General features: G+C 72.1%; 47 protein-coding genes and 1 tRNA gene (1 of these 48 running past the window's edge). 32 read left to right on the forward strand and 16 right to left on the reverse strand.

Going from position 1 to position 49088, the window contains the following annotated elements:
• From murA to LQ222_RS12225, 10 genes are all read left to right on the forward strand, one after another.
• Nucleotides 1-1044 carry the 3' portion of a UDP-N-acetylglucosamine 1-carboxyvinyltransferase gene (gene murA / locus LQ222_RS12180; RefSeq protein WP_230166700.1) on the forward strand. Its footprint begins 216 nt before the window's first position, so 1044 of the gene's 1260 nt are visible here — the last part of the coding sequence; the start codon falls outside the window, past its left edge; the stop codon is at nt 1042-1044.
• Between the two features lie 50 nt (nt 1045-1094).
• Nucleotides 1095-1802: an ATP phosphoribosyltransferase gene (gene hisG, locus LQ222_RS12185; RefSeq protein WP_230166701.1), complete on the forward strand. Its 708-nt coding sequence runs from the start codon at nt 1095-1097 to the stop codon at nt 1800-1802.
• Nucleotides 1803-1818: 16 nt separating this feature from the next.
• The gene (gene hisD / locus LQ222_RS12190) at nt 1819-3111 is read left to right on the forward strand and encodes a histidinol dehydrogenase (protein ID WP_230166702.1); all 1293 of its coding nucleotides are present in this window, start codon (nt 1819-1821) and stop codon (nt 3109-3111) included.
• A 140-nt stretch (nt 3112-3251) separates the two neighbouring features.
• Entirely contained in the window at nt 3252-3470 is a 219-nt protein-coding gene (infA, locus tag LQ222_RS12195; protein ID WP_230166704.1) for a translation initiation factor IF-1, read from the forward strand.
• A 37-nt stretch (nt 3471-3507) separates the two neighbouring features.
• A complete protein-coding gene (locus LQ222_RS12200; RefSeq protein WP_230166705.1) occupies nt 3508-4095 on the forward strand; it encodes a Maf family nucleotide pyrophosphatase in 588 nt (195 codons plus the stop codon).
• A complete protein-coding gene (locus LQ222_RS12205; RefSeq protein ID WP_230166707.1) occupies nt 4080-5297 on the forward strand; it encodes a ribonuclease E/G in 1218 nt (405 codons plus the stop codon). The genes LQ222_RS12200 and LQ222_RS12205 overlap by 16 nt, the downstream gene beginning before the upstream one ends.
• Nucleotides 5290-5457 carry a DNA gyrase inhibitor YacG gene (locus LQ222_RS12210; RefSeq protein ID WP_230166709.1) on the forward strand — a complete coding sequence of 56 codons (168 nt, stop codon included), beginning with the start codon at nt 5290-5292 and terminating at the stop codon, nt 5455-5457. The genes LQ222_RS12205 and LQ222_RS12210 overlap by 8 nt, the downstream gene beginning before the upstream one ends.
• A gap of 69 nt (nt 5458-5526) precedes the next feature.
• Nucleotides 5527-5602, forward strand: a tRNA-Phe gene (locus tag LQ222_RS12215).
• Nucleotides 5603-6006: 404 nt separating this feature from the next.
• Nucleotides 6007-6669 carry a 4Fe-4S dicluster domain-containing protein gene (locus LQ222_RS12220; RefSeq protein WP_374202162.1) on the forward strand — a complete coding sequence of 221 codons (663 nt, stop codon included), beginning with the start codon at nt 6007-6009 and terminating at the stop codon, nt 6667-6669.
• Entirely contained in the window at nt 6662-9256 is a 2595-nt protein-coding gene (locus tag LQ222_RS12225; protein ID WP_230166713.1) for a molybdopterin-dependent oxidoreductase, read from the forward strand. The genes LQ222_RS12220 and LQ222_RS12225 overlap by 8 nt, the downstream gene beginning before the upstream one ends.
• Before the next feature lie 66 nt (nt 9257-9322).
• On the opposite strand, the gene LQ222_RS12230 is transcribed toward LQ222_RS12225, so the two are convergent.
• Nucleotides 9323-10357 carry a radical SAM protein gene (locus tag LQ222_RS12230; RefSeq protein ID WP_230166714.1) on the reverse strand — a complete coding sequence of 345 codons (1035 nt, stop codon included), beginning with the start codon at nt 10355-10357 and terminating at the stop codon, nt 9323-9325.
• Between the two features lie 31 nt (nt 10358-10388).
• Between LQ222_RS12230 and LQ222_RS12235 the strand changes: the two genes are divergently transcribed.
• From LQ222_RS12235 to LQ222_RS12265, 7 genes are read left to right on the forward strand one after another with little or no spacing between them, the layout of a single operon-like run.
• Entirely contained in the window at nt 10389-11231 is an 843-nt protein-coding gene (locus LQ222_RS12235; RefSeq protein WP_230166715.1) for a class I SAM-dependent methyltransferase, read from the forward strand.
• 49 nt (nt 11232-11280) lie between these two features.
• Complete coding sequence (locus LQ222_RS12240) at nt 11281-12150, forward strand: putative selenate ABC transporter substrate-binding protein (RefSeq protein ID WP_230166716.1); 870 nt, start codon at nt 11281-11283, stop codon at nt 12148-12150.
• Nucleotides 12151-12152: 2 nt separating this feature from the next.
• Nucleotides 12153-12812 carry an ATP-binding cassette domain-containing protein gene (locus tag LQ222_RS12245; RefSeq protein ID WP_230166717.1) on the forward strand — a complete coding sequence of 220 codons (660 nt, stop codon included), beginning with the start codon at nt 12153-12155 and terminating at the stop codon, nt 12810-12812.
• Nucleotides 12805-14352, forward strand: coding sequence for an ABC transporter permease (locus tag LQ222_RS12250; protein WP_230166718.1), 1548 nt, complete (start codon nt 12805-12807; stop codon nt 14350-14352). Before LQ222_RS12245 ends, LQ222_RS12250 begins: the two co-directional genes overlap by 8 nt.
• The gene (gene selD, locus LQ222_RS12255; RefSeq protein WP_230166719.1) at nt 14343-16649 is read left to right on the forward strand and encodes a selenide, water dikinase SelD; all 2307 of its coding nucleotides are present in this window, start codon (nt 14343-14345) and stop codon (nt 16647-16649) included. Before LQ222_RS12250 ends, selD begins: the two co-directional genes overlap by 10 nt.
• Nucleotides 16646-17452 carry a nucleoside phosphorylase gene (locus LQ222_RS12260; RefSeq protein WP_230166720.1) on the forward strand — a complete coding sequence of 269 codons (807 nt, stop codon included), beginning with the start codon at nt 16646-16648 and terminating at the stop codon, nt 17450-17452. The genes selD and LQ222_RS12260 overlap by 4 nt, the downstream gene beginning before the upstream one ends.
• 37 nt (nt 17453-17489) lie before the next feature.
• Nucleotides 17490-18134, forward strand: coding sequence for a hypothetical protein (locus tag LQ222_RS12265; RefSeq protein WP_230166721.1), 645 nt, complete (start codon nt 17490-17492; stop codon nt 18132-18134).
• 2 nt (nt 18135-18136) lie between these two features.
• On the opposite strand, the gene LQ222_RS12270 is transcribed toward LQ222_RS12265, so the two are convergent.
• From LQ222_RS12270 to LQ222_RS12285, 4 genes are read right to left on the reverse strand one after another with little or no spacing between them, the layout of a single operon-like run.
• Complete coding sequence (locus LQ222_RS12270; protein WP_230166724.1) at nt 18137-18847, reverse strand: glycosyltransferase family 2 protein; 711 nt, start codon at nt 18845-18847, stop codon at nt 18137-18139.
• Complete coding sequence (locus tag LQ222_RS12275) at nt 18835-19902, reverse strand: radical SAM protein (protein ID WP_230166727.1); 1068 nt, start codon at nt 19900-19902, stop codon at nt 18835-18837. Before LQ222_RS12275 ends, LQ222_RS12270 begins: the two co-directional genes overlap by 13 nt.
• On the reverse strand, nt 19899-21215 hold the full coding sequence (locus tag LQ222_RS12280) for a glycosyltransferase 87 family protein (protein WP_230166730.1): 1317 nt from the start codon (nt 21213-21215) through the stop codon (nt 19899-19901). The genes LQ222_RS12275 and LQ222_RS12280 overlap by 4 nt, the downstream gene beginning before the upstream one ends.
• Entirely contained in the window at nt 21212-21934 is a 723-nt protein-coding gene (locus LQ222_RS12285; RefSeq protein WP_230166733.1) for a TIGR04282 family arsenosugar biosynthesis glycosyltransferase, read from the reverse strand. The genes LQ222_RS12280 and LQ222_RS12285 overlap by 4 nt, the downstream gene beginning before the upstream one ends.
• Nucleotides 21935-22069: 135 nt before the next feature.
• Here LQ222_RS12285 and LQ222_RS12290 point away from each other — a divergent pair, with 135 nt between their 5' ends.
• From LQ222_RS12290 to LQ222_RS12325, 8 genes are all read left to right on the forward strand, one after another.
• Entirely contained in the window at nt 22070-22735 is a 666-nt protein-coding gene (locus tag LQ222_RS12290) for a histidine phosphatase family protein (RefSeq protein WP_230166736.1), read from the forward strand.
• Nucleotides 22736-22838: 103 nt separating this feature from the next.
• Nucleotides 22839-23753, forward strand: a complete 915-nt coding sequence (locus LQ222_RS12295; RefSeq protein ID WP_230166737.1) for an ABC transporter permease subunit — start codon at nt 22839-22841, stop codon at nt 23751-23753.
• A complete protein-coding gene (livM, locus tag LQ222_RS12300) occupies nt 23750-25072 on the forward strand; it encodes a high-affinity branched-chain amino acid ABC transporter permease LivM (protein WP_230166738.1) in 1323 nt (440 codons plus the stop codon). The genes LQ222_RS12295 and livM overlap by 4 nt, the downstream gene beginning before the upstream one ends.
• Nucleotides 25073-25075: 3 nt before the next feature.
• A complete protein-coding gene (locus LQ222_RS12305; RefSeq protein ID WP_230166739.1) occupies nt 25076-25873 on the forward strand; it encodes an ABC transporter ATP-binding protein in 798 nt (265 codons plus the stop codon).
• Nucleotides 25867-26574: an ABC transporter ATP-binding protein gene (locus LQ222_RS12310; protein WP_230166740.1), complete on the forward strand. Its 708-nt coding sequence runs from the start codon at nt 25867-25869 to the stop codon at nt 26572-26574. Before LQ222_RS12305 ends, LQ222_RS12310 begins: the two co-directional genes overlap by 7 nt.
• 88 nt (nt 26575-26662) lie before the next feature.
• A complete protein-coding gene (locus LQ222_RS12315; RefSeq protein ID WP_230166741.1) occupies nt 26663-28309 on the forward strand; it encodes an NAD(P)/FAD-dependent oxidoreductase in 1647 nt (548 codons plus the stop codon).
• Nucleotides 28306-29481, forward strand: a complete 1176-nt coding sequence (locus LQ222_RS12320; protein ID WP_230166742.1) for an NAD(P)/FAD-dependent oxidoreductase — start codon at nt 28306-28308, stop codon at nt 29479-29481. The genes LQ222_RS12315 and LQ222_RS12320 overlap by 4 nt, the downstream gene beginning before the upstream one ends.
• Before the next feature lie 141 nt (nt 29482-29622).
• Nucleotides 29623-30018: a hypothetical protein gene (locus LQ222_RS12325; protein WP_230166743.1), complete on the forward strand. Its 396-nt coding sequence runs from the start codon at nt 29623-29625 to the stop codon at nt 30016-30018.
• Nucleotides 30019-30111: 93 nt separating this feature from the next.
• Here LQ222_RS12325 and LQ222_RS12330 read toward each other — a convergent pair whose 3' ends face one another.
• On the reverse strand, nt 30112-33210 hold the full coding sequence (locus LQ222_RS12330) for a caspase family protein (protein ID WP_230166744.1): 3099 nt from the start codon (nt 33208-33210) through the stop codon (nt 30112-30114).
• A gap of 14 nt (nt 33211-33224) precedes the next feature.
• Nucleotides 33225-34238 carry an SH3 domain-containing protein gene (locus LQ222_RS12335; RefSeq protein ID WP_230166745.1) on the reverse strand — a complete coding sequence of 338 codons (1014 nt, stop codon included), beginning with the start codon at nt 34236-34238 and terminating at the stop codon, nt 33225-33227.
• A gap of 195 nt (nt 34239-34433) precedes the next feature.
• Between LQ222_RS12335 and LQ222_RS12340 the strand changes: the two genes are divergently transcribed.
• Together LQ222_RS12340 and LQ222_RS12345 are read left to right on the forward strand one after the other, a co-directional pair.
• Nucleotides 34434-35555, forward strand: a complete 1122-nt coding sequence (locus LQ222_RS12340) for a branched-chain amino acid ABC transporter substrate-binding protein (protein ID WP_230166746.1) — start codon at nt 34434-34436, stop codon at nt 35553-35555.
• A 525-nt stretch (nt 35556-36080) separates the two neighbouring features.
• Nucleotides 36081-37724 (forward strand): sulfatase-like hydrolase/transferase, encoded by a 1644-nt coding sequence (locus tag LQ222_RS12345; RefSeq protein ID WP_230166747.1) that lies wholly within the window; start codon nt 36081-36083, stop codon nt 37722-37724.
• Between the two features lie 33 nt (nt 37725-37757).
• On the opposite strand, the gene LQ222_RS12350 is transcribed toward LQ222_RS12345, so the two are convergent.
• From LQ222_RS12350 to LQ222_RS12370, 5 genes are all read right to left on the reverse strand, one after another.
• Nucleotides 37758-37928, reverse strand: coding sequence for a hypothetical protein (locus LQ222_RS12350; RefSeq protein ID WP_230166748.1), 171 nt, complete (start codon nt 37926-37928; stop codon nt 37758-37760).
• A gap of 270 nt (nt 37929-38198) precedes the next feature.
• Nucleotides 38199-38693 (reverse strand): flavin reductase, encoded by a 495-nt coding sequence (locus LQ222_RS12355; RefSeq protein ID WP_230166749.1) that lies wholly within the window; start codon nt 38691-38693, stop codon nt 38199-38201.
• A 64-nt stretch (nt 38694-38757) separates the two neighbouring features.
• Nucleotides 38758-39420: a DUF3047 domain-containing protein gene (locus LQ222_RS12360; RefSeq protein ID WP_230166750.1), complete on the reverse strand. Its 663-nt coding sequence runs from the start codon at nt 39418-39420 to the stop codon at nt 38758-38760.
• Between the two features lie 110 nt (nt 39421-39530).
• Nucleotides 39531-39977, reverse strand: a complete 447-nt coding sequence (locus LQ222_RS12365) for a hypothetical protein (protein ID WP_230166752.1) — start codon at nt 39975-39977, stop codon at nt 39531-39533.
• A gap of 207 nt (nt 39978-40184) precedes the next feature.
• On the reverse strand, nt 40185-40760 hold the full coding sequence (locus LQ222_RS12370; RefSeq protein ID WP_230166754.1) for a GNAT family N-acetyltransferase: 576 nt from the start codon (nt 40758-40760) through the stop codon (nt 40185-40187).
• 361 nt (nt 40761-41121) lie between these two features.
• Here LQ222_RS12370 and LQ222_RS12375 point away from each other — a divergent pair, with 361 nt between their 5' ends.
• The 5 genes from LQ222_RS12375 (at nt 41122) to LQ222_RS12395 (ending at nt 44983) form a co-directional block, all read left to right on the forward strand.
• Nucleotides 41122-41952 carry a CoA transferase subunit A gene (locus tag LQ222_RS12375; protein WP_230166755.1) on the forward strand — a complete coding sequence of 277 codons (831 nt, stop codon included), beginning with the start codon at nt 41122-41124 and terminating at the stop codon, nt 41950-41952.
• Nucleotides 41949-42713, forward strand: coding sequence for a CoA-transferase (locus LQ222_RS12380; RefSeq protein ID WP_230166757.1), 765 nt, complete (start codon nt 41949-41951; stop codon nt 42711-42713). The genes LQ222_RS12375 and LQ222_RS12380 overlap by 4 nt, the downstream gene beginning before the upstream one ends.
• Nucleotides 42710-43093: a hypothetical protein gene (locus LQ222_RS12385; RefSeq protein ID WP_230166758.1), complete on the forward strand. Its 384-nt coding sequence runs from the start codon at nt 42710-42712 to the stop codon at nt 43091-43093. Before LQ222_RS12380 ends, LQ222_RS12385 begins: the two co-directional genes overlap by 4 nt.
• Nucleotides 43094-43226: 133 nt before the next feature.
• Nucleotides 43227-44459, forward strand: a complete 1233-nt coding sequence (locus tag LQ222_RS12390) for a CaiB/BaiF CoA-transferase family protein (RefSeq protein WP_230166759.1) — start codon at nt 43227-43229, stop codon at nt 44457-44459.
• Nucleotides 44456-44983: a hypothetical protein gene (locus tag LQ222_RS12395; RefSeq protein WP_230166762.1), complete on the forward strand. Its 528-nt coding sequence runs from the start codon at nt 44456-44458 to the stop codon at nt 44981-44983. The genes LQ222_RS12390 and LQ222_RS12395 overlap by 4 nt, the downstream gene beginning before the upstream one ends.
• A gap of 23 nt (nt 44984-45006) precedes the next feature.
• On the opposite strand, the gene LQ222_RS12400 is transcribed toward LQ222_RS12395, so the two are convergent.
• The 4 genes from LQ222_RS12400 to pssA all read right to left on the reverse strand — a co-directional run bounded on the left by LQ222_RS12400 (nt 45007) and on the right by pssA (nt 49048).
• Complete coding sequence (locus LQ222_RS12400; protein ID WP_230166763.1) at nt 45007-46017, reverse strand: catalase family peroxidase; 1011 nt, start codon at nt 46015-46017, stop codon at nt 45007-45009.
• Nucleotides 46018-46117: 100 nt separating this feature from the next.
• The gene (locus LQ222_RS12405; RefSeq protein ID WP_230166764.1) at nt 46118-46555 is read right to left on the reverse strand and encodes a hypothetical protein; all 438 of its coding nucleotides are present in this window, start codon (nt 46553-46555) and stop codon (nt 46118-46120) included.
• Nucleotides 46552-48192, reverse strand: a complete 1641-nt coding sequence (locus LQ222_RS12410; protein ID WP_230166765.1) for a CHASE3 domain-containing protein — start codon at nt 48190-48192, stop codon at nt 46552-46554. Before LQ222_RS12410 ends, LQ222_RS12405 begins: the two co-directional genes overlap by 4 nt.
• Entirely contained in the window at nt 48176-49048 is an 873-nt protein-coding gene (pssA, locus tag LQ222_RS12415; protein ID WP_230166767.1) for a CDP-diacylglycerol--serine O-phosphatidyltransferase, read from the reverse strand. The genes LQ222_RS12410 and pssA overlap by 17 nt, the downstream gene beginning before the upstream one ends.
• Nucleotides 49049-49088 lie beyond the last annotated feature (40 nt).

The raw sequence follows: 49088 nt of genomic DNA on the forward strand, positions 1-49088 counted from the left end.
ATCACGCTGTCGGGTGGCGCGACCAACCTCGAAGCCCCCTACGACCTGGTGCGCAAGATGCGCGCCTCGGTGCTGGTGCTGGGGCCGCTGGTGGCGCGCTTCGGCCAGGCGCGGGTCTCGCTGCCCGGCGGCTGCGCCATCGGCACGCGGCCGGTCGATTTGCACCTCAAGGCGCTCGAGCAGATGGGCGCGACCATCGACATCACCGCCGGCTACATCGAGGCGAAGGCGCCGGGTGGCCTCAAGGCCGCGCGCATCATCTTCCCGCAAGTCTCGGTGGGTGCGACCGAGAACATCCTGATGGCCGCGACGCTGGCGCAGGGCACCACCGAGATCGTCAACGCCGCGCGCGAGCCCGAGATCAGCGACCTCTGCGCCTGCCTGATGCGCATGGGCGCGCGGATCGAGGGCCTGGGCACCGACCGCCTGCTGGTGGAAGGCGTCCCCGCGCTCGGTTCGGCCGTCCACCCCATAATCCCCGACCGCATCGAGGCCGGCACCTTCGCCTGCGCGGCCGCCATCACCGGCGGCCAGGTGCTGCTGGGCGGCGCGCGGCTCGAACACCTGGGCGCCGTGGTCCGCACCCTGCGCGATGCGGGGGTCGATGTGGCGGAGGTCGATGGCGGGCTGAAGGTCTCGCGCCTGAACGGTCTGCGCGGCACCGACGTGGTGACCGAGCCCTTCCCCGGCTTCGCCACCGACATGCAGGCGCAGTTCATGGCGCTGATGTGCGTGGCCGAGGGTGCCGCCATGATCACCGAGACGATCTTCGAGAACCGCTTCATGCACGTGCCCGAACTGGCGCGCATGGGCGCGCGCATCAATTTCCACGGAGCCTCGGCCATCGTCCGCGGCGTGCCCAGGCTGGCCGGCGCGCCGGTCATGGCGACCGACCTGCGCGCCTCCGTGTCTCTCGTGCTGGCGGGGCTGGCGGCGCAGGGCGAGACCATCGTCAACCGCGTCTATCACCTCGACCGCGGCTACGAGCATGTCGAGGCGAAGCTGGCGGCCGTCGGCGCCGACATCGAACGGTTGCCGGGCTGAAACCGAATCGCGATGACGAATTTCCGACGCAATCGGTGATAGACTCCCGCATGGACCACCCGATTCCGACCCCGCTCTCCCCGACCACGCCCGAGGATGCCGGCCCCATCGTGCTGGCCCTGCCGAAGGGGCGCATCCTGGACGAGCTCGGCCCGGTTCTCGCCCGCGCCGGCATCGTCCCCGCCGCCGACTACGCGAACGAGAGCAGCCGCCGCCTGCGCTTTCCCACCGACGACCCGGCGCTCGATGTCATCCGCGTGCGGTCCTTCGATGTCGCAACCTTCGTCGCACACGGCGCGGCGCAGATCGGCGTCTGCGGCGCCGACGTGCTGATGGAATTCGACTACCCCGAGATCTACGCGCCGCTCGACCTCGGGATCGGGCGCTGCCGTGTCTCGGTGGCCGAGCCCGTGGCCGCGCAGCCGGACGACCCCTCGCGCTGGTCGCGCGTCACCGTCGCCACCAAATACCCCAACATCGCCCAGCGCCACTTCGCGGCGCGCGGCGTGCAGGCGGAGATCGTGCACCTGAACGGCGCGATGGAGCTCGCGCCCTCGATGGGCCTCGCGCGCCTGATCGTGGACCTGGTGCAGACCGGATCGACGCTGAAGGCCAATGGCCTGCGCGAAGGCGAGGTGATCGCCCATGTCACCTCCCGCCTGGTGGTGAACCGCACCGCGCTCAAGACCAGGCCGGAGGCGGTCGGCGCGTGGATCGCGCGGTTCCGTGCGGCGCTGGCGGAAAGGGATGCGCGATGACGGGACGGCGCCACGCATGAAGCAGCTCGACACGCGCACCGCGGGCTTCGAGGCCGACTTCGCCGCCCTGCTCGACGAGGCGCGCGAGACCACCGCCAAGGTCGATGGCGTGGTCTGGGGCATCATCGGCGAGGTCCGCGCGCTGGGCGACCAGGCGCTGCTCGACAATACCGCCCACTATGACGGCTGGACGCCCGCCGATGCCGCCGCGCTGCGCGTCACCGCCGCCGAGATCGACGCGGCCGATGCCTCGATCGACACCGAGCGGCGCGCCGCGCTGAACCTCGCCGCCGAGCGCATCGAGGCGTTTCACCGCGCCCAGATGCCGCAGGACATCCGGATGACGGACGCGGCCGGGCTGACGCTCGGCATGCGCTGGGGCGCGCTCGACGCGGTCGGCATCTACGTGCCGGGCGGCAAGGCGGCCTACCCGTCCTCGGTGCTGATGAACGCGATCCCGGCGCGCGTCGCCGGCGTCGCGCGGATCGCGATGTGCGTGCCCACCCCCGGCGGCGCGCTGAACCCCCTGGTGCTGGCCGCCGCCAAGCGCGCCGGCGTCGACGAGATCTTCCGCGTCGGCGGCGCCCAGGCGATCGCCGCCATGGCCTGGGGCACGGAATCCATCGCCCCGGTCGATCGCATCGTCGGCCCCGGCAATGCCTATGTCGCCGAGGCCAAGCGCCAGGTCTTCGGCCGCGTCGGCATCGATTCCATTGCCGGCCCGTCCGAGGTGGTGGTGATCGCCGATGCCGCCTGCGACCCGCGCCATGTCGCGGTCGACCTGCTGGCCCAGGCCGAGCACGACGAGAGCGCGCAATCCATCCTGATCACACCCGACGCCGCGCTGGCCGAGGCTGTCGCCGCCGCGGTGCTGGCCGAGCTGCGCCACCTGCCGCGCGCCACCATCGCCGGCGAATCGTGGAACCGCCACGGCGCCATCATCCTGGTGCGGGACCTGGCGGAAGCGGCCGCGCTGACCAACCGGCTGGCGCCGGAGCACCTGCAACTCATGGTCGATGAACCGCATGCGCTGCTCGCGCAGGTGCGACATGCCGGCGCGGTGTTCCTCGGCCGCTTCTGCCCCGAGGCGGTGGGCGACTACGTCGCCGGGCCGAACCATGTCCTGCCCACCGGGCGCACGGCGCGCTTCGCCTCGGGCCTGTCGGTGTTCGACTTCCTCAAGCGCACCACCTGGGTCGCGGCGGACGAGGCGGCACTGGCGGCGGTGGGCCCGGCGGCTGTGGCGCTCGCGGAGGCCGAGGGCCTGACCGCCCACGCGCGCAGCGTGGCCTTGCGCCTGGGCGGCTGATCCAGCTTCCGCGCGGCACGCGGCGCCGCGCCGCGCTTGACCCGGCGCGGCTGCGGGACCATCTTCCGGCCGATTTCCGGCGGCGCGTCCTCGCGCTGCGTCACCCCCTGCGCGTTGCGCGCCCCAAAACACGAGGCCAGATGTCGAAGGAAGACATGATCGAGTTCAGCGGCCAGGTCGTTGAACTTCTCCCCAACGCCATGTTCCGCGTGAAGCTGGACAACGAGCACCTCGTGCTCGCGCATACCAGCGGCAAGATGCGCAAGAACCGCATCCGCGTGCTGGCCGGCGACCGCGTGAATGTCGAGATGACGCCCTACGACCTGACCAAGGGCCGCATCACGTTCCGGTTCAAGTGACCGGCCTGCGGCTCGGCCGCCCGAGGTAGCGCACGCCATGCCGGACCAGCGCCCGGCGCTGGTGCTGGCGAGCGCCAGTCCCCGGCGCCTCGACCTGCTTGCCCGCCTCGGGATCGTTCCCGACAGGGTCGTCGCCACCAACATCGACGAGACACCCGGCAGGCGCGAGGTCCCGCGCCCACATGCCCTGCGCCTGGCTCTCGCGAAGGCCGAGGCTGCCGCCGCGCAGGCCCCCGATGCAGTCGTGCTGGCGGCCGACACCGTGGTCGGGGTGGGTCGCCGCATCCTGCCCAAGGCCGAGACCGAGGCGCAGGCGCGCGACTGCCTGGCGATGGTGTCTGGCCGGCGCCATCGCGTGCTGACCGCGGTGGTGCTGGCGCTGCCCGACGGGCGCCGGCTGCAGCGCGTGGTGGAAAGTGCCGTGACCTTCCAGCGCCTGACCGGACAGCAGGTCGATGCCTACCTGGCGGGCGGCGAATGGCGCGGCAAGGCCGGCGGCTACGCCATCCAGGGCGCGGCGGAATCCTTCATCCGGTTCCTGTCCGGCAGCCATTCCAACGTGGTGGGGCTGCCGCTGTTCGAGACAGCGCAGTTGCTGCGGGGAATCGGATGGCTGCGGCCATAGACACGGCGTCGACGGGCGCGCCTTCCGGCGCGAGTTCCACGGGCGCGCCTTCCGGCGCGACCATCCTCGTCAGCGTCTCCCCCGGCGAGGTCCGCACCGCCCTCCTGCAAGGCGGCATCGTCACCGAGGCCTGGGTCGAGCGCGCCGCGCATCCGGACGGCGTCGGCGACCTCCAGCGCGGCCGCGTCACCGCCGTGGCGCCCGCGATGGCCGGCGCCTTCGTCGCGCTGGCCGGTGGCGAAACCGGCTTCCTGCCGGAAAGCGAATCGGGCGACACGCGCCGCCCCATCGCGCAGGCGGTGAACGAGGGCATGATCCTGCCGCTGCGCGTCTCCCGCGCGGCCCAGGGCGGCAAGGGCCCGCGCGTCTCGGCACGGCTGACACCCGATGAGTTCGCGCGCGTCGCCGCGGCCCCGCACGGCGCGCCGCGGCTGGTCGCGCGCGGCGCGGATGCCGCGACACGCCTCGCGCTGCGGCACGCCAGGGCGGCGATCATCGTCGACGACCTGGCATCCGCCGCTGCCCTGCGCGGCCGGTTCGGGGACCGCGTCCGCCACCAGCACCACCCCGCCTTCGACGACACGCTGGAAGCCGCCTTCGATGAGCTCGCCGGGCCGACGGTCGCGCTGCCCGGCGGCGGCCGCCTGCTGATCCACCCCACGCCCGCGCTGGTCGCGATCGACATGGATGCCGGCAGCGCGGCCGGGGCGCGCGGGTCGGGCGCGGTGGCGGCGCTGAACCTGGCGGCGCTGCCGGTGCTCGCGCGGCAGATCCGCGCGCGCAACCTGGCCGGGCCGATCCTGGTGGATTTCGCGGGGCTGTCGCCGCGCCGGCGCGCGGCCCTCGACGAACCGCTGAAGGCGGCGCTGGCAGCGGACCCGATGGTGCGGCTGCTGGGCTTCACGAAGCTCGGCATGGCGGAACTGGTGCGCGAGCGCGTCCATCCGCCGCTGCACGAGGTGCTGGGCTGGCCGGAATCGGCGCTCACGCGCGGCCTGGCGGCGTTGCGCCGCGCCGCGCGGGAGGCCGCGGCACGGCCCGGCCGGCGCCTGGCGCTGCGCGCCACGCCCGCGGTGCTGGCGGCGATCGAGGCCGAGCCCGGCGCGCTGGCGGCCTTCACCGCCGCGGCCGGCGTCGCGCTGGTCCTGCTGCCCGACGCGACCGCGACGCTGCCCGCCATCGAGGACGCGCCTCATGGCTGACGCCCCGCGCCCCACGCTGCGCTGCCCGATCTGCCGCCGTGTCGCGGCGGAAGCGACGCGGCCCTTCTGTTCGGAACGCTGCGCGCAGGTGGATCTCGGCCGCTGGCTGACCGAGAGCTACGCCATCCCGGCGGCCCCGCCGGAGCAGACCGAGGACTGAACGGCTGGACAGGCCGCGCGGGCTCGGCTATTTCCCGCGGCCTCTCCGGTGCCTGTCAGGGCGCCATGGGCCCAGGTAGCTCAGTTGGTAGAGCATGCGACTGAAAATCGCAGTGTCGCTGGTTCGATTCCGGCCCTGGGCACCACTTCCTCCCGCGCGATGCCGCCCACCAATCCATCGCGCCGCTGCGATTTCGTTCCGCTCAACCGCACCATTCCCAGCCCTGCGCGGGTTCGCATGCCCCCCCATCGCGCCGGTGCGACGTCGCCTCGCTGATCCGCCATCCCATGTCCGGTGATTGGCGCGTCTCCCCCGAAGCCTGAACGGCATCGCGCTTCCTGCGGTCCGACAGCCCTTGCGGGACAGCCGCGCGCATCACGGATGCCAAGCGGGGCGCGCGCGCGCGGGCCAGCGCGCGATGCCCCGCAGCGCGCCCGAACGCGCGTGCCCAACCCGCCCGCCGAACCGCAGCAACAACGCATCATGACCGCCGCGTAACCTGCGGCAGCCTCCGCGCGAACCTGTTCAGGAACCAGCGCGGGGACAACGATGACGGGACGTCGACCCAACTGGAAAATGGCGGTGGATGTCGAGCGATGCATCGGCTGCCACGCATGTTCCGTGGCATGCAAGGTCGAGCACGACGTGCCGCTCGGCATGTTCCGCACCAAGGTCTACTACTACGACGAAGGCCGCTATCCGCAGGTCAAGCGCCACTTCCTGCCGACACTGTGCATGCAGTGCGAGGACGCGCCCTGCCTGAAGGCCTGCCCCACCGAGGCGATCGTGCGCGGCGCCGATGGCATCGTCCGCATCATCGAGGAAAAATGCGACGGCATCGGCCTGTGCGAACGGGCCTGCCCCTATGGCGCGATCTTCGCCGCCAAGGATGTCGGCGCGGTCAAGTGCGACTTCTGCAGCAACCGCCTCGCGCACGGGATGCAACCGGCCTGCGTCGAGACCTGCCCGGCCGAGGTGCTCGTGTTCGGCGACGCCAACGACCCGGCCAGCCCTGTCAGCCTGTTCCTCGCCCGCCATGGCAACGAGGTGCGCGGGCTGAAGCCCGAGGAAGGCACGCGGCCCGCGGTGGGCTATCGCGGCCACCACCCCGAGATCGCGCAGAAAATCCCGCACGGCCGCAACCATGTCCCTGAATCCTACGAGATGGAGACATGGGCCTCGCTCGACCCGGAGCCCAAGCCCCATGGTTGACCGCCGCCCGGCATCGCCCTCCCGCCGCGCCGTGCTCAAGCACGGCATCGCCGCCCTCGCCGGCTTGCAGCTCGGCGAGATGATCCGCCTGCGCCCGGGCGAAGCCGTGGCACGGTCCATCATCACCTCCGACGGGCCGGATTCCGGCCGCGGCAGCCGGCGCATCGACTACGCGCGCGCGCGGCGCATCCCCTCGGCCTGCCTGAACTGCTCGACCGTCTGCGGCATCATCGGCACCGTCGTCGACGGCAAGCTGGTGAAGGTCTCCGGCAATCCGGCGGATCCCAACAACGGTTCGGTGCTGTGTGCGAAGGGCCAGGCCGGGCCGCTGGTCGCGAGCTACCCCGAGCGCCTGCTCTATCCGCTGCGGCGCGTCGGCGCGCGCGGCGAAGGGCTGTGGCGGCGGATCAGCTGGGACGAGGCCTATGCCGAACTCGCCACCCGCATCCGCGCCGCGATGGATGCCGGCGTGCCGGAGGAGGTCGCGATCCATATCGGCCGCTCGCGGATCGGCGCCGAGATCGGCCGCTTCCTGGGCGCGATCGGCTCACCGACGCAGCTGAACCATCGCGCATTGTGTTCCTCGGCCAAGCGCGCGGCCAACTACGTCTCGATCGGCGAGACCGACTGGGAAACGCCGGACGCCGCCAACACGAAGTACATCCTGAACTTCGGCTCGAACTTCTACGAGGCGCACCAGGGCGCCATCCACCTCGCGCGGCGCGTCGTCCAGGGGCGCTTCGACAACGGCGCCAAGCTCGTGACCTTCGACGTCCGGCTGTCCAATACCGCCGGGCGCAGCGACGAATGGTTCACCTGCACGCCGGGCACCGAAGGCGCCATCGCGCTGGCGATGGGCCACGTCATCCTCGCGGCGGGTCGGCAGGACCAGGACTTCATCGATACCTGGATCAACGTGCCCGCGGCCGAACTGACCGCGTTCTATGCGTCCTACACGCCCGAATGGGCGGCCGCGCTGTCGGGCGTGGCGGCCGAGGATATTCGCCGCCTGGCGCTCGAATTCGCCGCCGCCGCCCCGGCGTGCTTCGCGATGACCAACCGCGGCACGGAAGCGCATTACAACGGCTTCCACAGCGGCCGCGCCGTCATCCTGCTCAACGCCCTGGTTGGGTCCGTCGGGCGCAAGGGCGGCTTCACCTATACCGAGGAACCGCGCATCCCGGCCATCTTCGCCGATGTCGCGCCGCTGCCGCCGCGCCCGCAACGCCAAAGCGTGCTCGAGAATCCGCCGGAGTACCCGCTCGCCAACAAGTGGCAGCGCATGCGCGTGGGGCAGCTGGTCTATGCCTATCTGCGCGACGAAAGGGCGAAGCTCCAGGTCTATATCAGCTACACCCTCGGTTCGCCGACGACCTGGCCGGAGGGCCGCTCGCTTGCCGTCGATGTGCTGCGCGACGAGGCCAAGATCGGCTTCCATGCGTGCTCGGATGTCGTCTACTCCGAGACCGCGCACTACGCCGACCTGCTGCTGCCCGATGCCGCCTATACCGAGCGCTGGGGCTTCGACACGCGCAACAACTTCGCGCTGCGCCGCTATGTCGTGCTGCGCCAGCCGCTGCAGGCGCCGCCGGCCGAGGCACGCAGCTTCGCCGATGTGCTGATCCAGGTGGCCAAGCGGCTCGGCCCGGATGTCGCGCGCTACTACCCCTTCGCCGACCACGAGGAACAGATGCGCCTGCGCTGTTCGCGCTGGACGGCGCCGGATGGCCGCAATGGCTGGGACTACATGCGCGAGGTCGGCGTCTGGGTCGATCGCGACCAGGACCCGTTCTACGAGCTGTTCCGCTGGGAGCTGACGCCGGCCGAGCTCGCCGGCGCGCGCCTCGACCCGGCGACGCGGCTCTATCACAAGGCGGGGCCCGACGGGCGCGAACGCGTCATCGGCATTCATGCCGAGGGCAAGCCGCGCCGCGGCTTCCTCACACCCTCGCGCAAGTTCCAGGTGCGCGCGCAGGACGTGGTCGACGCAGGCGCGGCAGTGGGTTGGCCGGATGACGGCTGGCCGCGCTTCATCCCGATCCCGTCGCACCAGGACATGCCGGCGGACCGCTTCCACCTGGTCAGCTTCAAGTGGAATGTGCACACCCAGGCGCGCACCGCCCCGCAGCGCTACCTGAGCGAGATCGTGCACGACAACCCGCTGTGGATGAACACCGCGACGGCCGCCGCGCTCGGCATCCGCACCGGCGACCATGTCGAGGTCACCACCTTCCGCCCGCGCGGCGCGACCTATCGGGCGGATGGCGAGAAGCTCGGCAGCGCGGTGGTGCCGGTGATCGTGACCGAGGGCATCCATCCGCGGGTGCTCGCGATGTCCAACAGCCTCGGCCAGGCCTTCGGCGGGCGCGCCGCCACCGCGCGCGGCGGCGAGCCCGCCGAGCCACCCTCGCGCGTTGCGCCGGCGGCGGCGGACCACAATGACTACCGGTCGAACATCTGGTGGGACCCGGCGCGCGGCGGCAGCGGCGCCGGGCACAACATCAACGGCATCCTGCCGGTGCAGCCTTCGCCGCTGGTCGGCATGCAGGCCTGGTACGATACGGTCTGCGAGGTGCGGAAGGTCTGACGCGCCGGCGCGGCGCAAGCCCTGCGCCCGGCGCGAGAACGCCGGGCGCCAAGCCTGCTTGCGGCCTCAGCGCCGCGCGACGACGATGGTCGTGCAGGCGCTTTCCAGCTTCGGCAGGTCGCGCAGCGGCGCCATGCGGATCTGCAGCCGCCGGTCATCCCCGCGCACCACCGGGCAATAGGGGTCGGGGTCGTCCAGCGCCTCCATCAGCCGCCGCCGCCCGGCGCAGCCGCCGCCGCAGGTGGCGCGATGCGCGCAGGGCTCGCAGGCCGGCGGCACCGATCGCGCGGCGACGAAGGGCGCGCTTTCGGTGATGGCCGGCCCGGTGCCCAGCAGCAGGTCGAGCGGCGCGCCGCCACCGGGCCAATACACGCAGGGCTGCACCGTCGCGCGCGGCGTCACGCGCACCGTGGCCACGCCGCAGCCGCCCTGGCGCGGCGGCAGCCCCGCCATGGCGCGCACCAGCGGTTCGCCGACGGCGATGGCATCGGTCTCGGCGAACAGCTTCGCGAAGCCGTCCCAGTATTCCTCATAGGTCAGCGCGTAGCTGTCGCTGCGCACCGACTGGTACACGTTCAGCCGCAGCGGCGCGTCGAAGGCGGCCGCGACCTCGGCGATCTCGGCCAGGCGCAGGTAGTTGCTGCGCATCATCACCGCGATGATGGTGACACCCACGCCGAGGTCACGGCAGCGGCGCGCCTGGCGCTGGATCAGGTCCCAGTTGCCGGCGCCGCGCTGGGCGTCCTGTTCCTCGCGCGTCGGGTAGTCGAGCGAGAATTCCACATCGGCGAAGCTGCGCAGTTCGGCATCGTCCAGCACCTCGATCGAATGCCCGTTGGAGGTGATGGTCAGCTTCAGCGGCTGGCTGCGGAAATAGCCCAACATGTCGCGGAATTCCGGATGCATGCCGTTCTCGCCGGTGCCGAGGTTGACCGAGCGCACCGGCAGCCGGTCCAGCACCGATCGCACCTGGTCGAGCCCCAGCCGGTCGGTCCGCGTCGGGTCCCGGTAGCAGAAGGCGCAAGCGAGGTTGCATTCATTGGTCAGGCCGAGCCCGAGCGCGAAGCGCCGTTCCGTGGCCGCCAGACTTTCAACGGTCATGGTCCGCGCTCCCCGCCGAGGCTACGATTTGATGATGCATCCGCCATTCCCTTCCGCCGACCCCCAGCCCCTGCAACCCGACCAGGACATCGCGCGCTGGGACCGGCACGCGGCATCCTACGAGGCGGTCTTCGAACGCCTCACGGATGCCTTTGCCGCCCAGGCGCTGGACCTGATCGAGCCGATCGCCGGCGCGGCTTTGCTGGACCTCGCCGCCGGTGCGGGCGGCGCGGCTTTGCAGGCCGCCGCGCGCGGCGCGCATGTGACCGCATTCGACGCATCCGCCGCAATGGTTACGCGCATCAGCGCGCGCGCGGCGGGCGCTTCGATCGTGGCGGAGCAGGTCGATGCCCGGCTGCCCCTGCCGCGGCCGGATGCGGCCTTCGACGCCGCGCTGTCCTGCTTCGGCGTGGTGATCCTGCCCGATCCGGTGCCGGCGCTGCGCGACCTGCACCGCGTCCTGCGCCCCGGCGGGCGGATCGCGGTGGTGACCTGGACCGAGCCGGGCCGCTATGAACTCGCGACACGGCTCTGGACGGCGGTAGAGCGGGTGCGCGGCGCCCCGCCACCGCCCGGACCGGTGCCCGCGCAGCTGCGCTACACCGACCCCGACGCGCTGGCGGCGCTGATGGTGGCCGGCGGGTTCGGCGCGCCCTCGGTCACGCGGGTTGAGGCGCCGCTGCGCGCGGATTCGGCCCGCGCACTCGCCGCCGTGCTCGACTTCGCACCGGGCATGGCGGCGCTGCTGGGCGGGCTCGGGCCCGACCGGGCCGCGGTGGAGGAGGCCTTCGCGGCGGCCCTCGAAGCCGACCAGGGCCACGGGCCGGTCGCCCTCGGCGCCGTGGCGCAGATCGCTGTCGCGACCCGGGCGTAACCTTTCTTCACCCTCCGGCGAAGCCCGCGTGACCTCTGGGAGACACGCCATGCAAGCCCGCCGCCCCCTGCTCACCCTGCTCGCCGGAGCTGCCCTGGCCCGGCCTGCCCTGGCGCAGGCCCCCGCCCGGCTGGTCTTCACCGCCATCCCCGACCAGGACGAGACGCGCCTGGTGGAACGCTTCCGCCGCGTCGTCGTGTACCTCGAACGCACGCTGGGCGTGCCGGTCCAGTATGCGCCGGTGAAAAGCTACGCCGCCGCGGTCACCGCCTTCACCAACAACCAGGTGCAGCTCGCCTGGTTCGGCGGGCTGACCAGCAGCCAGGCGCGCCGCGCCGTGCCGGGGTCCGAGGCGATCGTCCAGGGGGCCGAGGACGCCGCCTTCTTCAGCTACTTCATCGCCAATGTCTCGACCGGGCTGACGCGGTCCGAGGACTTCCCCGCCGGCATCGCCGGGCGCAGCTTCAGCTTCGGCTCGCGCGCATCGACCTCGGGTCGCGTCATGCCCGAGCACTTCATCCGCCAGCATTTCGGCCGCGCGCCGGACCAGGTGTTTTCCCGCGTGGGGTTCTCCGGCGACCATTCGCGCACCATCCAGGTGGTGCAGTCCGGCGCCTTCGACGTGGGTGCGCTCGACTTCACCGTCTTCGACCTGGAAAGCCGGCTCGAGCGCGTTGACGGCACCAAGGTGCGGGTGATCTGGCAGACGCCGCGCTTCCCCAACTACAACTGGACGATCCGCGGCGATGTGGACCAGCGCTTCGGCGCCGGCTTCAAGGAAAAGGTGCGCGCGGCGCTGCTGGCGGTCGACGACCGCGCGATCCTCGAGATCTTCCCGCGCTCGCGCTTCATCCCGGCCTCGAATGGGGACTACGCGCCGATGGAGGCCGCCGCGCGCGCGCTTGGCGTGCTGGACTGACCGTGGCGTCCGCGCTGCTGGAATTGCGGGACGCCACGGCGGGCTATGCCGGCCGTGCGGTGCTGCATGGGCTCGACCTGACGCTGCGCGCGGGCGAACACGTTGCCGTGCTGGGGCGATCCGGCGCGGGCAAATCCACGCTGCTGAGCCTGATCCATCAGCGCCTGAGCGAGGATGCGGCGCTGATCCCGCAGGCGGCGGCGCTGGTCGGCACGCTTAGCGTTTTCCACAATGTCTATATGGGCCGGCTCGACCGGCATTCGGCCTGGCGCAACCTGCGGATGCTGGCCTTCCCGATGCGTGCGGAGGTGGCGGCGGTGCGCGGCGTGCTGGATGGCGTCGGCATGGAGGACTACCTGTTCCGCCGCGCCGGCGCGCTGTCGGGCGGGCAGCAGCAGCGTGTCTCGGTGGCGCGCGCGCTGTACAATGGCCGGCCGGTGGTGATCGGCGACGAGCCGGTCTCGGCACTGGACCGCCTGCAGGGGGCCGAGGTGCTGCGGCGGCTATCCACGCGGCACGGCACCATGGTGCTGGCGATGCACGATATCGGCCTGGCGCTGGCGCATGCGCAGCGCATCCTGGTGATGGATGCCGGGCGCATCGTGCTCGATGCGCCGGCGGCGAACCTGACCACCGGCGACCTGTTGCCCTTCTATGGCTGAGCCGGCACGCCTGGGCTACGCCAGCGCGACGCGCTGGTTCCTCGTGGCCGCGGTGGTGGCGCTGTTCGCCGCCGACATGGCGGTCTCGGCACTCGATCCCTGGGCGGAGATGCGCCGGCTGCTGGCCGGCATCCTGTGGCCGGATTGGGCGGCGGTGGCCGGGCGTTCCGTGGCGCTCACGGTGGCCTTCGCGGTGCTGGGCGTGTCGCTGGGTGCAACGGCGGGGCTGCTGCTCGCGCTGGTGTTCCACCGCTTCGGCGCGGTGCGCGCGCTGGCCGCCGGGCTGCGATCGGTGCACGAATTGTTCTGGGCTTTGCTGCTGATGCAGGTGGCGGGGATCTCGCCCATGACCGGCATCCTGGCCATCGCCATCCCCTATGCCGGCATCTTCGCCAAGGTGTTCTCGGAGATCATCGAGGAAGCCGACCTCAGCGCCGACCGGGTGCTGCCGGCCGGCACGGGGGTGATCTCGCGCTTCGCCTATGCGCGCATCCCGGTGCTGGCCGGGCCGTTCGGGACCTATGCGCTGTACCGGCTGGAATGCGGCATGCGCTCGACGCTGGTGCTGGGCTTCATCGGCCTGCCGACCATGGGGTTCGAGCTGGAAAGCTATTTCCGCCAGGGCCGCTACGCGGAAGCCGCCGCCTTCGTCGCGGTGTTCTATGTGCTGATCGGCACGCGCCGGCTGTGGGTGCGCCCGGCGACGGTGCCCTTCCTGATCGCGGGCAGCATCGCGGCACTGATGCTGCTGACCGAACCGCTGCATGGCGACAGCCTGTGGCAGAACCTGTCGCGCTTCCTGGGCAATGACATTGTCCCGCGGCCGCTGCGCGGGGCGGACCTGACGGAGTTCGCAACCTGGTCCGCGCTCGGCGCCTGGCTGCTGCCGATCCTGCGCGACCAGGCGCTGCCGGGGCTGGTGAATACGCTGGTGCTCTCGCAGGTCGCGCTGGTGGCGAGCGGCATCCTGGCCCTGGTGCTGTTCCCGCTGGTGTGCCGCCGCTTCGCGGGCCTGATGGGCCGGCCCTTCGGGCGCGTGCTGCTGGTGGTGCTGCGCTCCACGCCCGAATACATGCTGGCCTATGTGCTGCTGCAGACGCTGGGGCCGTCCATGCTGCCGGCGGCGGTAGCACTTGCGCTGCACAATGGCGGGATCATCGGCTACCTGCTCGGCCGCCACGCCGATGCGCTGGCCTACCGCGCGGATGCACCGCGCGGGATGAATCTGTATTTCTACGAGACGCTGCCGCGGCTCTATGGCCAGTTCCTGGCCTATGCGCTGTACCGGTGGGAGATCATCGTGCGGGAAAGCGCGATCTTCGGCATCCTGGGGGTGCTCACGCTCGGCTACTTCATCGATGCCGCGATCGCCGAGCTCAGGCTGGATACCGCGGTGGTGCTGATCGTGTGCACCGGGGCGCTCTCGCTGGGCATCGACGCGCTGTCGCGGGGCCTGCGCCGGCGGTTGCGCATCGAGGACCGGCCGGTGCGGCTTTCCGTCGCCGCGAGTGATGCGAAAGGAACGCGCGCATGCGCATGAATGCCGGCCCGGTGGTGAAGGACGTGGTGCTGGTGGGTGCCGGCCACGCGCATGTCGCGGTGCTGCGGAACTTCGGCATGAAGCCGCTGCCGGGCGTGCGCCTCACGCTCATCACGCGGGAGGTGGACACGCCCTATTCGGGCATGCTGCCCGGCCATGTCGCGGGCCACTACACGGCCGACGATATCCATATCGACACCGGCCCGCTGGCGCGCTTCGCCGGCGCGCGGCTGTACCAGGACGAGGCCGTGGGCCTCGATGTCGCGGGACGACGCGTGATCTGCCGCGACCGCCCGCCGGTACCCTACGACCTGGTCTCGCTCGACATCGGGTCGCGCCCCAATACCGCGGATGTGCCGGGTGCGGCGGAGCACGCGCTGCCGGTCAAGCCGATCGACAGCTTCCTGCCGCGCTTCGATGCGCTGCGCGCGCGCGTGCTGGCCGGCCGTTCGCGCCATGTGCTGCTGGTGGGTGCCGGCGCCGGCGGTGTGGAACTGCTGCTCGCGGCCGAACACCGCCTGCGCCGCGACCTGGCCGCTGCCGGCGGCGATGGCGCGTCGCTGCGCTTCACCCTGCTGGCCGGCGGCGACGACATCCTGTCGGGCTTCCCCGACGCCTTCCGGGCGCGCTTCCGCGCGGTGTTCGCTGCGCGCGGCATCGCGGTCGAGACCGGCGCGCGCGTCGGTGCTGTCGAAGCGGGCGGCGTCGTGCTCGCCGATGGCCGTCGCATCGCCGCGGATGATGTGCTCTGGACCACGCAGGCCGCGCCCGCCGACTGGCTGCCGCAGACCGGCCTTGCGCTCGACCCGCGCGGCTTCCTGCGGGTGGACGCGATGCTGCGCGCCATCGGGCACGAGGACGTGTTTGCCGCCGGCGACACCATCGCCTTCGACCCCGAACCCATCCCGCGATCGGGCGTCTATGCCGTGCGCGCCGGGCCTGTGCTGGCCGACAACATCCGCGCCACGCTGACCGGCACCGCGCTGCGTCCCTACAAGCCGCAGCGCGACGCGCTGTATCTGGTTTCGACCGGCGCGCCCCATGCCATCGGCACGCGCAACGGGCGCGTCGCGGGCGGCGCCTGGGCCTGGCGGCTGAAGGACTGGATCGACCGCCGCTTCATGCGCCGCTTCCGCGACCTGCCGGCGATGCCCGAAGCGGCCACCGGCCCGGCCTCGCCGCTCGCCGACAAGGCGGCGCTGCGCGACATTTCCGCCATCGCCATGCGCTGCGGCGGCTGCGGTGCGAAGGTGGGTGCGACCGTGCTGTCGCGCGCGCTGGGTGCGATCGTGCCCTTCCCGCGGCCGGAGGTGTGGGTCGGTCTCGCCGCGCCAGATGATGCGGCGGTGGTCGATACCGGCGGGCCACGCCTGTCCGTGCAGACGGTGGACTACTTCCGTGCCATCGTGGACGATCCCTGGCGCTTCGGCATGATCGCGGCCAACCACGCGCTCGGGGATATCTACGCCATGGGCGGGGAACCGCAGACCGCGCTTGCCATCGCCACCGTACCCTATGGGCTGGAGGCGAAGGTCGAGGCCGATCTCTCGGCCATGATGGCGGGGGCGAACGCGGTGCTGCGGGATGCCGGCTGCGCGCTGGTCGGCGGCCATACCAGCGAAGGGGCAGAGCTCTCGCTTGGCTTCGCGCTGAACGGGCTGGTCGCGCGCGACGCCTTCCTGCGCAAGGGCGGGCTGCGCGCCGGCGATGCGCTGGTGCTGACCAAGCCAATCGGCACCGGCACGCTGCTGGCGGCCGACATGCGCGGCCTGGCGCGCGCGCGCTGGGTGCAGGCGGCGATCCGCCACATGTGCGCGTCCAACCGCCGCGCGGCCGAGGTGCTGGCGCTGTACGGCGTGGGGGCGGCGACCGACGTGACCGGCTTCGGCCTGCTCGGCCACCTGGTGGAAATGACGCGCGCGAGCGAGGTGGATGCGCGCCTGGTGCTGGACCGCATCCCGGTGCTGGAGGGTGCGCGCGAGAGCGTGGCGCGCGGCGTGTTTTCTTCCCTGCAGCCGCAGAATGTCCGGCTGCGCCGCGCGGTGCGCGACCTCGATGTCGCGCAGGCGCTGCCCGACTACCCGCTGCTGTTCGACCCGCAGACGGCGGGCGGGCTGCTCGCGAGCGTGCCGGCCGCGCGCGCCGAGGCCTGCGTCGCGGCGCTGCGCGCGGCGGGCTACGCCGAGGCCGCCGTGATCGGCCAGGTGCTGGCGCGCTCCGACGCGCTGGAGCCGATCGTGCTGGTGCCGAGCGAACCCGCTGCCACGCACGCGGCGCGCGAGGCCGTGCCCGCATGACCTCACCGCTGCTCGACGCGAAGGACTATGCCGCCCCCTCGGTCTTCCAGCCGGCGGCACTGCTGCGCGAGGCGCGGCGGCAGAAGCACCTGCCCGAGATCGCCGTGCCGCCGGCCTGCCTGCTCGACCCCGATGGCGACATCGTCGCGCATCTGGTCCGCACCGGGCGGGCGCGGCCGCACCCGGGCTGGGCCTGCTACCATACCGAACTGCTCACCTTCGACCTGCCCGGCGTGGCGCACCCGGTCGGCGTGATCGGCCGCGCGGTGGGCGCGTCCTTCGCCGTGCTGCTGGCCGAGCAGCTTTTTGCCAGCGGTTGCGCGACGCTGCTCAGCATCACCTCCTCCGGCCGCATCGCCGAGGACCTGCCCGCCGCACCGCATTTCGTGCTGATCGAGCGCGCGCTGCGCGACGAGGGCACCAGCCACCACTACCTGCCGCCTTCCGCCTTCGCCACCATGCCGGAGCCCGCGGTGATCGACGCGGTTGCGGCGCGCCTGGCCACGGAGGCGCCGGAGATCACCGTGCTGCGCGGCGCGACCTGGACGACGGACGCCCCCTTCCGCGAGACGGCGGGGGCGATCAGCGCCGCGCGCGCCGCCGGCTGCCTGGCGGTCGAGATGGAGGCCGCCGCGCTCTATGCCTTCGCCACGGCGGCGGCGCGGCGGGTGCTGTGCCTGGCGCACGTAACCAACGCCATGGGCCAGGACGAAGGAGACTTCGAGAAGGGCGAGGCGGAGGGTGCGGCGGAAGCGCTGCGGCTGCTGTCGGTCCTGCTTCGTGCCTTGCCGCCGCAGGGCTGAGACGCACGCCGCGAACGGGACATCAGGAGAGACGCCGATGCGCACCGACCCCTTCACCGACACCTGGCAGTTCCTGATCGGCCAGCAGCCGGACCAGCTGGCGCTGGGCGTCTTCGGCTATGTTCTCCTGGCGCTGTTCTGGGCGCTGCTGGTGGGCAGCGCGGTGCTCGCGGCGATCAACTGGCGGGCCGATCCGGCGCAGCGGACCATGGCGGATCTCTGGACCTGGGTCGCGCGCACCATGATGGGCGCGATGTGGTTCCAGGGCGCGCTGTGGAAGCTGCCCTTTCCGCAGTCGCCGGGCTTCTTCCACTGGACCGGCCAGATTGCCGAGCACGCCGCCTTCGGCTGGCATCGCGCCCTGGCGTCCGAGGTGATGCTGCCGCTGCTGCCGCTGTTCCAGGCCGTCGCCTTCTTCGGCGAGATGGCCTTCGCCATCAGCCTGATGCTGGGCCTGGCGGTGCGGCTGTCGAGCCTGCTGGCGATCGGCTTCGTGGTGCAGCTCTGGCTCGGGCTGTATCTCGTCAGCTTCGAATGGCCCTGGCTGTTCTGGTTCATGATCTTCACGCTGGGCTGGTTCATCGTGCACCGGGCGGGGCGCAGCCTCGGCCTCGATGCGCTGCTGCTGCGCGGCAACAGGCTGCCGCCGGCGCTCGCGCGCTGGCACGCGCTGGCGTCGTAGCCTCAGCCGCGGCGCAGCGCGGCGGCCAGGCGCAGGAAGGTGGTGGCGATGCTCCAGCTCGCCGCCGCCACCGCGCGCGGATTGCCCGAGACCTTCGACACGCCGCCGATCCGCCGCCGCTGGCCGACCGCGACTTCCGTCGCCGGAATCCCCGCCGCGGCGACGCGCATCAGCATCTCGAGGTTCCAGCCATAGGTCTCCTCGCGCATGCCGAGCCGGTCCAGCGCCTCGCGCCGGATCGCGCGAAAGGGGGACATGTCGGAAAACCGCGCGCCATAGAACAGCCGCAGCAGCCCCTGCGCGATGCGCCCGGCGGCCACCTGCTGGGGTGACAGCGCGCCCGGTTCGCGTTCGCCCTTCACCCGCGTGCCGTGCACGAAGTCGGCACGTCCCGCGAGGATCGGCGCCAGCACATCGGGGATGCGCTCGGGCGGATCGCTGCCATCGCCATCGAGGAACAGCACCACGTCGGTCTCCGCCGGCAGCGCGGCGATGCCCGACTGCACGGCGCGCCCGTAGCCGCGCCGCGTTTCCTCCACCACGGTGGCGCCGGCGTCCCGCGCGCGCTGCGCGGTCGCATCGCGCGACCCGCCATCCACCACGATCACCGTCGCGATGCCCTGCGCGCGCACCGCCGCTACCACCTGGCCGATCGACGCTTCCTCATCCAGGCACGGGATGATGGCGGCGATGGCGCTGGTCAAAGGCTCCATCGCATCCCGCAGCCCGCGCAACTGCCGGGCGGCGTGTCGGACAGCAGGGCCGTGCGGAAATCCTGGTAGGCGCCGCTGTTCCAGATCTCATTCAGCGTCTGCTGCGTGGCATCGCCCAGCGTGTAGTTCTCGTAGCCGCGCTGCGAGAAGGGCGCGATGCAGCAGGGCAGCGCGCGACCGTTCGCGGTGAAGTACATCACCGACCACGGGCGCCGGCACAGCGACCACGGGTTGGCATCGGCCTCGCGCTTCAGGCTCATGCCCGGCTCGCTGGCGGCGCCCGATGCGCTGAAGCTCATGCCGAGCCCGGCCGCGACCTGCTCGGCCTGCTCGATATGCACCGCCTCCGCGCGCGACATGCGTTCGAACAGCGCCTGGTCGGGCCGCGCATGGCCGATCGCGTCGTCCTCGAAGAACACCAGGCGCTGGAGATGGACCTCCTTTACGCCAGCCTCATGCGCCACGCGCACGAAGGCGGGAAGTTGCTCGATCGTCTCGCGCAGGCCGGTCAGCCACATCGACACGCGCGGCTTGTCCAGCCCCTCGCGCGCCTGCATCTCGGTGAAGGCGCGCACGTTGCGCAGGATGCGGGCAAAAAAGTCCTTGCCGCGGACCTGGCGGTAGGTGGCGGCATCGGCGGCATCGAGCGAGACGCGCAACTCATCGAGCCCTGCCTCGGCCAGTTCGCGCCCCTTGCGCGCGGTCAGCAGCGTACCGTTGGTGTTGAACAGCACATAGGCGCCGCGGTCCTTCAGGTAGCGCACCTGGCGCGGCAGGTCCTTGACCAGCATCGGCTCGCCCACGCCGTGCAGAACCACGCGCGCGATGTTGGGCACCTGGTCGACGATGCTGGTGAACAGCTCCCAGCTCATGTCCGCCGGGGGTTCCAGCTCCTCATAGGTGCGCGGGCAGGTCGTGCAGAGCAGATTGCAGCGATTCGTCGTCTCCAGATACAGGCAGACCGGCGGCGCCTTCGCCAGCGGCCCATCGGGGCTGACGGCCTCGTGGTAGCGGCGCGGGTCGATGCGGGGCGGTTCGGTCAGCACGGTGCTCATGGGGTGGCTCCTTGGGCGGCGAGCGGGCGCGGCGTGCGGCGCAGCGCGAAGGGAAGGGTCGCGAGGATGACAAGGTGCAGCGCCGTGTCGCGCAGCAGGAACTCCACCTCGAAGCCCTCGTCGATCACGTCGTAGAGCACGAAGCAGGCAATGGTCGCCGCCCAGGCCGGCGCGAAGCCGGTCAGCGCGACGAAGGGCAGCATGATCAGCCAGTACCAGGGATAGTCCGGCGACAGCAGGAACACGAAGGCGAAGACCGCCCAGCCCAGCCGCGTCAGCACGGCTTCGGGCGTGCGGTCGGGATGCAGCGCGACACGCAGCGCCAGCGCGCCCACGATGCCGGCCGCGATCGCGAGGTAGATGGGTGTCGCCAGGCGCAACGGACCGAACTGCGCCTTCAGCAGGGACACCATCCAGAAGCCCTCGGCGGTCGCGATGCGTTCCTCGCCGAGATACCCCGGCAGGAAGCCGAGCACGCCGGTGCCGACCGAAAGATAAGGCAAGTACAGCGCGACCGCGACGGCGATGGCGACCGCGGGCGCGCGCCAGTCCCAGGCATGCCAGGTGACCGACAGCGCGATCGCCGCCGGCGGCTTGACCAGCGCCGCCACCGCCAGCACCGCCGCCGCCAGCAGCCGCCGCCCGGGCACCAGCGCGACCCACAGCCCCAGCATCATCACCGCGACCATCGCCGCATCCAGGTGCCCGCTGCCGGCGATCTCCCACACCGCGAGTGGATGCCACGCATAGGCCAGCACGCGCACCGGCGGCTGGCCGATGCGCCGCAGCAGCGACAGCAGCACCGCCACGATCACCACCTCGCACAACACGAGCGCGATTCGCATCGCGAGCAGGCTGTCGCTGACCCGCGCCACCGCCTGGAACAGCATCTGCGCGGCCGGCGGGTAGATGGTCGGTGCATAGTCGGCGCGGTTGATGTTGGGGAAGATCTCCTCGTCGCGCAGCGCCTGCAGCGCCGGGTCGTTCGGGATGTGGCGGTAGGGGTTGATGCCGGCCGCCTGCACGCGGCCATCCCAGACATAGCGATAAGCATCGGTCGACAGATGCGGCGCGACCGGCAGCAGCACCAGGCGCATGGCCACCGCGGCCGTCGCGATCACCGCCAGCGCGGGCCCCGGCGCGCAGCCGAGGGCGACGCGCAGCGCCACCAGCACCAGCAGCCCCTGCCCGACCACCAGCGCGGTGAAGGCGATGTCGCCGAGCGACAGATGCACGGACGGACCAGCCCATGTCGTCGCGACCAGCACCGCGCCGATCGCGCCCAGCACCGCCAGCCGCCGCGCAGGCGTCACGCCGCCTGCCCCCCGCGGCCGGCCGCGAGCAGCGCGCGCGTGTGAATCGGCTCGGCGCCCGCGACCCCGGGCGGCGCGAAGGCCGGCGGCGTCCCGGCCAGCTCCGCCTCCAGGATGCCGAAGGTCTCGGCGTCGTCCACATCGTACCAGACCGGCAGCAGCGCGACCGGCAGGCCGATCCCGGCCGCCCGTTCCATGCTTTGCGCCAGCACGGTCGGCGTGCTCCAGGTGATGTCGTCGAACAGGCCGGCGTGGGAGCGCTTCAGGCCGATCAGGTAGTAGCCGCCATCGCTCGCCGGGCCGAACACGACACGGTCGCCGGGGGCGCGCAGCGCCGCCACCGCCTGTTCGACCACGCCGGCCGGCAGGGTGGGGCTGTCGGCGTTGACCACCAGGGCGCAATCATGGCCCTCGGCCAGGAAGGCGGTGGTGCTGGCGTGCAGCACCTCGCCGATCGTCGCGGCCTGCTGGAAGTGCAGCCGCCAGCGGGGCGGCAACAGGGGCCGCAGCGCATCCTCGGAGCCCGCGGGGCTGTAGATCGCAATCCGGCTGCCGCCGACCGCCGGCGAGAGCCCGTCCAGCGTGGCGGCGATGTCGCGGATGAAGCAGGCCGACAGTTCCGCCACCCTCTCCGCGCCGAGCAGGGGGCGCAGGCGCGACTTGCCGCCGCCCACGCCCGGCGTCTTGCACACGATCGCGACCGCTGCGCCCTTGCTCATCCGCGAGACTCCCTCCGGCGACTTCCCCGTTCGCCGGGGTGGCGCGAAAGGTTACACTCCGCCGGGCGCCGTCGCGGGTCGTTTTCGTGACGCGGCGGCGGTTTCCGCGCGGGCGCGGAACGGGGGGCGCGATCCATGCCGGCAGGACACCACGAACCAGCGCCCGCGACAGCCGCGGATACGCGACGGCTCTATCTGCTCCGCCACGGGGAGGCCGCGCCCACCAGGCCCGGCGCGGACCCCTGGGCAGCGCCGCTGACGTCGCGCGGGCGCGCGCAGGTTGCCGAGCTGGCGGAGGCGCTGGCGGGGCTGCGCCTCGACCTCCTCGTCACCTCGGCGGTGCCGCGTGCGGTCGAGACGGCCGGGATCCTGGCCCGGCGCCTCGGCCAGGCGCCGATCACGGAGGATGGCCTGAACGAGCTTCGCCCCGGCCAGGTCCTGGCAGGACCGCCCGAGGCGGTGCGGCTGGCCGTACGGCAGGCCTACCGCGATGCAGGACTGCCCGGCGCGCGCTTCCTCGGCGGCGAGCCCTTCGCCGCATTCGGCCAGCGGGTCGAACAGGCGCTGGCAGCCATCCTCGCGCAGCCGGGCTGGACCCGGGCGGCGGTGGTCACGCACGAGCCGGTGCTGCGCCTGGCCATGGCGCGCTGCCGGGGCCTGGGTCTTGCCGGCCTCGATGCCTTCGAGGCAGCGACCGCATCCATCAGCATCATCGACTGCCCGCGCGGGGTCATCGCGCTGGAGGACGCCACGCTTCGGCTGGCGAATGGCACGCGCCAGGACGCGATGCAGCTGGAATGACCGTGGCGGGCCGGCGCGGCGATTCCCCTTCCGGCCCCGCCGGGCCTGCCGTAGCGTCGCCAGAGCAGGCCGGCCATCGACGGCCGCGGGACAGGGGGCAAGCGTGGCCTATGCGCTGCAGCAGCTGATCAATGGCATCAGCCTGGGCATGATCTACGGCCTGATCGCGGTGGGCTACACCATGGTCTACGGCATCATCGGCATGATCAACTTCGCCCATGGCGACATCTTCATGGTGGGCGCCTTCGTGGCACTTATCTCGATCGTGATGCTGGTGTCGGGTGGCATCATGGACGGGCCGGCGGCGATCCTGATCGTGCTGCTGGTGTCGATGTGCGTCACCGCGCTGTACGGCTGGACGGTCGAGCGCGTGGCCTATCGCCCGCTGCGCGGATCCTTCCGCCTGGCGCCGCTGATCAGCGCCATCGGCATGTCGATCGTGCTGCAGAACTACGTGCAGGTGGCCCAGGGCGCGCGGGTGAAGCCGATCGAACCGCTGCTGCCCGGCGGCGTGGAAGTGCTGCGCGCGGACAGTTTCATCGTGCAGTTCTCCTACATGCAGATGCTGATCATCGCGGTGACGCTGGGCGTGCTCGCGGTGTTCACCTGGCTGGTCACGCGCACGCCGCTGGGCCGCGCGATGCGCGCCTGCGAACAGGACCGCAAGATGGCCTCGCTGCTGGGCATCGACACCGACCGCACCATCAGCCTGACCTTCGTGATCGGCGCCGCGCTCGCCGCAGTGGCGGGCACCATGTACCTGCTGCGCTATGGCGTGATCGACTTCTACATCGGCTTCCTCGCGGGCGTGAAAGCCTTCACCGCGGCGGTGCTGGGCGGCATCGGATCGCTCCCTGGCGCAGTTCTGGGCGGGCTGCTGATCGGGCTGATCGAGACCTTCTGGTCGGCGTATTTCAGCGTGCAGTACAAGGACGTGGCGGCGTTCTCGATCCTTGTGCTGGTGCTGATCTTCATGCCGACCGGGCTGCTCGGCCGCGCCGAGGTCGAGAAGGTATGAGCGGCGAGATCGCCGCCATCACCATGGCGGCCCGCCCGAAGGTCGCCGCCGCCGCGGTGAAGGACGCCGCGATCACCGCGCTGATCGCCTTCGGGCTGTTCTTCCTGCTGGTGGGCCTGCGCACCGATGTCAGCCCGTCGGGCGGGCTGGTGCTGCGGCAACGCTGGGGCGAGGTCGCGATCCTGGTGGTATTGGCCTTCTTCGGCCGCCTCGGCCTGCTCACCTGGCGCGGCCTGCGCGGGGAGGCGAAGCCGCGCACCGCCGCGCGCACCGAGGCGTTGCGAAAGACGGGCCGCCTCGTCGCGCCGGTGTGCATCCTGATCGCCATCGCGCTGCCCTTCATCCCGGGCACCGGGCGCTACGAGCTCGACCTCGGCATCCTGGTGCTGACCTACGTGATGCTCGGCTGGGGGCTGAACATCGTGGTCGGGTTGGCCGGGCTGCTCGACCTCGGCTACGTCGCCTTCTATGCCGTCGGGGCCTATTCCTACGCGCTGCTGGCGACGACCTTCGGTCTGTCCTTCTGGATCTGCCTGCCGCTGGCGGGGATTCTGGCCGCCTTCGCCGGCGTGCTGCTGGGCTTCCCGGTGCTGCGGCTGCGCGGGGATTACCTGGCGATCGTCACACTCGCCTTCGGCGAGATCATCCGCGTCGTGCTGATCAACTGGGCCTCGCTCACGGGCGGGCCGAACGGCATCACCGGCATCCCCCGCCCGACCTTCTTTGGCCTGCCCTTCAGCATGTCGGGCGACCCGGACACCTTCGCCGGCTTCTTCGGGATCGAGCCCTCCCCGGTCCATCGCGTGATCTTCCTGTACTACCTGATCCTGGTGCTCGCGCTGCTGACCAACTGGGTCAGCATGCGCCTGCGCCGCCAGCCGCTGGGCCGTGCCTGGGAGGCGCTGCGCGAGGACGAGATCGCCTGCCGTGCGCTGGGCATCAACGTCACCACCACCAAGCTCACGGCCTTCGCGCTGGGCGCGATGTTCGCCGGCTTCGCGGGGTCCTTCTTCGCCACGCGCCAGGGCTTCATCAGCCCGGAGAGCTTCACCTTCATCGAGAGCGCGATCATCCTCGCCATCGTGGTCCTCGGCGGCATGGGCAGCCAGATCGGCATCGCCATCGCCGCGCTGGTGATGATCGGCGGGTTCGAGGTGTTCCGCGACCTCGATGAATGGCGGATGCTGGTCTTCGGGGGCGCGATGGTGCTGATCATGGTGGTGCGCCCGCGCGGCCTGGTGGGCAGCCGCACGCCGAGCGTCGCACTGGGCATGCGCCGCGCGATCGGCGCCGAGCACGTCGCCGAAGGGCGCGGCTGACCGATGGCCGAACCGATCCTGGAAGCCAGCGCGCTGACCATGCGCTTCGGCGGGCTCACTGCCGTGGATGCGGTCACCTTCACCGCGTCGCGCGGCGACATCACCGCCATCATCGGCCCGAACGGCGCGGGCAAGACCACGATGTTCAACTGCATCACCGGCTTCTACCGGCCGAGTTCCGGCACGTTGCGTCTGTTCCGCGACGGCGCGCCGGTCGAGTTGCAAGCCCTGCCCGGGCATCGCATCGCGCAGGCCGGTGTCGCGCGCACCTTCCAGAACATCCGGCTGTTCCCGGGCATGACGGCGCTCGAGAACCTGCTGGTCGCGCAGCACAACACGCTGATGGCCGCGACGGGCTTCGGCATCGGCGCGCTGCTGGGCGCGCCTGCGTATCGGCGTGCCGAAAAGCTCGCGATCGACAAGGCGCGCCACTGGCTCGACGCGACCGCGCTGATCGAACGCGCCGACGACCCCGCCGGCGCCCTGCCCTATGGCCAGCAGCGGCGGCTCGAGATCGCGCGCGCCATGTGCACCGACCCGCTGCTGCTGTGCCTCGATGAACCCGCCGCCGGGCTGAACCCGCGCGAATCCGACGAACTCGGTGGCCTGCTGCGCCGCATCCGCGATGGCGGCTGTTCGCTGCTGCTGATCGAACACGACATGGGCGTGGTGATGGGCATCTCCGACCGCGTCGTGGTGCTCGACCACGGCAGGAAGATCGCCGACGGCACACCGGCGCAGGTGCGCGCCGATCCGCGCGTCATCGCCGCCTATCTCGGTGAAGGCGACGACGAATGCTGACCGTCGAGGGCGTCTCCGCCGCCTATGGCGCCGTGCAGGCTTTGCGCGACGTGACCATCACCGTCGCGAAGGGCGAGATCGTCACCCTGGTCGGTGCGAATGGCGCGGGGAAATCCACGCTGCTGATGACCATCTGCGGCGACCCGCGCGCGCGTGCGGGTCGAGTGGTGTTCGAAGGGCGCGACATCACGGCACTGCCGACGCACGAGATCATGCGCCTCGGCCTCGCGCAGGTGCCGGAGGGGCGGCGTGTCTTCCCGCGCATGTCGGTGCTGGAGAACCTGCTGATGGGCGCACAGGTGGCCGGGCATGATCCCGCGCCGCTGCTGGCGCAGGTCTACGCCCTGTTCCCGCGCCTGGCCGAACGCCAGGCGCAGCGTGGCGGTACGCTGTCGGGCGGCGAGCAGCAGATGCTGGCGATCGGCCGCGCGCTGATGTCCAAGCCGCGGCTGCTGCTGCTGGACGAACCTTCGCTCGGCCTGGCGCCGCTGATCGTGCGGCAGATCTTCGCCGCCATCCGCGACCTGAACAAGCGCGAGGGCCTCACGGTCCTGCTGGTCGAGCAGAACGCCAACCAGGCGCTGCGCCTGGCCCATCGCGGCTACGTGCTGGTGAATGGCCGCATCACCCTGGCCGGTACCGGCCGCGACCTGCTGGCCATGCCGGAGGTCCGCGACGCCTACCTCGGTGGCGCCCACTGACCGCGGTCCAGGGGCCCGCCGGCCCCTGGCGCGGAGAGGTGCGGAGAGGGGCGGCGCCCCTCTCTGCCCCTGTGCTATAGCCGCGCGCATGCTGCGCCTGACCGACCTGAAGCTCCCGCTCGACCACCCGCCAGAGGCGCTGGCGGATGCCGTGCGTGCGCGCCTGGGCCTGGTCGGTGGCGCGCTGCGCGCCGTGCATGTGGCGCGCCGCGCCTGGGATGCGCGCCGGCGGTCCGACATCCACCTGGTCTATTCGCTGGATATCGACGTCGCGGACGAACCCGCCCTGCTGGCCCGTGCCGCGCGCGACCCGGCGCTGGGGCGCGTGCTCGGCCCCACGCCGGACACCGCCTACCGCGCCGTCGCGCATGCGCCGGCGGCCGGCTGGCAACGCCCCGTGGTCATCGGCACCGGCCCCTGCGGCATCTTCGCCGCGCTGATCCTGGCCGAGATGGGCTTCCGCCCGATCATCCTCGACCGCGGCAAGGTGGTGCGGGAGCGCACCAAGGACACCTGGGCGCTGTGGCGCCGGAATGTGCTGACCCCGGAATCCAACGTGCAGTTCGGCGAGGGCGGTGCCGGCACCTTCTCCGACGGCAAGCTCTATTCGGGCATCAAGGCGCCGGAGCACGTCGCGCGAAAGGTGCTGACGGAATTCGTCGAAGCCGGCGCGCCGGAGGAAATCCTGTTCGTCGCGAAGCCCCACATCGGCACCTTCCGCCTGGTGACCATGGTGGAATCCCTGCGCGCCAAGATCGAGGCGCTGGGCGGCGAATACCGCTTCGGCACGAAGGCGACGGACTTCGTCATCGACACCGGCCGTGACGGCGTGCGCCGCATGCGTGGCGTGGTGACGCAGACCGGCGAGACCATCGCGACCGACCATGTGGTGCTCGCGATCGGCCATTCGGCGCGCGACACCTTCGCCACGCTGCACGACCGCGGCGTGCATGTGGAAGCCAAGCCCTTCTCCATCGGCGTGCGGATCGAACACCCGCAATCCATCATCGACCGCGCGCGCTTCGGGGATTTCGCGAAGCACCCGATCCTGGGCGCGGCGGACTACAAGCTGGTGCACCACGCGGGCAATGGGCGGTCGGTCTATTCCTTCTGCATGTGCCCGGGCGGCACGGTGGTCGCGGCCGCATCCGAACCCGGCCGCGTGGTGACCAACGGCATGTCCCAGTATTCGCGCGCCGAGCGCAACGCCAATGCAGGCATCGTGGTGGGCATCACGCCCGGGCAGGACTATCCCGGCCACCCGCTGGCCGGCGTGGATTTCCAGCGGCATTGGGAAGAACGCGCCTTCGTGGCCGGTGGTGGCGACTACAGCGCGCCCGCACAGCTGGTCGGCGATTTCCTCGCCGGGCGCGCATCGACGTCGCTCGGCGCCGTGGCGCCGTCCTACAAGCCGGGTGTCACGCCGACCGACTTGGCGCTTTGCCTGCCGGATTTCGCCGTGGCCGCGATCCGCGAGGCGCTGCCGGCCTTCGGAAAACAGATCCGCGGCTTCGACATGGCGGATGCCGTGATGACAGGCGTCGAGACGCGCACCTCCTCCCCCATCCGCATCAAGCGCGACGCGGCCTGCGTCAGCGTCAACACGCAGGGGCTGTATCCGGCCGGCGAGGGCGCGGGCTATGCCGGCGGCATCTATTCCGCCGCGGTGGATGGCATCCGCGTGGCGGAAGCCCTGGGCCGCTCCATGGCGGGCGCGGGCGCGGCGGCAGCGTGACCCAGTTCGATGTGGTGGTGATCGGCGCTGGCGCGGCCGGGATGTTCGCCGCCATGCGCGCCGGGCAGCGCGGGCGGCGCGTGCTGCTGCTGGACCACGCCGACGAACCGGGCAAGAAAATTCTGATCAGCGGCGGCGGGCGCTGCAACTTCACCAATACCGGCTGCGTGCCCGAGCGCTTCCGGTCCGCCAACCGGCATTTCGCGCGATCGGCGCTGGCGCGCTACACGCAGCATGACTTCGTGGCCCTGGTCCGCAAACACGGGATCGCCTTCCACGAGAAGACGCTCGGCCAGTTGTTCTGCGACGGATCGGCCCGGCAGGTCGTGACGATGTTGCTGGCGGAATGCGTGGCGGCGGGCGTGGTGCTGCGGCTGGCGCATCGCGTCACCGACATCACGCGCGCCGACCGCTTCACCATCACCACCGACCATGGCGGCTTCACCGGCGAGAGCCTGGTGCTCGCGACCGGCGGCCTGTCGATCCCGAAGATGGGCGCGACCGGCTTCGCGCATGACATCGCGCGCCGTTTCGCACTGCCGCTGGTGGACCCACGCCCCGGCCTGGTGCCCTTCACCTTCGATGGCGCGCCGCTGGAGCTGATGCGCCCATTGGCCGGCGTGGCGCTGCCGGTGGTCGCGCGCGCCGGGCGCGCGGCGTTTCCCGAAGCCATGCTGTTCACCCATCGCGGCCTGTCCGGACCGGCGGTGCTGCAGGCCTCGTCCTACTGGGCCGATGGCGCGCCCGTCACCTTCGACCTGGCGCCGGGCCGCGACGCCACCGCGGAGCTGCTGGCCGCCAAGCGCGCGCGGCCGAAGGCGGAGGCGCGCACCATCCTGGCCGACCTTCTCCCGCAGCGCCTCGCGCAGTCTTTCGCCGCGCTGCACCTGCCCCCGCGCGTGATCGGCGAGGTCGCCGACGCGCCGCTGAAAACCCTCGGCGCGCTGCTCAACCGCTGGTCGCTCACGCCCTCCGGCACCGAGGGCTACGCCAAGGCCGAGGTGACGCTGGGCGGCATCGACACCGCCGCGCTGTCGCAGCAGACCATGATGGCGAAGCACGTCCCTGGCCTGTTCTGCGTGGGCGAGGCGGTGGACGTGACCGGCTGGCTCGGCGGCTACAATTTCCAATGGGCCTGGTCGAGCGGCTGGGTCGCGGGCGAGGCGGCGTAGCTCAGCCGCCGATCGGGTGCGGATGCTCGCGACGAACTTCGATCCGCAGGCCCCACAGCGCACCGAAACGACTCGCTGGCGGCGCAAGACCATCGGGCCGCCGGCGCTGGATTATCTCCGTCGGCGCGCCACATTTCCTGCATGCGTGCCATCACCCTGCTCGCCGTCCTGGCCCTTGCCGCCTGTGCCACACCTGCCGGCTTCGACGCCCGCATGCAGGGCTTCGTCGGCGTCACCGAAGGCGACCTGGTGCAGCAGATCGGCGTGCCCGATGGCGACTTCACCACCCCCGATGGCCGGCGCTTCCTGCAATATGAACGTCTCGGCGTCGCCAGCCCCGCGCCGGCGCCGGTGATGGGCCTTGGTGTGGGTGGCTTCGGCTGGCGCGGCGGCTTCGGCTCGGGCGTGGGCATCGGCGCGGCCTATCCGGTCGTGGCGCTGCCGCCGCCATGTTCGGTCACTTTCGAGGTCCGTGCGGCGCGCGTCGCGTCCTTCTCGCGGCGCGGATCGGGCTGCGTCGCATCCGCGCCGGACTGACCACGGCCGCGTCGGCCCGCTGCATCGCGGCCGGCACGTCGTTCCCGCGCGCATCGTCCCCGGTCGGAGCCATCCGCCGGATCGGCAGGCGTCCTACCGCTGCACCACCGCCAGCGGGAAGGACCGCAGGTCGCGCTGCGCCGCGCGGAACACCGCGTTCTGCTGGTGCCCCTTCTCGCGCGCCAGCTGCGGGACGCGCCGCATCACCCATTCGCCGAGCGCGAGCGCCGTCACCCGCCCCTCGGCATCCACCGCCGCGCGCCCGCGCAGCCCTTCCATCAGGGCATAGGCAAACACGCCATTGCGGTCGTCGTAGGAATCCAGCGCCTCCTGCACGGAGGACGACGCCGCCAGCAGGAACCGCCCGGTGTCGTTGCCGATCGCGGCGAGCTGGTCGATGTCGATCTGCCCGGCATAGCAGGTGTCGATCATGATGAAGGCGTCGCGCGCGCGGATGCGGGCGAGTGCCGCCACCAGCGTCGCGTCATCGAGCCCCTGCTGGCGCAGCACGGTCATGGACGAGGTGTCGCGCACATCCGCCGGCAGGAACAGGAAGCGGTTGCCCGGCTGCGCCACGATCCCGTGGCCGGCGATGTACAGGATGAAGGTATCGGCCGGCGCGGTGTCGCGTGCGGCGGCGGCCAGCGCATCCAGCACGCCGCGCCGCGTCGCGCGCTCATTCGGCAGGATGCGGATATCGGCCTCGCGGAACAGCCCGCCGGTGGCGCCGCGCAGCGCATCGCCGACCGCGCGCGCATCCGGCGCGGCGAAGCGCAGGTTGAGATCGGCCAGCGCATAGTCATTGACGCCGATCGCCAGCACCACGAGCCGCCCGGCACCCGGCGGCGCCTCCGGCTCGCCCGGCCGGCGCAGCACCATCGACGGGCCTTCGGCGAACAGCGCGCCGTCGCTGCCATACAGCCGCGTCGCGACGCGGTTGGTGCCGGGGTCGAGCGGCACCTCCACGCTGGTATCGCCCGCCGAGGGCTCGGCGCGCGCCGCGATGCGGTCGTTCACCAGCACATCGAGCGGCCCGAAGCCAAGCCCGCGATCGGTCGCGGTGAAGGCCATCCGCAGCGCCCGCGTGCCTTCCGGCAGCGCGCGCGCATCCCAGGCCATCGGCCGGCATTCATCGTTCACCACGGCGCAGAGCGACGCCCCGGCCAGCGAGGGCAGCCGCCCGATCCGCTGGCGCACCTCGCCGAGCTGGGCCAGGCGTTCCTGCGCGGGGGCGTAGTCCCCGGCGATCTTCCCGCGCACCGCGCGCGGCGCATACAGCGCGCGATAGGCCTGCTGGAAGGACGCCCATTCCGGCGTCTCGTTGCGGCGCCCGTTCAGGTGAACGCCGACCAGCTCCTGCCCGCCATTCGGCGCGTGGTCGAACAGCCCCTCGGGCGTCCAGAGCACCCAGCGCAGCGTATCGGCCTGCACGAACAGGGCGGCCTGTTCGCGCAAGGCGCCGGCCTCGAAGCGATACCAGCGGATCGTGCCGTCGCCGAGTGCAGCGATCCCCATGTCGCCCGCCACCGTCACGCCCCAGACGGCGCCCGGCGTCGGCACGGAATCGACCAGGCGCCCCTGCGCGTCGAACAGCCGCAGGTGGTTGTCGGTGCCCAGCAGGAAGCCGTCCTCGCGCACCAGGATCGCCAGCGAGCGGGCGAATTCGCCCTCGCCCAGGCGCAGCGGCACGTTGCCCAGGCGCGGACGGTTGGAATTCTGCCAATCCTGGACCCGGATGCGCGGGGTTTCCGTGCGCGCGGCGTTGAAGCCCGCCTCGCCGCCCCAGGCCGCCAGGCTGGCCGTCAGCGGGTCGAACACCAGCGGAGCGCCGCCGGCGCGCAGCGTGAAGCGCACCTGGGTTCCATCGGCCGACAGCGCGAGCGTCACGCCGGTATTGCGGAAATCCCCGCCGGGCGGGCGCGGGGCGATCGCCACGCTGCCGTCGGGGGCGACCCTGCCCCAGCCCGGATCGGCCGCCGCATAGACCAGCCCGCCCTGGGGCAGCGGCAGCAGGTGGGAAATCGCATCGCGCGCCGCCGCGGTGTCCGTATAGGGCCCATGGCCGAAATCCGCCCAGCGGCGGATCACGAATTCACGCCGCGTCTCGGGCGGTGCGACGGCGGCCGGCGCCGGGGCGGGGGTGGGCGCGGGCTGCTGCTCGCGCACGGTCAGCCCGCGCGCACCCTGGCTGGCGGAGGACGACCCGCTGACCGGTGCCGTGCCGCGCATCGGCGCGGCGCCGGCCGGCGCGCCCGCCGGGCGCGTCTCCCGCGCATAGCCCGCGGCGTGCAGCTGCACCCCGCCGCGCCCGTCATGCGCCCAGGTCACCACCGGCAGCCCCTCGCCGCCCAGCCCGGTCACATCGGGCACGAAGACCGTTCGCAGGTCGGCGGTCGCCAGCACCTCCACCCGCAGCCGGTCCTCGAAGCCCACCGCGACCAGCGCGCCGTCGGGGGAAAAGGCGATGCCATAGGCGCGCGCGCCCTGCACCGGCGCGCGCTGCGCCACGCGACGCCCCTGCGCATTGTAGATCCGCACCGCCCCGTCCGCCGCGGCGGAAGCGAGCCGCCCCTGCCCATCGAAGGCGACCATGCGCGCCGGCGCGGCGTAGCTGGTGTCCTCGAACAACAGGCGGCCGTTGCGCGCGTCCCAGACCTTGATGCCGGCGCGCCCGCCCAGCGCCGCGGCCAGCCGCGTGCCGTCCGCCGAATAGGCCAGGTGCTGCACCGGCGCCTGCAGCCCGGGCAGCCGCGCGAACAGCCGGCCGGTGCGCGCATCGAAGATATAGACCGCGAAGCGCCCATCCCAGGACGGCGCGGTGAAGCCGCCCGTCGCGACATGCGCGCCATCCGGGGACATCGCCACGGCATAGAGCTCGCCTTCCGGCCCCGGGCCCATGGGCGGGCGGATCACCTGGCGCAGCGTGCCCTCGGGCAGGTTCCACAGGCGCAGCGTCTTGTCGTCCGACACCGAGGCGAGCACCGCCCCCGCCGCATCCGTCGCGAGCCGCCCGACCGAGGCGATGTGCCCCTCGGCCTCGATCAGCAGGAAGGGCTGCTGCGGCGGTTCGTTGGTCGCCTGGACCTGCGCGGGCGTGGCCGGCAGTACCGCCAGCAGCAGCGCAAGGAAAAGGGCGCCGAGCCAGGATCCTGGCCGGCGCCCGAAGGCCCGCAACTCACGCAGGTCGGTCAATCGCGGGGGCCGCCTCAGGCCCCGGCCAGTTCGAAGCCCTGCCCCTGGGCGAGGCGGTCGGCGTTCTGGACGCTCTCGGAGAAGTTGTCGCGCCGGGCGATGTTGGTCGCGGCGAGCTGGCGGAACTCGCCATCCGCGCCGCGGCCGCCGACCGCAGCCGTGGGACTGCCCAGGCCGCGCACGCCGACCGCGGAGGCCGGCACGTAGCCGACCACGCCCGACGCCGTCTCGACCTGCGCGAAGTTGCCCTCGGCCGGGCGCACGGTGACGCGTTCGTTGGGCGCCAGCTGGCCGACCTGCGCCGCCCCGCCATCCGGGCGGATGCGGATGGGCGCCGAGACACGCGCCGAGGTCGGCTGCGGGGCCGCCGAGCGGCGCGCCTGCACCTGGCCCTTGGTGCCGGGGGCGAGGGTCTCGATCGCGGTGTCGAATTCGCCGCCGCGGGTGCCGATCTTTTCATTGATGGTGCGCGCCAGGGCCACGTCGCGGCGCATCAGGTCGCGCTGGTAGGACAGCAGCGCCAGGCCCTGGTCGCGCGACATCCGCCCGCCGCGCACATCGGCGCGGACGCGGTTCGCGGTGTTCACGCGGCAATCGACCAGCTGGTTGAAGGCCAGCTGCGTGGCGGCCAGCTGGCGGTTCTCGTTCGCGAGGTCGCCGCCGACCGCCTGGACCAGCGCCCCCTGGTTCGCCGCCTGGCGCTGACGTGCCTGGATATAGCCGGCGGTCCCGCCGATCACGCCGCCGGCCACCGCGCCGATCGCGGCACCGGCCAGGATGTCGGACCCGCGCCGCCCGGTGGCGGCCGCCAGCAGCCCGCCGGCGATCGCGCCGGTGCCGGCCCCGATGGCGGCGCCGCGCAGGATGTCCTCGCCGTAGAAATCCCCGGTCGAATCGAGCTGCACCACAAAGGCGCGGCAGGCATCGCGCCCGTCATCCGGGCCGATCCGTCCCACCTGCGTGGAGCATCCCGCAAGCATGGCCAGGGCGGTGATGCTGGCCACGGAACGACGAAGGGATGACCGCATCAAAAATACTCCCGAGGGAAGGGCTGCGAGACACGCTACCAGGGCGCCGCTCATTCTGCCAGTGCAGCGCCTTCATTTCCGTGAGCAAGGTCACGCTGGGCAAGCCACCCCAGCCTCCTCTAGCCTGCCGCCACGCGACCGGAAGCGCGCCATCGTGGCGCCGCCGCCGGCCGCCCGCCATGAAGGAGATCAGACATGCTCACGACACGCAGGCTTGTGCTGGGCGCCGGGCTCGGCACGCTGGCCCTCGGGCGGGACGCCTTCGCGCAGGGCGCGACCGGCCCCATCCGGATCGCCACCGCGGGGCCCATGACCGGGCAGTACGCGGCCTTCGGCACCCAGATGCGCGAAGGGGCGACCCAGGCGGTGACTGACATCAATGCCGCCGGCGGCGTGCTCGGCCGGCAGCTGGCGCTGGAAGTGGGCGACGATGCCTGCGACCCGCGCCAGGCGGTCTCGGTCGCGAACCAGTTGGCCGGCCGGCGCGTGTCCTTCGTCGCCGGGCATTTCTGCTCGGGCTCGTCGATACCGGCGCGCGACGTGTATGCCGAGGAAGGCGTGCTGCAGATGTCGCCGGCCTCGACCAATCCGCGCTTCACCGACGAGGGCAAGTGGAACACCTTCCGCGTCTGCGGGCGCGACGACCAGCAGGGCCAGGTGGCCGGGCGCTACATCCTGCAGAACATGCGCGCCCGGCGCGTCGCGATCCTCCATGACAACACCGCCTACGGGAAGGGCCTGGCGGACGAGACCAAGAAGGCGCTCAACGCCGGCGGCATGACCGAGACGCTCTACGCCGCCTATACCCCCGGCGAGCGCGACTACAACGCGCTGGTCAGCCGCATGAAGGCGGCAAACATCGATGTCATCTACCTCGGCGGCTACCACACGGAAGGCGGGCTGATCATCCGCCAGGCCAAGGAGCAGGGGATGAACGTCACGCTGATCGGCGGCGACGCGCTGGTGACGAACGAGTTCTGGCAGATCAGCGGCGCCGCCGGCGAAGGCACGCTGATGACCTTCAGCTCCGACCCGCGCCGCCGCCCGACGGCGGCCGAGGTGGTGGCCCGCTTCCGCGCCCGCAACGTCGATCCCGAGGGCTATGTCCTGTACACCTACGCCGCGATCCAGATCTTCTCGGCGGCCGCGGCGAAGGCGAACAGCACCGATGCGCGGCGCCTGGCCGCCGTGCTGAAGGCGGATGGCCCGTGGCAGTCGGTGCTGGGTCCGATCAGCTTCGACGCCAAGGGCGACGTGACCGTGCCGGACTACGTGTTCTACGTCTGGCGCAACGGGACCTACGCCGAGATCTCGTGACGCGGTCCGCGGGACACTGAATCGCTTGCATGGCGCGGCGGCGAAGGCGCAGACTTCGTCCAGTCGTCAACAACCGAAAGGAGGTGATCCGGTGTCTCATCGCTTCAATCGGGCCGTCGCGCCCGTGGCCCGGATCACCGCGGGCTGATCGACCGATGATCGACGGGCCTGAGGGCCCGAAGGTCGCCATCGGCTGATCCAATATCCGCGGGTCACCAGGGTTTCGCGGGCCGGCCACCGGCCGCGCGATGGGAAGGCTCCGGGGGGCAACCTCCGGGGCCTTCTGCGTTTCGGGCCGGGACGGCGGTCGGCCATCGCGCGGACCGCCGCATTGGGGTGGGTGCCCCCTTGCGCCGCGACGGCCGGGGCCAAACGGGTCTAGTGTCCCGGTTCCGAAGTCCGGCGGGCTTCGTCTTCGGGCCACCAGCCTTTGATTTCAGTGGCCTGCCTGGCCGCTGCGCGCGTGGGGAAACCCACGCGCGCAGCGGACAGGATACCAGGCTGCAGCCGAGGCAGGGACAGTGCATGGCCATCCGCAACGTGCTCTACATCATGTGCGACCAGCTGCGCTGGGATCATCTCGGCTGCGCCGGCCATCCCTTCCTGCGCACGCCCAACATCGATGCGCTGGGGGCGCGCGGCGTGCGCTTCGAACACGCCTACGTCCAGTCGGGCATCTGCGGGCCGTCGCGCATGAGCGCCTATACCGGGCGCTACGTGTCATCGCATGGCGCCACGCACAACCGCGTGCCGCTGTCGGTCGGCGAGGTCACGCTGGGCTGGCACCTGCGCGAGAGCGGCCGCACCTTGGCCCTGGCCGGCAAGACCCACATGCTGCCCGATGCGCGCGGCATGAAGCGCCTGCTGCTGGACGGCCAGGACGAGCTCGCGGTGCTGTTGCGCGAAGGCTGGTTCACCCCGGTGGATCGCCATGACGGCCACCATGCCGAGACCGACAGCGCCTATGCCGATTGGCTGCGCGCGCAGGGCTATGACAGCCGGGACCCCTGGACCGACTACGTCATCGCCGTGACGGACGAAGCCGGCGCCACGCAGAATGGCTGGAAGATGCGCAACGCCCGCCTGCCCGCGCGCGTCCAGGAACGGCACAGCGAGACCGCCTATACCACCGACCGCGCGATCGCCTTCATGGAGGCGCAGGGCGCTGACCCGTGGGTGCTGCACCTGTCGTATGTGAAGCCGCACTGGCCGTACATCGCGCCGGCGCCCTACCACGCGATGTATGCGCCGGAGCACTGCCTGCCGGTGGCGCGCCACCCGGCCGAGCGCGGCAACGCCGCCCACCCCATCCTGCGCGAATTCCAGGCCGAGGAGGTCGCGCAATCCTTCCAGCGGGACGATTGCATCGCGACGGTGCGGCCCGCCTATCAGGGGCTGATCGCGCAGCTGGACCATCATCTGGGGCGTGTCTGGGCGGCGCTGGAGCGGCTGGGCCGGCGCGACGACACGCTGGTCGTCTTCACCTCCGACCATGGCGACTACCTGGGCGACCACTGGCTGGGCGAGAAGGAGCTGTTCCACGACTGCATCCAGCGCGTGCCGATGATCGTCGCCGATCCGTCGCGCGATGCCGACGGCACGCGCGGCACCGTCGACACGCGCTTCGTCGAGGCGATCGACGTGGTGCCCACCATCCTGGATGCGCTGGACCTCGATGCGGCGGAGCACCTGGTCGAGGGGCGGTCGCTGCTGCCGCTGCTGCGGGGTGTCGCGCCGGGTGGGCGCGCGGGAGATGTCGCGCCGGGTGAGCGCGCGGGAGATGTCGCGCCGGCGGCGCGCGCGGGAGACGGGGCGCCCGCCTGGCGCGACGCCGTCTTCAGCGAGCTGGACTGGACCTTCCGTGGCGTGCGGCGTCGCCTCGGCCTCAAGACCGGCCAGCATCACGCCTGGATGGTGCGCACCGAGCGCTGGAAATACGTCCATTGGACGGATGGCTTCCGGCCGATGCTGTTCGACCTGGCTGCCGATCCGCAGGAATTCCACGACCTCGGCGCCGACCCGGCGCTGGAGGGCGTGCGCGAGGCGCTGCGCGAGCGCCTGCTGGCCTGGTTCACCGGCCTGAAGCGCCGCACCACCCTGAGCTGGGCGGAGGCGGAATTGCGCACCGACCGTCACAAGGCGGCCGGCGTGTTCTACGGCGAGTGGTAGCGCCCGCAGCCGTGCGCGATCGCGCGACCCGCGTCAGCGCGCGATGAAGCAATCCGGGCCGTCGATGGTCTCCTCCGGCAGGTCGGCGGCGAGGTCCTGCACCACCGCGGCCACCCATTCCTCGGCCGTGGTGCCGAGCGCGGCCGCGCGACGCGCGATCTCCTCGGCCAATTCGTCCGGCAATTCCACTCTCACTTCGGTCATCGACACTGGCTCCCGGTCCGCGACTCGACGCAGCATAGACTGCAATCCGTTTACGGCGCCTTTGCGACCTCGGCATGGGTGCTGCGTGCTGGGCGTGTGAAACCGGCGACATGCCGCACGGTCGCAGGCCGCCGATGATGCGGCCAGCTTGATGCGCCGTCGCGCCGGCCGGCAGCGGTCGGCATCACGCCGTCACGGCGCCTGCGGCACGACGGCCGCCGGAACGGGCCATGGCGCGACGGCGCGCCTGCGCCGCCGTCCGGCGCCGCGTCATTCCACGCCGATCGGATGGTAGTCGCGGCTGAACCAGATCAACCCGCGGGATGCCGCGCCGTGGCGCACCGCTTCCACCTCGCAGAACAGCACCGAATGGGTGCCGCGCTCGACCACCTCGGCGATGCGGCAGTCGAAGGCCACGGTGGCGCCATCAAGGCTCGGCGACCCGGTCTCGAGGATGCCCCAGGACGCGTGGGAGAACCGTTCCGCCATGTCGGCCTCGGCGCTGCGCCCGGCGAAGCGGCCCGACAGCGCCTCCTGCCCCGGCGCCAGGGTGTTCACGCACAGCACGCCATTGTCCTTGAACAGCCGGTTCTGCGGGCTGCCGCGGTTCAGGCAGACCAGCAGGGTCGGCGGGTCGTCGGTCACCGAGCACACCGCGCTGACCGTCAGCCCCCCCAGCCCCGCCGGGCCGTCGGTGGTCACGATGTTCACCGCCGAGCCCAGCCGGGCCATGGCGTCGCGGAAATCCTGTCGGGTCACGGTCATGCGGGCGATCCTGATGCAGCGGCCATCCTGACCGCCCCGCTGCCGCGCGAAAAGGGCGCCGGCCTCACGAGGACGGCTCGCAGGGGCCGAAGCGGATCGCGTCGATCCGCGCCTCGACACGGCTGCCGGTGTCGTCGGAATCGACGGAGATCGCGATCTTGTCAACCGGCGGCGCCTGGCCCCCGAAGGTCTCGCGCCACAGCGCCCGCAGGTCGACGCGTTCTTCCTTCCACACGCCGCGCCGTGCCTCGGCGGCGCGCAGCACGAACACGCGCCCGAGGCCGGCCATGTAGGGGCTCTCGAAGCCGCGCGGCTCCTCCCCCGTGCCGCCCCAGACGAAGACCAGCGCGGCGCGCGGCAGGGGGCGCCCGCCGGCATTGGCCTGTGCCACGGCATGCTGGGTGCGTTGCCACGCACTGGACCGCGCCGGCCAGCCGGCGAAGCCGATGGTCACCGCGAGGGCACGGTCGTCGCCGCCGCGGCGGTCGAGCCGCGTGGCCGGCGGGCCGTGGTCGACGCGCCAGCGCCACGACACGCATTCCGCCGCGCGCCGTTCATGCCGCCAGACGAAGCCGCCCTGCCCGCGCGCCGAGATCGCCACCGCCTCCGCGCCCGCCGGGGTCAGTTGCGCGCGCGGGATGCCCGACCAGCCGCCGTCCTGCCAGGCAGGGGCCGTGGCACCAGGCGCCGGCGGGCCGGCGGCGCCGAGGATGCCCAGGGCCAGCACGGCGCCGACCCGGCCCAGCCACGCCGCCCGGCCGCGCGGGCATGGGTGCGCCGGCGCCTGCGGGACGCTGCGATGGGGCGGGGCTGGCGCCGGCATCCGCGCCGCGTCGTTCAGCGCTTCACGACGCCGCCGCCGCCGCCGAAGTTGCCGCCGCCGCCGAAATTCCCCGGGCCGAGGTTGCCGCCGCCCAGATTGCCGCCGCCACCGCCCGCACCGACCATGCCCCGGTTGCGATAGGCCGAGGTCACCGCCTCGACCAGCGGGCCGCTGTCGTTGTTCTGGTCGGTGACCCAGGCGAAGACCACGGCGATGCCGCTGCCGGAGATGCAGCGCACCGTCAGCGCTTCCTCGCCGCGCCAGCCGAAGATGGTCTGGCGGTCCTGCGAGATGCTGGCGCGGAAGCCCGCGCCCTCGACCGCGCGCGAGCCGATCGCCAGGCATTCCTCCTGGTTGTTGGAGGGCAGCTGCGTCCAGGCGGTCGAGACCGAGGACGCCATGGCAGGCGTGGCGGCCAGGCCCAGCGCGATGGCGGCCATGCGGATCGGGGTGCGGATCATGGAAACCTCCTGGCGGGTTCGTTGTCGACGTCGGGTAAGATGGTGCTGTCGATGACGTTCGCCGGCCCTGCCGACGAATGGAAGGGATATAAGCAGGCCAACCACCGCGCTGGCCCGTGACCGGATGACGACGCCTGCGGGATGTCGGGGCCGCCACACTACCGCATCATCGTGGCAGGTCGACCGCCATGTCGGCACTGCAGCGCTTCAGTCGCGGGTGGCCCCGGGCCCACCCGCGGCAAGCCGCTGCCCGGGCGTGGCGCGATACAGCAGGTGGCGGCGCAGCGGGTGGCCCGCGGGCAGGCGCGGATGGTCGAATTCGCCATCCGCCCGCATGCCGAGCCGCTCCATCAGGCGCCACGACGCAGCATTGCCCGGCACGGTGAAGGCGACCACCTCCGCCAGGCCCAGCGTGCCGAAGCCGAAGTCGAGCGCGGCGCGCGCCGCTTCCTCCGCGTGGCCGCGGCGGCGGAACCCGGGGGCGATGCGCCAGCCGATCTCGACCGCCGGCGTGAAGCGCGCCTGCCACGGGATGTTCATCAGGCCGACCACGCCCACGAAGGGCGCGCCGCCGCGTTCCTCGACCACCCAGAAGCCCCAGCCATGGGCCTCCATGTGGGTCTGCATCCGCTCGGCCCAGGCGTCGCTCTCGGCGCGTGTCATGGGGCTGGCGAAGTGGCGCATGCTCTGCGCATCGCCATTGATGGCGAATAGCGGGGCGAGGTCCTCCGGCCGCCAGGGACGGAGCAGGAGGCGCGCGGTCTGCAGGGTCGAGGTGTCCATGGGACCATGCACGCTAGGCCCGCGCGGGCGCGGCGCCGAGTGACGTGGATCACGCGGCACGGCATGGCGCGACCTGCCGGTGGCGCGGCCGCTGCCCAGCCCGGGCATGGCCGACGACCTGCGGGGCACGCCGGCGCCGCCAGCCGCCCGGTGTCACGCGCCCCCGCGCCGCAGCGGGCGGTTGCATCCGGCTGGGGTCCGCACGCCCGCGAACGCCGGTCGGATCAACGCCTCGGACCGCATGAAGATACGCGCGAAAACAACGCGCTAGACGCCTTGTAGCGCGCCAGGACGCGCGAAATCGGCTCTAGCCGCTGCCCCACCCCCCGGCGTAGGGTCCTGCGCCGGAGGACCCCACCCCATGCTGCTGCCATCCGTCGATGCCCTTGCCGCGCGCATTCCCGATGGCGCGCTGGTGGCGATCCCGCCGGACAACTCCCTGCCCTCGGTCGCCATCGCGATGGCGCTGATCCGGCGCGGGGCGCGCGGCCTGCGGCTGCTCGGCGTGCCGGTCTCGGGCTTCGCGACCGATATCCTGATCGGCGCGGGCTGCGTGGCGGAGGTCGAGACCTCCGCGGTCTCGCTCGGCGAGGCAGGCTTCGCGCCGCGCTTCTCGGCGGCGCTGAGGGCGGGCGCGATCACGGTGCGCGACGCCACCTGCCCGGCCATCCACACCATGCTCCAGGCCGCCGAGAAGGGCGTGCCCTTCATGCCGCTGCGCGGGCTGATCGGCTCCGACATCCTGGCCAACCGGCCGGACTGGAAGGTGATGCCGAACCCCTTCGCCCAGGACGGCGCCGACCCGATCGTGCTGCTGCCGGCGAAGCAGCCGGACTTCGCTGTCTTCCACGCGGCGCTGGCGGATTCCGCGGGCAATGTCTGGCTCGGCCGGCGGCGCGAATGCGCCACCATCGCCCATGCCTCGAGGGCCGCGCTGGTGACGGTGGAGCGCGTGGTCGAGGGCAATTTCCTCGAGGATGAGCGGATGGCCGCGGGCGCCATCACCGCGACCTACATCGACGCCGTCGCGATCGCCGAGCGCGGCGCGCGCCCCGCGGCGCTGCTCGACGAATACGGCTTCGACGCCGCCTATGTCGCGGCCTATGCCCGCGCCGCCAAGACCGAGGAAGGCTTCCGCGCCTGGCTCGAGCGCGAGGTCTTCGCCACCGCGCGCAAGGCCGCCGCGGCATGAGCGCGCCGGATCGCGACATCGCGCCCGAGGAACGCATCATCGCCGCCCTGGCGCGGCTGATCCTCGACCCCTCGGCGCCGCCGGCGCGCCACATCGCGGTGGGCGCGGCATCCCCCATGCCCGCGGCCGCCTGCTGGCTGGTCAAGCTGATGGGCCACGACGTGCGGCTTTCCCTGCTGCACAAGCGGTCGGGCAATCCGTTCACCGAGGGCACGCGCGAGCTGTTCGACCTGACCGGCCAGGGGCGCATCGACCTGTTCTTCCTGGGCGGCGGGCAGATCGACGGCCAGGCCAACCTGAACCTGGTCGGCACCGGCGAATGGCCCGGCCGCGACGTGCGCTTCCCGGGGTCGTTCGGCTCGGCCTTCATGTACTTCATGACGCCGCGCACCATCCTGTTCCGCGAGGAGCATTCGCCCCGCGTGCTGGTCGACAGGGTGGACAACATCTCGGCCCCGGGCGTGTCGGCGCCGGGCGTGTTCCGTCGTGGCACGGCGCAGGCGCTGGTGACCGGACGCTGCGTGTTCCGCTTCCACCCGGACCGGGCGCGCTTCTCGCTGGCGAACCTGCATCCCGGCGAGACGGTGGAAAGCGTGCGCGAGGCCACCGGCTTCGCCTTCGACGCCGAAGATGAGATCCCCGCCACGCCCGACCCTACCGAGGCCGAACTCGCCCTGCTGCGCGGGCGCGTCTGCGACGAGATGGTCGAGACCTATCCGGAATTCTGCGCCCGCGTGTGGGGGCGCCGCGCCGCGGCGTGAACGATCCGGGCCTCGATGCGCTGGTGGCTTGGCTGGTGCTGCCGGCCAGCCTTGTGGTGATGGCGGTGTGCCTGGTGCTGTGGCGCGCCAGGCGCCACTGGGTGGTGGTGGACGGCGTGGTGCGCACCGCACCCGACCCGCGCGACCATGGCGGGTTGACCGAGATCGCGGTCACGGCGACCGGCGGCACCGAACGCCTGCTGCGCCTCCACGTGCCCGCCGCGCGCGGGCGCATCAAGGCCGGCCAGGTGGTGCGCCTCAGCCACCCGCCCGGCCAGCCGGAGGCGATGCAGCCCGGCACGCCGATGCCGCTGCTGTTCGGCGCCGTGGCGGGGGGGCTGATGGCGATGCTGGGGGCGTCGATGCTGCTCGGCATCTGATGGGCGATCGCGCGGCGGCGCGTCATGCCAGGCCGCGCGGCGGCGCCCGGCGCAGACGCACCATGCGCGTGCAAGGTTCGACAAAGCCCCGCGCCTGACGCATCTTCCGCGACGCGATCGGAGGACCGGCAACATGGACGACAACGCGGCACTCGGCGGCATGGCGGCGCTGTCCCCCGGCGCGCTGGCGGGGCTGCGCGTGGTGGATCTCACGCGCGTGCTGGGTGGCCCCTATTGCACCATGGTGCTGTCCGATCACGGCGCCGAGGTCATCAAGCTCGAACCCCCGCAGGGCGACGAGGTCCGCGACTGGGGCCCGCCCTTCAACAGCGATGGCGATGCCTCCTATTTCGTGGGCGTGAACCGCAACAAGCGCAGCGTCGGCCTCGACCTGTCGAAGCCGGCGGGGCGCGAGGTGCTGCTGCGCCTGCTCGAAGGCGCCGATGTCCTGGTCGAGAACTTCAAGCCGGGGTCGATGGAAAAGTGGGGCCTCGGCTACGAGGCCGTGCTGTCGAAGCGCTTCCCCCGCCTGATCCATTGCCGGGTGTCGGGCTTCGGCGCGGATGGGCCGCTCGGCGGCTTCCCCGGCTACGATGCGGTGCTGCAGGCGATGGTGGGCCTCATGTCCATCAACGGCACCGAGGATTCCGGCCCGACGCGCCTGGGCAACCCGATCGTGGACATCGCGACCGGCCTGTTCAGCACCATCGCCATCCTGATGGCGCTGCACGAACGGACCGCATCGGGCCGCGGCCAGTATTGCGACATGACGCTGCATGATTGCGGCATGGCGCTGCTGCACCCGCATGCCGCCAATTTCTTCCTGTCCGGCAAGCGGCCCATGGCGACCGGCAACCCGCACCCGAACCTGGCACCCTATTCCAAGTTCACCACGCGCACCTGCGAGATCTTCGTCGCCGCCGGCAACGACCCGGCCTTCCGCAAGTTCTGCGATTTCCTCGGCATCCCGGAGGTGGCGAAGGACCCGCGCTTCGCGACCAACGGCGAGCGCGTGGTCAACAAGGCCGCGCTGACCGAGGTGCTGAACACCCGCTTCGCGAACGAGGACGGGCATGACCTCACGCGCCGCATGCTGGCCGCCGGCCTGCCTGCCGGGCCGGTGCTGCATGTCGATGAAGCGATGGCCGCGGAGCACACGGCGTTCCGCAACATGGTGGCGCAGATCGGCGAGTTCCGCGCGCTGAACACGCCGATCAAGCTGTCGCGCACGCCGGGCGGTGCGCGCAGCGCGCCGCCGCGCTTCAACCAGCACGGGCGGGATGTGCTGATGGCGCGGGGGTTCAGCGAGGCGGAGATTGCGGCGCTGGAGAATGATGGGGTGATCGTGGGCGCGCGGCGAAAATGAGCGACGGCGCCGCCGCGATCCAGGTGGTTCCGGCGATCGAGGACCCCCGTCGGGTCGACGCACTTTTTCAGGCGTTCGAACGTGCCTGCGCCGCATCACTGAATACACGGTACACGCCGCCCCCCATGCCGCTGGACGATGTCACGGACGAGTGCGCTTTCCGATTCAAGTTGGCCGGGATCGACTTGAACATACGACTCGACGAGTATTCGACCGGGCGCTGGACGCTCAACCCGAACCAGCAGGCTGCCTTCGCGCAGGGCTCGAATGGGCCGGTGTTGTTGCGGCAATGGTATGCCAGACGGAGGCCTGCGCCGCTCTCCCGCGCGGAGGTGGCGCAGGTCACGAGCATCCTGCCGCTGCGCGTTCGCGCGGCCTTGCCGCGCGCCGCAGAGGCGTGGCACCGGCTCTATATTTTGGTCGCCGACCTCAGCCACAGCCAAGCGGAGATCGCCGCCAGAACCCAGGAGGCAATTGACCTCCTACGGCGCGCCAACGAGATTTTCGGAACGCCCGATCAGTAGATCGGGCGTCCAGCCCCGGCCTTCTACGGCGTCCGCCGCGACAGGCTCACCGCATAGGCCGCCGCGCGCGCCTGCAGCACCGGGTCGTCGCTCATCTCGATCCCCGGCGCCTGGTCCAGGATCATGAAGCTGATCGGATCGCACGGCCCGCCCGGCCCGGCCGCGACGGACGTCACCACCAGGCGCCCCACCACCGTGCGGGGCCGGTCCTCCGGCCAGGCGACGGTCGGGTTCAGCACGTCGTCGCCCTGGCCGGGAAACTGCAGCACCATGTCGAACTCCACCGGCCCGGCGGCGATGCGCCGGCGCAGTTCGTCGGCCAGGAAGTTCGGCCCCATCGACTGCATCTGCGCCTCGGTCAGGCGCTCGACTCCCGCGCGGGGTTCGAACACCCAGCGTGCCGGGCGCACCTGGCCGTCCTGGCCGCGGAACAGGAAGGTGTTCACGCCCCAATAGGGCGTGGTGGCCCAGCTCGCCGGCGGATTGTTGGCCGCCAGGTAGCGGCCCTGGTTGCCCACGGTCGGGTTGGCCGCGACATAGGCCGCATAGGCCGCCGCCCGCTCGGGGTTCGGCCGGCCCGTCGCCGGGTCGTTGGCGCGCGACAGCAGCCCGTCCACCAGCGCCTGCGGGGTATTCGCGCCGAAGACCGGGGCGGAGATGTTCGCCATCTCGAACAGGTCGCCGGTCGGGCTCTCGAAGCGGATCGACAGCCCGCGCGTGCCGCGTGCGCTGTCGGACGCATTCGGGTTCGCGCCGGCCACGCCGAATCGGATCAGCGCGGCATTGCGCTGCCCGCTGAACACCGGCGCCACCGACAGCCGGGTGCCATCGGGCGTGGCGGTGAAATGCCTGGCGGCGCAGGTGCCCTTGGGATGGCTCGGGCGATAGGTGCGGACGGGGCCGAGCACCGCCTCGAAGGCATTGACGATGGTGTCGGGGTCCGGCTGGGCCGGCGCCGGCGTGGCGGTGCCGAGCAGCGCCGCCAGCGCGACGCCCCCCGCACGCAGGGCGAAGGACGGGAGGGATCTGGTCATGGTCCTGGACACTCCATGGCGTGGGGCGGGACAGCCGTTTCGCGAGCCTGGCATCGCCGGCGGCTTGCCAGGAAGATGTTCGTCGCCCGCCCCACCGCGGTTACGGCGCCGGCCGGGCGAAGCGCGCGACCAGCGCCGCCTGCGCCGGCGTCTCGACCGCCGCCGGGTCGTAGGTGGCGCGCACCCAGGCGACCGGATCGTCGATCCCGGTCATGACGCCGAGGCAGGCCAGCGCCATCCCGGTCCGCCCCAGCCCGGCGCGGCACCCGACATGATAGGCACCGCCGGGCTCGGCACGCATGGCCGCCAGCATGGCCTCCAGAACGGCGCGCAGCGCGGTGTCCTCGGGCACCCCGAAATCGGGGATGTCGAGGCGCCAGGCGGCCTCCGCCACCCGCGCCGCGCGCGGTTCCAGGCACAGCCCGCGGGCGCCGGCGGGCAGCGTGTCGAAGGGGCCGCCGGAGACGCGCACGCGGCGTCCATCGACCAGCAGCATGATCGCACCGCGCGGCGCCGCCGGCTCCGGCGCGCCGCTCATGCCCCGTCCGGCGTGAAGCGCAACGTCGCCTCCAGCCCGTCGGGCGCGTAGTGGCGGACCACGTCGCCCGGGATCGAATCCGACGAGAAGGCAGTGCCGACCAGGTAGGTGCCGAAGCCCTCATGCGTCGGCGCGGCCGGGATCGGCGGCCCGCCGCGTTCGACCCAGCGCAGCGCCACGCGCCCGCCGGCCTGGCGATGCCAGTCGATCGACACCGTGCCGCCAGGCACCGACAGCGCGCCGTACTTCGCCGCATTGGTGGCCAGTTCGTGCAGCGCGTAGTTCAGGCCCAGCACCTGGGTCGGCGACAGCATCGGGATCTCCCCGGCATGGGGCGCGACGACGATGCCGCCGCCCTCGCCCTGCCAGGGCGCCAACGCCACCGTGATCACCGCATCGAGCGGGGCGCTGCTCCAGGCGGCCTCGGTCAGCAGGCCATGCGCGCGCGCCAGGCTGCGCAGCCTTTCGCCGAAGGTGTCGATGAAGCCCTCGCCGCGTGTCCCGGCCCAGGTCTGGCTGGCGATGCCCTGCACTGTCGCGATCACGTTCTTCACGCGGTGCTGCAACTCATGGACCAGCACGGCGCGCTCGGCCTCGGCGCGGCGGCGCTCGGTGACATCCTGCAGCAGCAGGATCAGCGTCGGCGGTGTATCGCGATGGCGGTCGGCGCGCGCCATGGCCAGCCAGGACCGCGCATCGCCCGCGCTGGCGTCGCCATCCAGCACGCAATCGACCAGCTGCCCCGGCCGCGTGAGCGCCCCGCGCAGCAGCGCCGCGAGGCCGGGCACCAGCGCGGCCGGCATGAACTGCGCCATCGGCCGCCCGGCGGGATCGGCCGCCGGGTGCCCGGCGATCGCCGCCAGGGTACCGTTCGCCACCAGGAAGCGCAGCTGCGGGTCGAGCATCGCGATCCCAAGCGGCGCGGTGTCGTAGATGGCGCGCACGCAGGAATCCGCCTCGGCCTCCGCCGCCCGGGCGGACCGCCAGGCACTCAGCCCGGCGGCGAAGGCGATGCACAGGAAGGCGCCCACTCCGGCGCCGCCGCCGATCAGCACCTGGCGCGCCGCCTGCAATTCGCGCGCGGCACGTTCGTCGGCGATGCGATGGGTCACGGCCACGGCGTCGCGCACGCGATCCATCGCGGCCCGGCCGTCGCCCGCCAGCACCCGGGCCACCGCGGCGTCGGCCCCGGATTCGCGGAAGGCGCGGATCGTGATGGCCAGCTCGACGCGCTTCTCGGCGGTGGCGTCGATGATGGACTGCAGCACGGGGCGCAGCGGCCCGTCGACCGGCCGCCTGTCCAGCACCGCCACGACCGCGGCAACGGCCGGGGTCAGCCGTGCCTCGGCCCGGATATAGGGCAGCAGGTAGTCCTCCTGCCCGGTCAGCAGGTAGCCGCGCTGGCCTGTCTCGGCATCGAGCAGCGTGGCCAGCAGGGCATCCGCGGTCGCGGTGGCGCTGCGCAGTTGCTCCGCCTCGGTCGCCCAGGTGATGATGCGCGGCACGCCGAAGCCGATCAGCAGCGTCGCCGCCAGCAGCGCCAGTGCCGACAGCCGCCAGGCCCGGCGCCCGGGATCGACGGTGCGAAGCGCGGCCTCGGTGTCCTCCGCGGCCGGGAAGTCAGCCGCTGGCGCCATGGCCCCCCGTGCTCACGACCACCGGTTCGATCATGCTCTCGGCCTCGCGCTTCAGCCGCAGGTAGGAACGTACGGAAAACGGGATCATGCCGAGGTAGATCACCCCAGCCGTGGCCAGCGCCGCCCAGGGTTCGGCCAGCAGCAGCGCCACGAACAGGCCGGTGCCCAGCAGCAGCGGCAGGACGTATTCGCGCGGGATCTTGAAGTTCTTGAAGGACCAGGTCGGGATGGTGCTGACCAGCAGCCCGGCCACCAGCACCAGGACCACGCCGACGAAGGCCGGGTGGCGCACCGCGCCGCCCATCACCGGCCAGTCCATCTGGTTCAGCCACAGCCCCAGGAACAGCGGGAACAGGACGCAGCCCGCCCCCGCCGGCGCCGGCACGCCGGTGAAGAAGTTGTAAGCATAGGCCGGCTTCACCCCCGGCCCGAGGTCGAGCGTGGCATTGAACCGCGCCAGGCGCAGCGCCATGCACACTGCGAACAGCAGGCAGGGCGCGAAGCCCAGCGCGCGGTAGTCCTGCATGGTCCAGAAATACAGGATCAGCCCGGGTGCCACCCCGAAGCACAGGAAATCCGACAGGCTGTCGAATTCCGCCCCGAAGCGCGATGTCGCCTTCAGCAGCCGCGCCAGCCGCCCGTCGAGCCCGTCGATGACGGCGGCCACCACGATCAGCGTGGCGGCCTGGTCGAAGCGGCCTTCGAAGGCGAAGCGGATCGCCACCAGCCCGCAGCACAGGCCGAGCATGGTCAGGATGTTCGGGATCAGCCGGTTGAAGGACAGCCCGTCGAAGCGCGGGCGGGTGCGCGGCCGCAGGCGGCGGCGCAGGCGGCGCACGCGGCCCGGGTCGCTCATCGCGCGCCGCCGGCGCCGCGGCGGCGGTGCGGGGTTCGGC

This window comes from Roseomonas sp. CECT 9278, from assembly GCF_918698155.1.
In the GTDB taxonomy this organism is placed as follows: Bacteria; Pseudomonadota; Alphaproteobacteria; order Acetobacterales; family Acetobacteraceae; genus Neoroseomonas.

What these genes read in the sequence shown, in the direction of transcription:
- hisG (WP_230166701.1), top strand. Translation starts at nt 1,095, where the DNA reads ATGGACCACCCGATTCCGACCCCGCTCTCCCCGACCACGCCCGAGGAT.
- hisD (WP_230166702.1), top strand. Translation starts at nt 1,819, where the DNA reads ATGAAGCAGCTCGACACGCGCACCGCGGGCTTCGAGGCCGACTTCGCC.
- infA (WP_230166704.1), top strand. Translation starts at nt 3,252, where the DNA reads ATGTCGAAGGAAGACATGATCGAGTTCAGCGGCCAGGTCGTTGAACTT.
- LQ222_RS12200 (WP_230166705.1), top strand. Translation starts at nt 3,508, where the DNA reads ATGCCGGACCAGCGCCCGGCGCTGGTGCTGGCGAGCGCCAGTCCCCGG.
- LQ222_RS12205 (WP_230166707.1), top strand. Translation starts at nt 4,080, where the DNA reads ATGGCTGCGGCCATAGACACGGCGTCGACGGGCGCGCCTTCCGGCGCG.
- LQ222_RS12210 (WP_230166709.1), top strand. Translation starts at nt 5,290, where the DNA reads ATGGCTGACGCCCCGCGCCCCACGCTGCGCTGCCCGATCTGCCGCCGT.
- LQ222_RS12220 (WP_374202162.1), top strand. Translation starts at nt 6,007, where the DNA reads ATGACGGGACGTCGACCCAACTGGAAAATGGCGGTGGATGTCGAGCGA.
- LQ222_RS12225 (WP_230166713.1), top strand. Translation starts at nt 6,662, where the DNA reads ATGGTTGACCGCCGCCCGGCATCGCCCTCCCGCCGCGCCGTGCTCAAG.
- LQ222_RS12230 (WP_230166714.1), bottom strand. Translation starts at nt 10,357, where the DNA reads ATGACCGTTGAAAGTCTGGCGGCCACGGAACGGCGCTTCGCGCTCGGG.
- LQ222_RS12235 (WP_230166715.1), top strand. Translation starts at nt 10,389, where the DNA reads ATGATGCATCCGCCATTCCCTTCCGCCGACCCCCAGCCCCTGCAACCC.
- LQ222_RS12240 (WP_230166716.1), top strand. Translation starts at nt 11,281, where the DNA reads ATGCAAGCCCGCCGCCCCCTGCTCACCCTGCTCGCCGGAGCTGCCCTG.
- LQ222_RS12250 (WP_230166718.1), top strand. Translation starts at nt 12,805, where the DNA reads ATGGCTGAGCCGGCACGCCTGGGCTACGCCAGCGCGACGCGCTGGTTC.
- selD (WP_230166719.1), top strand. Translation starts at nt 14,343, where the DNA reads ATGCGCATGAATGCCGGCCCGGTGGTGAAGGACGTGGTGCTGGTGGGT.
- LQ222_RS12260 (WP_230166720.1), top strand. Translation starts at nt 16,646, where the DNA reads ATGACCTCACCGCTGCTCGACGCGAAGGACTATGCCGCCCCCTCGGTC.
- LQ222_RS12265 (WP_230166721.1), top strand. Translation starts at nt 17,490, where the DNA reads ATGCGCACCGACCCCTTCACCGACACCTGGCAGTTCCTGATCGGCCAG.
- LQ222_RS12270 (WP_230166724.1), bottom strand. Translation starts at nt 18,847, where the DNA reads ATGGAGCCTTTGACCAGCGCCATCGCCGCCATCATCCCGTGCCTGGAT.
- LQ222_RS12275 (WP_230166727.1), bottom strand. Translation starts at nt 19,902, where the DNA reads ATGAGCACCGTGCTGACCGAACCGCCCCGCATCGACCCGCGCCGCTAC.
- LQ222_RS12285 (WP_230166733.1), bottom strand. Translation starts at nt 21,934, where the DNA reads ATGAGCAAGGGCGCAGCGGTCGCGATCGTGTGCAAGACGCCGGGCGTG.
- LQ222_RS12290 (WP_230166736.1), top strand. Translation starts at nt 22,070, where the DNA reads ATGCCGGCAGGACACCACGAACCAGCGCCCGCGACAGCCGCGGATACG.
- livM (WP_230166738.1), top strand. Translation starts at nt 23,750, where the DNA reads ATGAGCGGCGAGATCGCCGCCATCACCATGGCGGCCCGCCCGAAGGTC.
- LQ222_RS12305 (WP_230166739.1), top strand. Translation starts at nt 25,076, where the DNA reads ATGGCCGAACCGATCCTGGAAGCCAGCGCGCTGACCATGCGCTTCGGC.
- LQ222_RS12310 (WP_230166740.1), top strand. Translation starts at nt 25,867, where the DNA reads ATGCTGACCGTCGAGGGCGTCTCCGCCGCCTATGGCGCCGTGCAGGCT.
- LQ222_RS12315 (WP_230166741.1), top strand. Translation starts at nt 26,663, where the DNA reads ATGCTGCGCCTGACCGACCTGAAGCTCCCGCTCGACCACCCGCCAGAG.
- LQ222_RS12325 (WP_230166743.1), top strand. Translation starts at nt 29,623, where the DNA reads ATGCGTGCCATCACCCTGCTCGCCGTCCTGGCCCTTGCCGCCTGTGCC.
- LQ222_RS12335 (WP_230166745.1), bottom strand. Translation starts at nt 34,238, where the DNA reads ATGCGGTCATCCCTTCGTCGTTCCGTGGCCAGCATCACCGCCCTGGCC.
- LQ222_RS12340 (WP_230166746.1), top strand. Translation starts at nt 34,434, where the DNA reads ATGCTCACGACACGCAGGCTTGTGCTGGGCGCCGGGCTCGGCACGCTG.
- LQ222_RS12345 (WP_230166747.1), top strand. Translation starts at nt 36,081, where the DNA reads ATGGCCATCCGCAACGTGCTCTACATCATGTGCGACCAGCTGCGCTGG.
- LQ222_RS12350 (WP_230166748.1), bottom strand. Translation starts at nt 37,928, where the DNA reads ATGACCGAAGTGAGAGTGGAATTGCCGGACGAATTGGCCGAGGAGATC.
- LQ222_RS12355 (WP_230166749.1), bottom strand. Translation starts at nt 38,693, where the DNA reads ATGACCGTGACCCGACAGGATTTCCGCGACGCCATGGCCCGGCTGGGC.
- LQ222_RS12365 (WP_230166752.1), bottom strand. Translation starts at nt 39,977, where the DNA reads ATGATCCGCACCCCGATCCGCATGGCCGCCATCGCGCTGGGCCTGGCC.
- LQ222_RS12370 (WP_230166754.1), bottom strand. Translation starts at nt 40,760, where the DNA reads ATGGACACCTCGACCCTGCAGACCGCGCGCCTCCTGCTCCGTCCCTGG.
- LQ222_RS12375 (WP_230166755.1), top strand. Translation starts at nt 41,122, where the DNA reads ATGCTGCTGCCATCCGTCGATGCCCTTGCCGCGCGCATTCCCGATGGC.
- LQ222_RS12380 (WP_230166757.1), top strand. Translation starts at nt 41,949, where the DNA reads ATGAGCGCGCCGGATCGCGACATCGCGCCCGAGGAACGCATCATCGCC.
- LQ222_RS12390 (WP_230166759.1), top strand. Translation starts at nt 43,227, where the DNA reads ATGGACGACAACGCGGCACTCGGCGGCATGGCGGCGCTGTCCCCCGGC.
- LQ222_RS12395 (WP_230166762.1), top strand. Translation starts at nt 44,456, where the DNA reads ATGAGCGACGGCGCCGCCGCGATCCAGGTGGTTCCGGCGATCGAGGAC.
- LQ222_RS12400 (WP_230166763.1), bottom strand. Translation starts at nt 46,017, where the DNA reads ATGACCAGATCCCTCCCGTCCTTCGCCCTGCGTGCGGGGGGCGTCGCG.
- LQ222_RS12405 (WP_230166764.1), bottom strand. Translation starts at nt 46,555, where the DNA reads ATGAGCGGCGCGCCGGAGCCGGCGGCGCCGCGCGGTGCGATCATGCTG.
- LQ222_RS12410 (WP_230166765.1), bottom strand. Translation starts at nt 48,192, where the DNA reads ATGGCGCCAGCGGCTGACTTCCCGGCCGCGGAGGACACCGAGGCCGCG.
- pssA (WP_230166767.1), bottom strand. Translation starts at nt 49,048, where the DNA reads ATGAGCGACCCGGGCCGCGTGCGCCGCCTGCGCCGCCGCCTGCGGCCG.